The 40,379-nt window shown below is 69.6% G+C and carries 41 protein-coding genes (1 of these 41 running past the window's edge); 16 read left to right on the top strand and 25 right to left on the bottom strand.

The window, feature by feature from the left end; all coding sequences use genetic code 11:
* A partial coding sequence (locus JIG36_RS47585) for an SDR family NAD(P)-dependent oxidoreductase (protein WP_203383537.1) occupies positions 1–161 on the bottom strand: 161 nt, incomplete at its 3' end.
* Positions 162–257: 96 nt separating this feature from the next.
* Between JIG36_RS47585 and JIG36_RS47580 the strand changes: the two genes are divergently transcribed.
* Positions 258–866 (top strand): TetR/AcrR family transcriptional regulator, encoded by a 609-nt coding sequence (locus JIG36_RS47580; RefSeq protein WP_307873204.1) that lies wholly within the window; start codon positions 258–260, stop codon positions 864–866.
* Positions 867–967: 101 nt separating this feature from the next.
* Here JIG36_RS47580 and JIG36_RS47575 read toward each other — a convergent pair whose 3' ends face one another.
* The 6 genes from JIG36_RS47575 to JIG36_RS47545 form a co-directional block, all read right to left on the bottom strand.
* Positions 968–1,234, bottom strand: a complete 267-nt coding sequence (locus JIG36_RS47575; RefSeq protein ID WP_203383536.1) for a hypothetical protein — start codon at positions 1,232–1,234, stop codon at positions 968–970.
* A gap of 32 nt (positions 1,235–1,266) precedes the next feature.
* Positions 1,267–1,638, bottom strand: coding sequence for a hypothetical protein (locus tag JIG36_RS47570; protein WP_203383535.1), 372 nt, complete (start codon positions 1,636–1,638; stop codon positions 1,267–1,269).
* A gap of 158 nt (positions 1,639–1,796) precedes the next feature.
* On the bottom strand, positions 1,797–4,070 hold the full coding sequence (locus tag JIG36_RS47565) for a helix-turn-helix domain-containing protein (protein WP_203383534.1): 2,274 nt from the start codon (positions 4,068–4,070) through the stop codon (positions 1,797–1,799).
* A gap of 131 nt (positions 4,071–4,201) precedes the next feature.
* On the bottom strand, positions 4,202–5,329 hold the full coding sequence (locus tag JIG36_RS47560) for an isochorismatase family protein (RefSeq protein WP_307873203.1): 1,128 nt from the start codon (positions 5,327–5,329) through the stop codon (positions 4,202–4,204).
* A 74-nt stretch (positions 5,330–5,403) separates the two neighbouring features.
* The gene (locus JIG36_RS47550) at positions 5,404–6,759 is read right to left on the bottom strand and encodes an MFS transporter (RefSeq protein ID WP_203383532.1); all 1,356 of its coding nucleotides are present in this window, start codon (positions 6,757–6,759) and stop codon (positions 5,404–5,406) included.
* Positions 6,756–7,193 carry a MarR family winged helix-turn-helix transcriptional regulator gene (locus JIG36_RS47545; RefSeq protein ID WP_203383531.1) on the bottom strand — a complete coding sequence of 146 codons (438 nt, stop codon included), beginning with the start codon at positions 7,191–7,193 and terminating at the stop codon, positions 6,756–6,758. Before JIG36_RS47545 ends, JIG36_RS47550 begins: the two co-directional genes overlap by 4 nt.
* A gap of 94 nt (positions 7,194–7,287) precedes the next feature.
* Here JIG36_RS47545 and JIG36_RS47540 point away from each other — a divergent pair, with 94 nt between their 5' ends.
* Positions 7,288–7,902, top strand: coding sequence for a VOC family protein (locus tag JIG36_RS47540; RefSeq protein ID WP_203383530.1), 615 nt, complete (start codon positions 7,288–7,290; stop codon positions 7,900–7,902).
* On the opposite strand, the gene JIG36_RS47535 is transcribed toward JIG36_RS47540, so the two are convergent.
* Entirely contained in the window at positions 7,896–9,284 is a 1,389-nt protein-coding gene (locus JIG36_RS47535) for a glucose-6-phosphate dehydrogenase (RefSeq protein ID WP_203383529.1), read from the bottom strand. The genes JIG36_RS47540 and JIG36_RS47535 overlap by 7 nt on opposite strands.
* Before the next feature lie 30 nt (positions 9,285–9,314).
* Positions 9,315–10,274, bottom strand: coding sequence for a GlxA family transcriptional regulator (locus JIG36_RS47530; protein WP_203383528.1), 960 nt, complete (start codon positions 10,272–10,274; stop codon positions 9,315–9,317).
* Positions 10,275–10,367: 93 nt separating this feature from the next.
* Between JIG36_RS47530 and JIG36_RS53740 the strand changes: the two genes are divergently transcribed.
* The gene (locus tag JIG36_RS53740) at positions 10,368–10,490 is read left to right on the top strand and encodes a hypothetical protein (protein WP_268919949.1); all 123 of its coding nucleotides are present in this window, start codon (positions 10,368–10,370) and stop codon (positions 10,488–10,490) included.
* A 28-nt stretch (positions 10,491–10,518) separates the two neighbouring features.
* On the opposite strand, the gene JIG36_RS47525 is transcribed toward JIG36_RS53740, so the two are convergent.
* Positions 10,519–12,207 carry an alpha/beta fold hydrolase gene (locus tag JIG36_RS47525; protein WP_203383527.1) on the bottom strand — a complete coding sequence of 563 codons (1,689 nt, stop codon included), beginning with the start codon at positions 12,205–12,207 and terminating at the stop codon, positions 10,519–10,521.
* A 298-nt stretch (positions 12,208–12,505) separates the two neighbouring features.
* Between JIG36_RS47525 and JIG36_RS47520 the strand changes: the two genes are divergently transcribed.
* On the top strand, positions 12,506–13,723 hold the full coding sequence (locus JIG36_RS47520; RefSeq protein ID WP_203383526.1) for a hypothetical protein: 1,218 nt from the start codon (positions 12,506–12,508) through the stop codon (positions 13,721–13,723).
* A 60-nt stretch (positions 13,724–13,783) separates the two neighbouring features.
* On the opposite strand, the gene JIG36_RS47515 is transcribed toward JIG36_RS47520, so the two are convergent.
* Positions 13,784–14,233, bottom strand: a complete 450-nt coding sequence (locus JIG36_RS47515; RefSeq protein ID WP_203383525.1) for a YdeI/OmpD-associated family protein — start codon at positions 14,231–14,233, stop codon at positions 13,784–13,786.
* Positions 14,234–14,238: 5 nt separating this feature from the next.
* The gene (locus JIG36_RS47510) at positions 14,239–16,047 is read right to left on the bottom strand and encodes a penicillin acylase family protein (RefSeq protein WP_203383524.1); all 1,809 of its coding nucleotides are present in this window, start codon (positions 16,045–16,047) and stop codon (positions 14,239–14,241) included.
* 160 nt (positions 16,048–16,207) lie between these two features.
* Between JIG36_RS47510 and JIG36_RS47505 the strand changes: the two genes are divergently transcribed.
* Positions 16,208–17,314, top strand: a complete 1,107-nt coding sequence (locus tag JIG36_RS47505) for a phosphotransferase family protein (RefSeq protein WP_203383523.1) — start codon at positions 16,208–16,210, stop codon at positions 17,312–17,314.
* A gap of 124 nt (positions 17,315–17,438) precedes the next feature.
* Positions 17,439–17,738, top strand: coding sequence for a hypothetical protein (locus JIG36_RS47500; protein ID WP_203383522.1), 300 nt, complete (start codon positions 17,439–17,441; stop codon positions 17,736–17,738).
* 458 nt (positions 17,739–18,196) lie between these two features.
* Here JIG36_RS47500 and JIG36_RS47495 read toward each other — a convergent pair whose 3' ends face one another.
* Entirely contained in the window at positions 18,197–18,817 is a 621-nt protein-coding gene (locus JIG36_RS47495) for a hypothetical protein (RefSeq protein ID WP_236049822.1), read from the bottom strand.
* A gap of 364 nt (positions 18,818–19,181) precedes the next feature.
* On the bottom strand, positions 19,182–19,886 hold the full coding sequence (locus JIG36_RS47490) for a hypothetical protein (RefSeq protein WP_203383520.1): 705 nt from the start codon (positions 19,884–19,886) through the stop codon (positions 19,182–19,184).
* Between the two features lie 353 nt (positions 19,887–20,239).
* On the opposite strand from JIG36_RS47490, the gene JIG36_RS47485 reads away from it, so the two are divergent.
* Together JIG36_RS47485 and JIG36_RS47480 are read left to right on the top strand one after the other, a co-directional pair.
* A complete protein-coding gene (locus JIG36_RS47485) occupies positions 20,240–20,620 on the top strand; it encodes an OsmC family protein (protein ID WP_203383519.1) in 381 nt (126 codons plus the stop codon).
* Entirely contained in the window at positions 20,617–20,940 is a 324-nt protein-coding gene (locus JIG36_RS47480; RefSeq protein WP_203383518.1) for a hypothetical protein, read from the top strand. The genes JIG36_RS47485 and JIG36_RS47480 overlap by 4 nt, the downstream gene beginning before the upstream one ends.
* Here the strand turns inward: JIG36_RS47480 and JIG36_RS47475 are convergent.
* Entirely contained in the window at positions 20,937–21,974 is a 1,038-nt protein-coding gene (locus tag JIG36_RS47475; protein WP_203383517.1) for a beta propeller repeat protein, read from the bottom strand. The two genes, JIG36_RS47480 and JIG36_RS47475, sit on opposite strands and share 4 nt — an antisense overlap.
* Before the next feature lie 74 nt (positions 21,975–22,048).
* On the opposite strand from JIG36_RS47475, the gene JIG36_RS47470 reads away from it, so the two are divergent.
* Both JIG36_RS47470 and JIG36_RS47465 read left to right on the top strand, forming a co-directional pair.
* Positions 22,049–22,603, top strand: coding sequence for an antibiotic biosynthesis monooxygenase (locus JIG36_RS47470; RefSeq protein ID WP_438870811.1), 555 nt, complete (start codon positions 22,049–22,051; stop codon positions 22,601–22,603).
* A 20-nt stretch (positions 22,604–22,623) separates the two neighbouring features.
* On the top strand, positions 22,624–23,421 hold the full coding sequence (locus JIG36_RS47465; protein WP_203383515.1) for an endonuclease/exonuclease/phosphatase family protein: 798 nt from the start codon (positions 22,624–22,626) through the stop codon (positions 23,419–23,421).
* Here JIG36_RS47465 and JIG36_RS47460 read toward each other — a convergent pair.
* The 4 genes from JIG36_RS47460 to JIG36_RS47445 all read right to left on the bottom strand — a co-directional run bounded on the left by JIG36_RS47460 (position 23,418) and on the right by JIG36_RS47445 (position 27,212).
* The gene (locus tag JIG36_RS47460; protein WP_203383514.1) at positions 23,418–24,578 is read right to left on the bottom strand and encodes an MFS transporter; all 1,161 of its coding nucleotides are present in this window, start codon (positions 24,576–24,578) and stop codon (positions 23,418–23,420) included. The two genes, JIG36_RS47465 and JIG36_RS47460, sit on opposite strands and share 4 nt — an antisense overlap.
* Before the next feature lie 69 nt (positions 24,579–24,647).
* Positions 24,648–25,619, bottom strand: coding sequence for a non-homologous end-joining DNA ligase (gene ligD / locus JIG36_RS47455; RefSeq protein WP_203383513.1), 972 nt, complete (start codon positions 25,617–25,619; stop codon positions 24,648–24,650).
* Positions 25,620–25,665: 46 nt separating this feature from the next.
* Positions 25,666–26,655, bottom strand: coding sequence for a hypothetical protein (locus JIG36_RS47450; protein WP_203383512.1), 990 nt, complete (start codon positions 26,653–26,655; stop codon positions 25,666–25,668).
* A complete protein-coding gene (locus tag JIG36_RS47445; protein ID WP_203383511.1) occupies positions 26,652–27,212 on the bottom strand; it encodes an RNA polymerase sigma factor in 561 nt (186 codons plus the stop codon). Before JIG36_RS47445 ends, JIG36_RS47450 begins: the two co-directional genes overlap by 4 nt.
* A gap of 76 nt (positions 27,213–27,288) precedes the next feature.
* Here JIG36_RS47445 and JIG36_RS47440 point away from each other — a divergent pair, with 76 nt between their 5' ends.
* From JIG36_RS47440 to JIG36_RS47430, 3 genes are all read left to right on the top strand, one after another.
* On the top strand, positions 27,289–27,777 hold the full coding sequence (locus JIG36_RS47440) for an SRPBCC family protein (protein ID WP_203383510.1): 489 nt from the start codon (positions 27,289–27,291) through the stop codon (positions 27,775–27,777).
* Between the two features lie 85 nt (positions 27,778–27,862).
* The gene (locus tag JIG36_RS47435; protein WP_203383509.1) at positions 27,863–28,522 is read left to right on the top strand and encodes a hypothetical protein; all 660 of its coding nucleotides are present in this window, start codon (positions 27,863–27,865) and stop codon (positions 28,520–28,522) included.
* Positions 28,523–28,585: 63 nt separating this feature from the next.
* Positions 28,586–29,578, top strand: a complete 993-nt coding sequence (locus tag JIG36_RS47430; protein WP_203383508.1) for a hypothetical protein — start codon at positions 28,586–28,588, stop codon at positions 29,576–29,578.
* Between the two features lie 90 nt (positions 29,579–29,668).
* Here JIG36_RS47430 and JIG36_RS47425 read toward each other — a convergent pair whose 3' ends face one another.
* The gene (locus JIG36_RS47425) at positions 29,669–30,307 is read right to left on the bottom strand and encodes an SET domain-containing protein-lysine N-methyltransferase (RefSeq protein ID WP_203383507.1); all 639 of its coding nucleotides are present in this window, start codon (positions 30,305–30,307) and stop codon (positions 29,669–29,671) included.
* Positions 30,308–30,402: 95 nt separating this feature from the next.
* A complete protein-coding gene (locus JIG36_RS47420) occupies positions 30,403–32,097 on the bottom strand; it encodes an alpha/beta hydrolase (RefSeq protein WP_203383506.1) in 1,695 nt (564 codons plus the stop codon).
* Positions 32,098–32,168: 71 nt separating this feature from the next.
* Between JIG36_RS47420 and JIG36_RS47415 the strand changes: the two genes are divergently transcribed.
* From JIG36_RS47415 to JIG36_RS47405, 3 genes are all read left to right on the top strand, one after another.
* Positions 32,169–34,106: an alpha-amylase family glycosyl hydrolase gene (locus JIG36_RS47415; RefSeq protein ID WP_203383505.1), complete on the top strand. Its 1,938-nt coding sequence runs from the start codon at positions 32,169–32,171 to the stop codon at positions 34,104–34,106.
* A 58-nt stretch (positions 34,107–34,164) separates the two neighbouring features.
* On the top strand, positions 34,165–35,952 hold the full coding sequence (locus JIG36_RS47410) for a diguanylate cyclase domain-containing protein (RefSeq protein WP_203383504.1): 1,788 nt from the start codon (positions 34,165–34,167) through the stop codon (positions 35,950–35,952).
* A gap of 90 nt (positions 35,953–36,042) precedes the next feature.
* A complete protein-coding gene (locus JIG36_RS47405; RefSeq protein WP_236049842.1) occupies positions 36,043–37,731 on the top strand; it encodes an acyl-CoA dehydrogenase in 1,689 nt (562 codons plus the stop codon).
* On the opposite strand, the gene JIG36_RS47400 is transcribed toward JIG36_RS47405, so the two are convergent.
* The 4 genes from JIG36_RS47400 to JIG36_RS47385 all read right to left on the bottom strand — a co-directional run.
* Positions 37,728–38,591, bottom strand: coding sequence for a HEAT repeat domain-containing protein (locus tag JIG36_RS47400; protein WP_203383502.1), 864 nt, complete (start codon positions 38,589–38,591; stop codon positions 37,728–37,730). The two genes, JIG36_RS47405 and JIG36_RS47400, sit on opposite strands and share 4 nt — an antisense overlap.
* A gap of 54 nt (positions 38,592–38,645) precedes the next feature.
* Positions 38,646–38,918 carry a (2Fe-2S)-binding protein gene (locus tag JIG36_RS47395; RefSeq protein ID WP_203383501.1) on the bottom strand — a complete coding sequence of 91 codons (273 nt, stop codon included), beginning with the start codon at positions 38,916–38,918 and terminating at the stop codon, positions 38,646–38,648.
* Complete coding sequence (locus JIG36_RS47390) at positions 38,909–39,772, bottom strand: FAD binding domain-containing protein (RefSeq protein ID WP_203383500.1); 864 nt, start codon at positions 39,770–39,772, stop codon at positions 38,909–38,911. Before JIG36_RS47390 ends, JIG36_RS47395 begins: the two co-directional genes overlap by 10 nt.
* A gap of 159 nt (positions 39,773–39,931) precedes the next feature.
* Positions 39,932–40,379: the 3' portion of an ABC transporter permease gene (locus JIG36_RS47385; RefSeq protein ID WP_203383499.1), read on the bottom strand. It continues 380 nt past the right edge of the window; 448 of the gene's 828 nt are visible here — the last part of the coding sequence; its start codon lies beyond the right edge, outside the window; it ends in the stop codon at positions 39,932–39,934.

Genomic DNA, 40,379 nt, shown 5'->3' with positions numbered 1-40,379 from the left:
GTGACCGACGAGCCGATGGCCTCGACCGCCTCATCCAGCTCGGCCTTGCGGCGGCCGGTGATGAAGACGTACGCACCCTCGGCCACCAGTCGCGCGGCGGTGGCCCGGCCGATTCCCCGCGTGCCGCCACCGGTGACGACGGCTGTTTTCCCCTTGAGCATCTTTTTTCTCCAGTTCTATTTTTGTACCAACCGATCGGTACAGAAGTACGCTAGCACTTCCGGATCGATCGGTACACAACTGGTAAGCTCGATCACGTGGACAGACAACGCAGCTCGCCGGTCGGCCGGCCCCGCGGCTTCGACGCCGGCGCGGCCCTCGAAAAGGCGATGCGGGTGTTCTGGGAACACGGCTACGAGGGCGCCAGCCTCACCGACCTGACCCAGGCCATGGGCATCAACCGCACCAGCATGTACGCGGCCTTCGGCAACAAGGAGGAGCTGTTCCGCAAGGTCCTGAACCACTACACCGAGGGCCCCGCCTCCTACGGCGCCGAGGCGCTGGCCGAGCCGACCGCCCTCGGGGTGGCCACGGTCTATATCAACGGCACGCTGCGCAGCGCCACCATGCCCGACTACCCGGCGGGCTGCCTGGGCCTGCAGGCGTCCTTGGTGTCAGGCGAGGACGCCCGGGTGATCCGAGACTTGCTGGCCGCGTGGCGCGACGAGAACCGGACCTTGCTGATCGACCGTTTCCGCCAGGCGGCCGCCGCGGGCGACCTGCCCCCGGCAACGGACCCGGAGTTGCTGGCCCGCTACGTCATGACAGTCTCGAACGGCATCGCCGTACAGGCCGCCGGCGGCGCCACCCGAGCCGACCTCCAGCCCATCGTCGACGCCGCCTTGCGCAACTGGCCGCCGGTTTAGCCCGGGTCCGCCGTCAAAGCCCGACCATGGGGCGCCGAAACTTGAGTGGGCCACCACGGCTGCACCGCCCGCCTCAGCCCGCCGGCTTCCGCCATGCGGCGCTAACGGCCGTTGACGCGTCTGGCCCGAAAAAACACCCGGGCGAGAACCACCAGGATCACCGTCAGCCCCACGGACGACCACAAGAGGGAAATGGCATCGACCATCTCCGCTGCTCTTGCGGGTGCCACTTGAGGGAAGTTGCCGGATATGCGCCTGCCGAGCGGTTCGCTGACGAGGTTCCAGTAGAAGCCGCTGAGGGTCATCGAGCCGCCGACGACGATGGCTACCAGCTGCCGGCTGATACGGCGCTTGCGCCCGAGAAACATCCACCACTCCTTTCCTTCAGGCCATGACGGCGCTACTGAAACAGCTTCACGACAGCGACGATGAAGGACCCGACGGTGGCGACAGCCGCCGCCAGAGCGCATATCGCTCCCAATCCGGCAATAAAAGCGCTCGCCTCGCCCAGTTTGGTGAGAGCACCGAAGACGACGGTCAGCGCGAAGCGGACGAGGATGCCGAGGAAGGTCGCAACGAAGAGGAAGCCGCCCACGCCGACCAGGACGCCAGACATACAGCACCTCACTTTCGGGGTCACCATGCGGGACGGACGCGGTGCCGCATCTCTCGATCGGAAGCCGCCACACAGGCGGGTTGCCGCATCCGAATAATCAAATTTCTTGACTTCACAGAGGAACCGAAGGCTGACGCTCATCGGCGGGTAGCTCATGGAGGGTTCCTCCCCGGACGGCGGCCGGTACCGGTCCGGCGAGACCGCCGGACCCGTAACACGATCGTCGTCCGGTCGTCCGCTCCGCTCGAAGCACGAGCAACCGGCCGTTCACAACGGCCCTCAGCTGCAGATATGCGATGTCGTGGACACGAGTTTCAGCGAACGTCGCCCTCGTCGAGCAGACGACGGACGGACTCCAGTTCGACCACACGGTCCTGTTCGGCGTACATCTCGAGTGCGAGGCGCAGGCGCAATCGGCCCGCCTCCTCGTGGCCCGGCCGGCTCAGCAGGAGCCGGCCGAGCTGAGTCAGTGTGTTCGCCTCCGACGAGGCGTTCTTCAGGTCGTGGTACACGGCTGCGGCTTCGGCAAACCGCTGGACGGCCAGGTCGAGGTCACCGGCCCCCTCCGCGACGATGCCCAGGCTGTCCAGCGCCGCCGCCTCACCGGACCTGTTGGAGCGCTGCCGATGCAGTTCCAACGCCTGCTCGCAGCATGTTCGCGCCCGTTCGTACTGGCCCTGCTCGGCGTAGACCTCGCCGAGCGCGTTCAAGCCGATCGCCGTCCAGGCCTTGTCGTCGAGCCGCCGGAACAGCCGCAGTGCCTCTTTCGCGTGCTCGCGCTGCCGCACCGAGTCGACACCGGTCCAGGCGAACCCGAACGCGCGGTGCGCCTGCGCGAGGTTGGGCAGGTCGTCCGTGGTCGCGAAGTGCTCACGAGCCCGTTCGAGCAGCCTGATCGCCTCGCGGTGACGCCGGCGGCGCGCGCGAATGTTGCCGAGACAGAGCCGGGCGAGGGCGACCGCATCGGCGTCGCCGCTGAGATCGGCAGCGGCGAGTCCGCGCCGCCACGTCTCGTCGTGCCGGCCGACCAGCCCTCGGCGGTACTGATAGTTGTCCAGGCTCCACGCCAGCTGCCACACGATCTCATGCCAGCCACGGGCGGCCGCGAACCTTTGTACGGCCATCAGGTTGGCGTCGTTGGCCTCGAACCACTCCAGCGCGGCATCCGCCGAGGCATGTTGCCTGTGCACGACGCCGGGCGACGGCGAAGCGAGGGTGATGGGCGGACGTTCCGGGCTGAGTAGCCGCTCGCCGCGGTAGGCCATGGCCAGCACATACTCGACGAACCGTCGGCGGGCGATCTCCCGCTCGCCGGCCGGAAGCTCCACGGCGGCTCGCTCGGCCGCGAACGACCGCATCACCTCGTGCATCCGGAACCGGCCCCGCGACGGCTCCTCCAGGAAACTGTTGTCCCTCAAGACGTCGAGCAGCGGACGGGTCTCCCGCGGCGTGTATGCGAGGAGGCTCGCCACGGCGTCGAGCTCGACGTCGACGCCGATCGACAGTCCGAGCATGCGGAACGCGAACTGCGGTCCCGGCTCGAAACTTCGGTAGCCGGAGGCGAAGACCGTCACCTCGTTCACCGGCGACGAGCCGCTGAGGTAAAGCTCCACGATCTCGGCCAGCGACCAGCCGGCGTTCAGAGCGGCACGGGAACTGACCACGCTCAGCGCCAGCGGCAGGCCCGCACAGATGCGAACCAGGTCAGCGAGCCCACGCGGGTCGCGCGCCGCCCGCGCCGACCCTATCCGGCGGATCAGCAGGTCCCGCGACTCCTCGGCGGTCAGCACGTCGAGGTGCAGGACACCTGCGTTCTGCGCCGAGACCACGCCATACAGTCGTTTCCGGCTGGTCAGGACGATCGTGCTGGGGCCGTCGCCGGGCAGCAGCGGCTCGATGTCATCGGCCTCACCCACGTTGTCGAGCGCCACCAGTAGCCGTTTTCCCGCTGTCTTCTCCTGGTAGAGCGCCTCCTGCTCGACCGGATCGTCGGGAATGGAGCGGCTGGTGGCGCCGAGCGACAGCAAGAACCGGTGCAGCACCGCACCGACCGACCCCAGATCCTGCACGTCGGCGTAGAGCTGACCATCCGGCCACTTCGCGATCTTGTGTTGCGTCCAGTGGCGCAGAAGCCAGGTCTTCCCCACGCCCGGCTGGCCGACGATGAGGGTGACCGTCCGGCCGGGATGCTTGCGCCCCGAGATCTCGGTCAGTTCCGACAGCGCGGCCATGTCGTTCGTGCGGCCCACGAAGCCGTTCGGTGAAGGCTTCAGCATGTGAGGGCCGCGGATCCGTCGCGCGATCCGGGCGTTCGCGGTGGAGTCCTTGATGCCCTCAGCCAGTCGGAAGGCGCGGAGAGCCTCGGCCTCATCGGCGCCCATCGCCTCCGCGAGGCGGTGGGCAGTGTCCGGCCTCGGCTTCACCTTGCCACTGAGCAGGTCGCTGAGGTGGCCGGTGCTGATCTCGGCCCGCCGAGCGATGCCCCGTTGAGTCGCCGGAGTGCCGATCGGCGGATGCAGGGCACGATCGCGCAGGACGGCCAACAATGCCAGGAGATCAGCGTGGGGATCGACCGCTTCCATCGCCATGGGCTCGGCTCCGCGTGGCTCGGAGATGCTCTCTGCTTACTTCTACGCGATCCGCAGCGCCGAGGGCATCAGCCGCCGGTGCAGGTGCGGAAGAACGACGGGCCCGCGCTGCCGATGCTGGGCCGGGACTCTCAGCGCAGCGCGATCAGCTCGTCGAGGGCTCGATGGCCGTTCGAGACTGCCCCGGCCACGACCTCGGGGCGGCCCAGACGGATGGGCCACTCGAGCTGCAGCAGGATCTGTGTCGCTGCGAGCATCGCCGCGCCCTCCCAGCCGGCCACGACCAGGATTCTCGACCACAGGCGCTTTCGGACGCCGGTCGCGAAGGTGTGCCACAGGAGGGTGGTGAGGTCGGTCGCGCGCGTGCCGCTGCCCGCGTTCTCGATATCCACGACCGCCACCACCGCGCCGTTGCGCACCAGCACGTTGCTCGGGTTGAGGTCGGCATGGACCATGTCCGGCGCATCCTGCGGCGGTGGGAGGCCGGCACACACGAGCCGCACGCGTTCGACCAAGGCCGACACCGCGGAGGAATGACGCGAGAGCTTGGCGACCGACGATTCCTGACCGGTGGTGACCCGCCACGCGTACGACCAGTGGTCGTACGGCTCGGAGGCCTGGCCGGCCTGGAGTTCGACGATCCGCATCAGCTGCTCGACGATGGGCGGGGTCAGCTCGGCTACGGGAGCCGCGTCGACGAAGTCCATCAGATGCCACACGTGACTGGCGGTGGCCCCTACGCCGAGCCAGGCGGGAGTGGGATAGCCACACCCCCGCATGTGCTCGACCACCCTCTGAGCGCGCAGCGTCTCGTTCAGATGGCCGGGGTTGGCCCGGGGCACCACCTTGAGCACCGCGTTCGCCCCGCCGGCCAACCGGACGCGCGTGGCGCCTCCGTTGGCGCCTCCGGGCAGACTGCCGAGAACAGTGACCTGGGCCCCGACCACTCCGGCCACATTGTCCAAGACCTCGGCCTGGCTCATGCCTCTCAGCGTATGCGCGTGGCCAGCACCGCGAGGATGGCGTCGGTCGGGCCGGTCTCGGCCGGGCGCGGGAAGATCCGGGTGACGCTGTTGTGGTTCGCGGTCCGAGACGGCGTCCACGGCGACCGTCACGTGGTAACCGTGCGCGAACGCGGCCCGCGCCGTTGACCCGACGCCGATGCTGGTCAGGACGATCTGGGTGATGCCCCGGCGGCGCAGGTGCAGATCCAGGTCGGTGCCGTAGAAGGCGCCCCAGTTGCGCTTGGTGATCACCACGTCGTCGGGAGCCGACGATCTCAGGGACCACCTCGTCCCACCCGTCGGGGCGGACAAGCGGGCATGGCGAAACCCTACTTGGACTTGAGGCGGGAGAGGGAACGGTCGGCCGCGACCATGACGAGCAGCAGCGACGCGATGACGATCAGGAAGACGGCCAGGGAGTGCAGGCCCGCGGTGTCGGCGCCGTGGGCGAAGAAGACGCCGGTGGCGGCCGAGGAGACCATGGCGCCCAGGTACGAGAACGTGCGCAGCAGACCCGACGAGGCGCCGATGCGGGCGGGGTCGGCCTGGTAATAGACGGCGTTCTGGTTGGCCAGCGAGTTCAGGCCCTGGGGCAGGCTGCACAGCGCCGACAACGCGATCAGGATCCAGACGGGGCTGCCGGCGTCCAGGCGCAGCATGAGCACGCTCACCGCCAGCTGGCCGCCCGCACCGACCAGCAACTTGGCCCGGAAACCCTCGCGCCGGCCGGTGTAGGTGGAGACGCCGATCGCCAGCAGGGACATCGGCAGCAGGATCAGGCCGGCCTGGGTGGCGTTCAGACCACGGCCGGCCTCGAGCCACTGGGTGAAGCCGTAGAGGTACGCGTACGCCGCGGTCTGCGCGAGCAGGGCACGGCCATAAGTGGCGATCAAGGGCGCGTTGCCGCCGAAGACGCGCAGGTCGAGGAACGGTTCGGCGGCTCGCAGTTCGCGCCGGGCGAAGGCGGCCCCGCACCCGACGGTGATCGCCAGGAGCCAGAGCTCGCCGATCGCCGGGCTCATCAGGAACAGCATCAGGGTGGTCAGCATGCCGGCGAACAGGCCGATGCCGAGCACGTCTAGGGGCTCACGCGTCGCCGGCGGGGCCGGGCGGGGAAGCCGTACGAGCGCAAGCACCACGCACGCCACCGCGAGCGGGATGTTGACCGCGAAGATGGCCCGCCAACCGGCCACGCCGATGAGCAGTCCGCCCAGGCTGGGCCCGATGACGACGATGGTCTGGGCCGAGACCGACAGGGTGGTGAGCACGCCGCGGGGACTGTCGACGCCGGTGCGCTCGGACTCGCGCCGGATCAGGTACATAGCGGCCGGGAAGCCGGCGCACGTGCCCAGGCCGAGCAGCACGCGGGCCACCACCAGCACCCACAACGTGGGGGCGAGCAGGCCGATGATGCCGGCGACGCCGACCAGGGCGCTGCCGGCCAGATAGAGGTTGCGGGGGCCGTACCGGTCGACGAGTTTGCCCACGACGGGCTGGCCGGTGGCCGTGGCCAGGTAGAGGCCGGAGACGAGCCAGGCGGTGGCGGCGGGCTGCGCGTGCAGGGCGACGCCGATCGGCACCAGGGCGACCGCGATCATCGACGAGTTGACCGGGTTGAGGATCGAGCCCAGAACCATGGGCGCGATCAGCTTGCGGTCGAACGCGCCGGTGACCGCCGAGGTCATCGGCCGGCCAGGCGGTCGAGCAGCGCCATCGCCGAGATCAGGGTCTGGCGCTCGGCCTCGGTGAAGTCGTCGGTGAGCCGGCCGGCCAGCCACTCCTCACGGCTGCGGCGCGAGACGGCGATCTTCTCGCGGCCGGAGTCGGTGAGCGAGATCAGCTGGCGGCGGCCGTCGGACGGGTCGGGCTGCCGGGTGATCAGGCCGTGCTCGGAGATCGCGGCCAGGGTGGCGGCCATCGACTGCGGACGCACCTGTTCGGCCGCCGCGAGGTGGCTCATCGAGGACGGGCCGCCCTTCTCGAGGCGGCTCAGCACCGAGGTCTGCGACGGCGTGAGGTCGCCGAGGGCGGCCACTTCGCGCAGACGACGGCGCAGGCGGCTGAACACCACGCGGATCTCGGTGGCGGCGCGGGCCGCGCTCTCCGGAATCTCGTTCACCAGGCCGACGATAAAACCTTCAGTTCAGACTGACCAGTTTTGACTGAAGAAAAATTCGGATGCGTACCGGACGAGACCGCCGTAGAAAGCAGAAATGCCCACGATCTGGTACGCCGCCCAGGAGCCCCGAAGACTCGCACAGTTCTGGAGCGACCTGGTCGGCGACGACCTGGCGATCCCGCTCCGGTTCTTTCCGATCGATGAGCCCCGGCCCGGCCCCAACCTGGCCCATCTGCACCTCACCAGCGAGTCCCAGGAGCACCAGGACCGTACGGTGGCCCGCGCTCTGGAACTGGGCGCCCACCACCTCGATGTGGGCCAGAAGCCGGAGGAGGGCCACATCGTGCTGGCCGACCCCGAGGGCAACGAGTTCTGCGTGATCGAGCCCGGCAACAACTACCTGGCCGGCACCGGCTTCGTCGGCGAACTGTCCTGCGACGGCTCCCGGGCGACCGGCCTCTTCTACAGCGCCGCCCTCGGCTGGCCGCTGGTCTGGGACCAGAACGAGGAGACCGCGATCCAGTCACCCCAGGGCGGCATGAAGATCGCGTGGGGCGGCCCGCCGCAGGCCCCACGTCTTCGTCCCGACCGTGTGCTCCTCGAGATCGAAGCCGACCCCGACCGCCTGCTGACCCTCGGGGCGACCTACGAGAACGGCGAATGGTCCGACCCCGACGGCACCCGCTTCCGGCTCACCTCGCGCTACTGACCCAGCAGCCACCGGTGCGGCGCCGCCAGCTTGCGCGCGGCGGCCGGCCCCCACGACCCCGGAGCGTACGACGCGGGCTTGGGCGGCTTGGACAGCAGCGGCTCGACCGTCTTCCAGGTCGCGCTCAACCCGTCCGGCCGGGTGAACAGGGCCCGGTCGCCGAGCAGCACGTCATGGATCAGCCGCGCGTAAGGCGGCAGCGGCTCCCCGTCGGCCAGTCCGTCGAGCGGCAGCCGCACCGAGCCCGGCTCCAGGTCGAGCGCCACCCCCGGGCGTTTCACCAGCAGCGACAGGTCGATGTTGCCGTCGCCCGCGAGATCGAACGAGAGCACGTTGGCCTGCGGCGGCAGCGACGTCAGGGGGCGGGCCGGCGTCTTGAGCACCAGGCTCACCACCTGCCGGCTTTCGGCCAGGCGCTTTCCCGTACGCAGGAGGAACGGCACCCCTTTCCAGCGCGCGTTGTCGATCCAGAGCTTCGCCGCGACGTACGTGTCGGTCGCCGATCCCCGTTTGATCCCCTTGATCTGCTTGTAGCCGGTGTGCTGCCCGAGCACCGCCTCGGCCGGGTCGAGCGGCCGGAACGAGCGGATCACCCGTTCGCGCGCCGCCTGCAGGTCGGCCGAACCGAGGCTGGCCGGCGGTTCCATCGCGACCTCGGCCGCCACCTGGAACAGATGCGTGACGAGCATGTCGAGCACGGCGCCGGTCGCGTCGTAGAAGGCCGCCCGCTGCTCGACCCCGAGCGTCTCGGGCACGTCGATCTGCACGCTCTCGATGTGGTCGCGGCTCCACATGGCGGCGAAGGCCTCGTTGGCGAACCGTGCGGCGTGCAGGTTCTGGGTCGCCTCCTTGCCGAGGAAGTGGTCGATCCGATAGACCTGCTCCTCGTCGAGCACCCGGTGCACGAGCCGGTTGAGCGAGCGGAACGACGACGGCGACGTGCCGAACGGCTTCTCGAAGACGACCCGCGCCCCCTTGGCCAGCCCGTGCTCGCCCAGCGCCTTGGTCGTCTCCTCGAATGCCACGGGCGGAATCGCCAGGTAGTGCACCAGCTGGTGCGACTTGCGGTTCTCGGCGATGACGTCGAGCAGGCTGCCCGGGTCGTCGGAGTTGAACCCGCCGCCGGCGAACCGGAGCCGCGACGCGAACTCCTTCCACGGACCCTTCGACGGCTTGGGACCGAATTCCTCGAGAGCTTCCCGTACGTGGCCACGGAAGTTCTCGTGGGAGACGTCCCCGCGGCCGTTCCCGATCAGCACCCAGTCGTCGGGGAGCAGGCCCTCGGCCGCGAGCGTGTAGAAGGCCGGCAGCACCATCCGCCGGGCCAGGTCACCGGTCGCCCCGAAGAGCACGAACACCGTGGGACCAGGTTTCTTCGCCATGGCTCCCGGTGTGCCCGGGGAACGACCGGCTCACACCGGCTGTGACGATCGGAACGTCCCCCGGTACGCCTGCGGGGTCGTCGCCAGGCGGGTGGTGAAGTGATGCCGCAGGGTCGCCGCGCTGCCGAACCCGACCCGGGCCGCGATCGCGTCGACGCCCAGGCCGGTTTCCTCGAGCAGGTTCCGGGCGAGCAGCATGCGCTGACTGATGAGCCAGTCGTGCGGTGTGGCGCCCGTTTCGTCGCGGAACTTGCGGGCGAACGTCCGCGGCGCCATGTGGGCGAGTTCGGCCATCGTGTCGACCGTGTGCGGCTGGTCGAGCGAGGCCAGCACGGCGGTGAGCACCGGCTGCAGGGTGGCGCACTCGACCGCCTTGAGCGGGGTCTCGATGTATTGCGCCTGGCCGCCCTCGCGGTGCGGCGGCACGACCATCCGCCGGGCGATCATCGTGGCCACGGCGGTGCTGTGCACCTGGCGGATCAGGTGCAGCCCGGCGTCGATGCTGGCGGCGGTGCCGGCACTGGTGAGCACGCGGCCGTCCTGCACATAGAGCACGTCGGGGTCGACGATCGCGGCCGGATAGAGCCGGGCCAGGCGGGCCGTGTGCAGCCAGTGGGTGGTGCAGCGGCGGCCGTCGAGCAGGCCGGCCGCGCCGAGGGCGAACGCACCGGTGCACACGCTCATCACCCAGGCGCCCCGCTCGTGGGCGCGCCGCAGCGCGTCGAGCACGGGCGCGGGCGGTTCGAAGGCCGGGTTGTCGAACGGCGCCACCACGACCAGGTCGGCCTCGTCGGTGCGGGACAGGTCATGGCGTACGGAAATCTCGAAACCGGCCCGGCTGGCGACCGGACCGCCGTCGATCGAGCAGACGGCGAAGTCGTAACCGGGCAGACCGTCGGCCGTGCGGTCGTATCCGAAAAGCTCGCAGAGCACGCCGAGCTCGAAGACGGCCACCTCGGGCAGGACGATCACGGCGACGTTGCGCAGCATGTGACGGAGCATACGGCGGGTTGGCAGGATTTTGAAGGTGTATGGCATCTCTGCCACTGTCGACCATGAGCGAGCAGGACGAAGCTCTTGGTCATGGCTATCGCATTCGCACTCTTCTTCCTGCTGATCCTCATCGCCGCCGCCACCGGCCTGACCGCGGACACACGCGACAGTGCCGACTGGAAGCCTTCCGACGAGGGCTTCCGCCACACCTAGACCGGCATGACGGAAGCCCTCCCGTCCGTCAGTCGGCCAGAAGCACCGAGTCGGGCCGGATCGTCGCCACCGGCGGCCGCTGCTTGGCCGTGGCCGCCGCCTTGGTGGTGGTCGGAGCCGGCAGCGGCTCGGTGAACGGCTGAGCGGCGTCGGTGCAGGTCTTACCGTCCTGCGGCGCCACGCCGGTCAGCAGATAGTTGTCGATCGTCGTGGTCGCGCAGACCCCCGAGCCATAAGCGGTGTGCCCCCAGTTGTTGCTGGAGAGCAGGCTCGCGTTCGGCGCCAGGGCCCGCGAGGAGACAGCGCCCCGATAGTTGGTCGCCGGGTCCCAGAAGTTGCCGACGATCAGGAACTTGGCGCTGGTGCGGTTGGTGAACGGGCCGGTGTACGCGTTGCGGTCCTGGACGGTCCAGGTCCGGTTCGCGCACTGGCTGTCGATCCAGCCCCACGAACGGCCGAAGTACTTGGCCTCGCTCTCACGGCGGTCCACGGCGGCCGGCCACGACGACGCGTTCGCCGGGTGCTTGCCGTCGGTGCAGATCACCGTGCTGCTGGCCTCGAAGCCGTTCTCGTACGGGAAGTCGTACGCCCGCGCCGCCTTGGACGCGTTGACCCGCTTGAGCAGAGGCGCGGTCGAGCCACCCTCCTGCGCCGTCGCGACCTCGGCGGCCAGCTGGGTGACCCCGGCCCCCGCCTCGGTGCTGTAGAGCGTGCCCAGGACGGCGCTGATGAAGATCGCGTACGTCACCTGGATCGTGCCGCCGGCCCCGTCGGGGAACTCGACCGGGTCGGTCTTGAGCCGGTTCGCGATCTGGTCGAAGTGCTTGACCGGGTCACCTTCGGCGAACACGCATTTGGTTTCGCCCGCCTTGTCGCAGCGGACCAGGATCTCGTGCAACGCCTTGTACGCCCCGTCGCTGGAGCGCAGCCGCTGGTCGAGGATCTGCCGGGAGTTGCCGACCCAGGCCGTCGGGTCGAGCACGCCGTCGACGACCAGGGCCCGGAAGCGGTCGGGGAACATGTTGGCGTAGTACTGACCGAGCGCACTGCCGTAACTGAAGCCGAGGTAGTTCAGCTTCTTGTCACCGACGGCACGGCGTACGACGTCCATGTCGCGCGCCACCTCGGCCGTCGAGGACGCCGCGGTCAGCGGCCGGCCCGTGGTGGAGCAGGCCTGGCCGAGCTTCTTCGAGCCGGTGACGTAGTCACGTTCCTCGGTCGCCGTGACCGGGAACGGGACGTTCATGAGGTTGAGCACCTCGGTCTGCGCCCGGACCGTCGGGAAGCACTTGACCTGCTCGCTGGCGCCGATCCCCCGCGGGTCGACGCCCACGACGTCGAAGCGCGCGAGCAGGGCGTCGCTGAGGAAGTCGGGCGCGGCCAGGGCGAACGACGTCGCCGAGCCGCCCGGACCTCCGGGGTTGACGAACAGGCTGCCGATCTTCTGGGCCTGGTTCTTGGCCTTGACCCGCAGCACCGCGATCTCGGTGGTCCTGCCGTTGGGCTTGCGATAGTCGAGCGGCAGCTGGACGGTGGCGCACTCGGCGATCTCGTAACACTTGTACCAGTCGAGCTTCGGCGTAGGCACAGCGTCGACGAGCCGAGCTTCCGATTGAGCGCCGCCGGCCGCAGCGGGAGCGGCGCCGGTGAGGGCTGCGCCGATCACGAGGGTGCCGGCGAGGGCCGCGGTCAGTAGTCGGTGCGTCTTTCGTGGCATACGGACGACCCTTCTGACGATGGGGTCGCGGCGGCGGTGCCGCGACCCCAGGCATTGTAGAGAATCGATGCACCCACAGTGATCACGGTGAATGCCGACAAAAACGAAGATGCCCGGCCCATGGGCACCGGGCATCAACCGAGAAGTCCGTAAAGCGTCAAACGACAGCCATCGCAAGGTTACGGCTGGTGATCGAGTTCCGCCATGCGCCGTCCGGTCCGGGATTTTTCGCAGGAGGCCCGCGCACAGGACCGGAGGGGGGTGTAGTCGCCTCCGATGCATTTGGCACAGTGGACAGATGCTCACCGACGTGGATCTGCCCGCGCCCGGACTCCTCTGGACGCGCTGGGCGACGCTCTCCGCCACGCTGACCGGCATCGGATACGCCGATGTCTGGTTCGTCGACGACCGCGGGGCGCACCACGACGACCACGGCGGAAGCTGGGCCCGGCTCGCGCTGGTCGAGGGCGCCCGGGCGGTGCTGTTCGGATACGACCGCGACCACTCCGCGACGGCCGACGCCGACCCGCCGATCGACCTGCTCACCGGCGCCCCCGGGTGGCTGCCCTGGGACGACCTGACCACGCTGGCCGAGGCCGACCGGCTGGGCTTCGTGGTGTGGCACGCCGAGGGCCGCTGGTCCCGCGTGCGCTACCGCGACGGGCTGGGCGACGGCCTGGTGCAGACGGTCGCACCGGTGCTGAGTAACGAGAACACGCTGCAGGAGCTGTCCGAGGTCATCACCGAGTGGGGCCGCCACGACCTGAGCACGCCGGCCGAGCGCGACGAGGTCCGCACCGCGAGCGAAGACCTGCTCACCGCGGCCATCCGCGGCGAGATCACCGGGGCCGGGTTCGAGCGGCTGCTCGGCCGGCTCACCGATCCCACCCTCGACCTGCGGGCGGCGCTGTTCGCCTCGGGCCGGGGCGGCATCACGGCCGGCACCCGGCCGCCGCGCATCCCGGTCGGTGAGCGCCCGCCGATGCGCCGGGTCCGCCGGCTGAGCCAGAGCGAACACGACCGCCTGGTGTGGGCGGCCATGCACGACGCGACCGAACTGAACCGGGCCGACCCGCCCGAGACGGCCGAGCTCGAGTCGCTGGCCGCCTGGATGCGCGACCGCGCGCCCAACGGGGACGGGCGCTGCACGGTGCTGGCCTACGCCGACGCGACCAGCCTGAGCGTGCAGGCGGGCAAGCACCCGCCGGCCGACCGCGCGGGCGAGGCCCGCTTCGGCGCCTTCCAGGAAGTGAGCGATCTGCTGCGCGGCCTGCGCCGGGCCGAGTCCGACCCCCGCTACGGGCGGTGGCTGTTTTTGCGCGTGCAGACCACCCCGACCGAGATCCTGGTCGAACGCCGCTACGACTCGTGGCCGAAGTGGTGGGCCGACGACGGCGTCTCCGGCCCGTGGCGCACAAATCTGCTGGAGGAGATGGACGGCCGCGCCCCGCAGTGGCGGCCGGGCTGGACCCGGCTGCTCGACCCCGAGGTCGCCTTCAAACCGGCCGAGATCTGAGCCGTGGCCGGCGTCTGTCCCGTGCCTCGCCGCACTCCCGCATGATCCACGGGCTGACTCCTAGCGGGCCTTGCCCGCGCTGAGCAGCGACATCGACTTGGCCAGCCGGCGGGCCCGGGTCTCCTCGGTCTTGGCGCCGGTCAACTGGTCGACGTGGTAGCGCTGGTTCGAGAACGACAGCGTCGCCCAGAAGTCCCGCGCGGCCGGTTCGGCGTCGAGTGCGGCCCGCAGGTCGTCGGGCACCTCGATCTCGCGCTTCTCGACGTCGAGCTCGACCTCGACGTCGTACGTCTCGCCGCCGCTGACATTGCCCGCCTCACGACGTTCGGCGCTGACCCCGAGCCAGTAACTGCCGCCCATCTTGGCGATCGTCGAGCGGAACGTGAACCCGTTCACCACGACGGTGACCTTGGGGCGGCCGCCCCCGCCGAGCCCGGTGACGATCTCGTCGGGCACCTGGAAACCGGTGGTGTTGCCCCCCGTACGCTGCAGCTCCGCGCGAAACCTCATGAGCGTCAGACTAGCGGCTCCTCGATCAGCTCGGACCAGTCCGTGACCAGCGGAATCAGCTCGCCCGAGGCCCACAACGGCAGCTGGTCGGCGAAGTGTGGCGAGGCCGGATCGCCGGACGCCCCGAACGGCACGATCCAGCGGCTGCGCTGCCGGTCGGCGATGTCCCAGACATAGCGGGCGACCGGTCCGCGCGAGCAGAGATCGGTCACGCCGGGGATGCTCGACAGGCAGAGCACCGAGTCCCGTTCACCCCCGAGCTCGGTGCGCGGGATCGCGGCGGTCAACCCCGGCAGCCGTACGGGCTCCAACCGGTGCCGCGAACCCCAGGTGCCCGACTCGACCGGGTCCGGGCCGGCGACACCCTCGGCCGTGAGCCCCAGCCCCGCCAGCACCCCGTCGAGGTAACCACCGATCTTGGCACGCGGTTCGGTCCAGCCGTCGAAGATCGGGTCGAACCCGTGCGGCTGCATCAGCGGCTTCAGCGTGGGGTGTTCGTGCAGCCGCCGGGCGATTTCGAACCGCCACGCCGCGCGCCGCCCGGCCTCGACGCTGTCGGCGGGCATGGGCGTGTCCATGTGGATGCGCGGCGACGGCACTCCCGCGGCGATCAGTTCCCGGATCCGGTCGGCGCGTGCTTTCGAGGCAAAAGCGTTCCCGTACGCCTCGGTGTCCGGCCGCCGGTCGTTCGCGTTCACGACGTTGCCGGTCACCTCCACGCGCGTCATCGGGAGGTAGTCGCGCTGCCACGCGTACGTCTGATCCCACGCCGGCACCGGGACTCGGCGGTTGCGCTCATCCCGTACGGGAACCCGGCCGACCGTCAGCTGCACAACACGACCCGTGGTGTCGGCGGTCAGAACGCTGTTGACCGGTTCGGCCCACCGCTCGAGCGCGGCCGCCACGTCGTCCACTGTGGACGCGTGCAGCAGCGGCAGCAGGGCGGAGAAGCCGAGGTCGGACTCGACCCGGGTGGGCGTGCGCAGGCTCAGCGTGTCGTCGATCATCGGCCCGCGTGCCGTCTCGATGACCTCGACCAGTTCGCTGCCTCCCCCGCGTACGGGAATGGTCTCGGTATGCACCCCGACCGGCTCCCACCCGTGCGGACCGCGGGCCTCGACACCGGTCGCCGTGCGGCGCAGCTCTTCGACGAAGAGGTCCTGATAGTCGGCCATCGCGTTGGTGACCGCCCAGGCGACACCGCCCGCGTGCCCGAAATGCTGCACGCCCGGCACACCCGCGAAGGTCAGCCCCGCCACGTCGAACTGCGGGCAGGCGAGCCGGACCTGCTGATAGACACCCGGCAGCTCGATCAGCCGGTGCGGGTCGCCAGCGATCTCCCCGGGGACCGTCCAGGCGTTGCTGCCCGAACTGGCCGCCGACTCGGCCGTGAACCAGCCCACGGCGTGCGGCCCGAGGGTGCGTTCGACGTGCGAGTTCCAGAGTTTGGCCGGAAAGCTGGCGAACATGATGTGCCGGGCCAGGAACACGCCGAGCGACGACCACGGATGCCACGCGACCCCACCGGCGCGGACACCTTCGGCATAGGCGCGCAACCATTCCCGCGTACGGGGTTCCAGGTTGGCAAAACACCGCCGCGCGGTGTCGTCGATCCGGGCCCGCCGCGCGAACCGGTCCCACCCGAGCCCCGCCGGCCCGATCATCTCGGAGAGCAGCCCCTCCGACCGGCGCCGCTCCACCGAGATCTGGTCCCCCCGGTCGGCCGCGGTCACACGCCCCTGCAGAAAGGCCAGCTCATCCACCGAGTCGGCCCGCAGATGCGGAACCCCGTACCCGTCCCGAAAAACCCGCATCCCCCATCCTTACCGTTCACCCCCACCCACGGCGACCCGGTTCCCTCCCGTTCGGCGACACCACGCGTTCCACCGCCGTCACGGTTCCGTCACCACCGCGGTCCACCACCGCCGCCACCACGCGATCTGCCGCCACCAAGTGTTCTGCGATCATCGCCGGATGGACGACCGGGGCGAGTTGGGCGAGCTGCGACAGTTGATCGGCGAGGACGTCGAGGTGCTCGGTGAACTCGGCGGCAGCAGCCGATCGAGCGTCCACCGGGTCCGGACCGCGGACACCACGGTGATCGTCAAGCGCTTCCTCGGCAACGGCGGCGGCTTCGCCCGAGAGGCGGCCGCGCTGAGCGTGTTGCCGCCCGACGCACCCGCCCCGCGGCTGCTGCTCGAAAGCACGCAACCGCCGACGGTAGTGCTCTCCGACGCCGGCACCGGCCCCAGCGTCGCCGACGACCTGCTCGACACCGACCCCACCGCCGCCCGAGCCGCCCTCCACCGCTGGGCGCAGGCCCTGGCCCGTCTGCACACCGTCACCGCCACCCGAGGCGACGCGTTCCGTACCGCCCTGGCCGCACGCACCGACCAGCCGACCACGGTCCTCGCCGACGAACTCGACGCCGCAACGACCGAACTCGATGCTCATTGCGAGCAACTAGGCGTCCCCGTACCGCCCGAGGCCTGGACCGAGCTGCGCACCCTGCACGCAAGCCTGGCCACCGGCCCCGCCATCCTCTCCCCCGGCGACACCTGCCCCGACAACAACATCGCCACCCCCCAGGGCCAGATCCTGATCGACTTCGAGGCCGCCCAGTGGCAGCACCCCGCCTGGGACGTCGCCTACTTGACCGTCCCGTGGCCGTCATGCTGGTGCTCGTGGCGCCTGCCGGTTCCGGTCAGCGAACAGACCCTGAGCCACTACCAGCAGGAGGCCACTATCCCGTGGGCGACGTCGCCCACCTTCCGCGCCGACATCGAGGCCGCCCACACGGTCTGGGCCGTCATGACAACCGCCTGGTTCCTCCCCCGCGCCCTGGCCGACGACCCACCACCGGCCGACCCCCGCAAACAGATGCCCACCCGCCGTTCCCAGATCCTCAACCGCCTGCAGACCCCCGCCTCCCGCTCCGATTCCCCCGCCCTGGCCGCAGTCGCCACCAGTTTGCGGGCCGTCTTGATCGAGCGTTGGGGCAACGAGCCGTTGCCGATGGCCCCGGCGTTCCGCTCCGAGGCAAGGAACCACCGGGACACTCCAGCCGGTCCGCGACCGTAGGAACCTCGACCGGCACACCATTTACATTCCGGCCGCTTTCGATCTTCTCCGCGGTCCCTGACTGCAGTCGCCACGACTATTACCAATCCGCGGCGCGACCATGTCGGCGGGCACGATAATCGGCTTGTTCAGCTTGGCGGCGACAATCTACTTCGGCATCCAGGCGCATGAGGACTCGAAAACAGCGCAATCGACTCCTACCGTGCGACCAGTCACCGAGCAGCCGGACCGCGTCCCGACCGCACAACCGGCAACGCCCGCCGTGCAAGAGACCACGCAGAGCGTCGCCGGGCAGATCAAGCGCCAAGGCGGCCCCGTCTTCGGCGACTACGTCGAGGGTGATCTCGATTCCGACCTTCCGGACTGGCGGGTCAGCGAGAAAGTCGACGGAAAGGATTTCGAATTTACGCCGGCCACATGCTGATGTATTCACCAGGCGGAATCGGGTACTTCGGCAATCACCCGCCGAGTTACGAGGACTGCCTCGCGTTCACCAATTACGGCCAGCCCGAAGACTCATACTGGAAGCCAGGAAAGTCTTTCTGCCTGAAGACAACTGAGGGCCGTTACTCCAGTCTCACGGTCCGCCCCGACTCCGACGCCGCACACTGAAGCCTCCCCGCCGACCTGGTCGTGTAAAAGTCCGACCAAGACAATCCCTAGCCGACCCCGACCAGGTCCAAGCTTCGCGTCCGACTCGCAGTTCCGCCGCGGTTGCAGACCGCGTGATCGGGGACCCACGCGTGCATGGTCGTCTCGACCGTCGCGCCTCGCGGCATCTTCGGGATCTCGCCGCCCATGGATTCGACCTACGGCGCGGTCAGGCTCGCACACTTGAGTTCGCGGCAGAGCCGTTCCCCGACCGGGGCGGTGTGACCTGGGTCAGTGGCATTGCCAGAGGAAGCGTCCCTCCGTGCCGTCCGGGGAGACGAAGACATACGCAATACCGCCATCTCCGAAGTTGTGCCCGAGCCGGTCGGTCAGCTGCCCGACCAGTCGCCATCCGGGGCCAGGCGAATCCGGGCCCTGAAGCCACACAGGTTCGCCGCCCAGGAACTCCCACGGTGAGTCATCCCCGGTTGGCTCGTCATCAACGGGCAGGTGGTCCTCGGTGAATGACGGTCCGGTTCGTTGGCCTTGCACCATCACGAAGGGCGGGACCAGACCACCGGGCTGGATGATGACGGCATTTTCCCCTCCATCGGGCGCGAACGTATCGTCGATGGCGTAGTCGATCTCGTCCTCGTCGTCATCCATGTCCTCACCGGCGGCTTCTTCGTCTTCCATGTCGAAGATGAAGAGATCGGACATGAAGACGTACGCCAAGCGAGGCTCGTCGGCCCCGTCATCCAGGCGAAACTGTCCGATGAACGGCATCGGCCGCTTCCGTGACCGAGACAGCGGCCACTGCGGTTCTTGGAGCCAGGTCGGCTCTCCGCCCAGCTTGGTCACCGGCGCGTCGATCGCCCGACCGGCCGGTTCGTATCGCACCACACGACGCATGTTTCCCCCGCCCTCCAGGCTGTTCGCCTATCGAGGCTAGGCCCGGAGGCGACTCGCGACGCTGGAATCGGCGATCAAGGGAGAGATCGACAATGCTTGTTGATCACCTTTGGTCGGCATCCGGACGTGCCGCCGACCGCGCGTGTCAGCTGTGTCAGCGTTCAATGGAAATGGGGCTGATCAACCCAGAACGGGCCATGAGCGATGCGGGCTGTCCTGGCGCGGGCCGGGCCGGTGGCACGATCGGTTGATGCGGGTTCTCTTCGACGGGCCGGTTCCGATCGCGTACGGCCAGGTCTACGTGACCAGCTTCGACGGCCCCTACGCGATGGAAGACCATTTGCGCGCGGGTCGGGTTCGTGCCTTAGCTGACTTGCCGTGAGAGGTGCACCGTTACGGCGGTGTCGCCGTGCAGGGACCCGTCAAGATTGATCCAGCCGCTGCGGACTGCGAGGTTGACGGCTGTCCGCATATCGGTCGGTGCGAGAGCGAGCCGATCGGCGAGTTCGGCGGTGGTACACGTGACCCGGCGTCGGGGTGACCAGGCAATGAGGGCGGCGACGTCTTCGGCGAGGGCTTTGGGTGTCGCGTATTGATCGGACCCGCGTCGTATCCAGCGCGGGGGTTCCTCTGGCGAGCAGGGCCACCAGCGCAATGACCACACTCCACTGTCACCGTCCCAGCGGCTGCACACCTGGAGCCGGTAAGCGCCTCGGCCTTGGAGGTCGACCGTTTCGCGCGCCGGACCGTCCGTCATGGTCGACAGGCCCACAGATCCTGTGACCGATCGATACGGAGTCTCCCAAACCTGCGGCCATTCGGCTCCCGGGATCCCCGGCGCCGCGTCGTGCACCTCCAGGGTCACGTGGTGCGGTCCGTCGCCGGCCGTGATCCAGAGCCATCCGGTGCCGGCCCGTCCAGCGGTGCCGAAGCCGACATCGAAGCCGAAGTCATCCGGCCCTTCGGGCCAGTCCAGAAGATCATCGTCCGAGCCGAAGCCCTCGGTCACCACGATCGTGCTGAAGTGCGGCCAATGTTCTTCATCCTGAAGAACTCGCACCAAAGACACGCCTCGAGCGTAGCCATGAAGCCCAGTCGAGAAGACCGAACGCGGGGTACCGCTGGACGCCACGTCGCGGCGGCGTTTGGCGTGGGTGTAGACGAACGGGCGGACGAGACCACCCATTCTGCCCCTCGTGGCGAGGGGGAGAACCGTTGTCCACAGTTCTAAGTTGTTGTCCACAGGGCCGCCCGCGAAGATCGGCCATACGCGAAACAATGCGGCTGTGGCGGAGGCCCCCTGGGAGGGCGGGTTATGGGGTTGGGGCGCTCCTAGGGCTTCAGCGACAGAGGCTCCAGCGGCTAGGGCCAACAACCAAGGCCTCAGCGACCAGGGCCCCGCGACAGAAGAGAGGGCGACCGGTGGACGGATTCGCAGTTGTGGTCGGGGCCGGCACATACCGGGGTGACGGCGTGCTGTTCGCGCACCGGTGGACCGACGAGGGCGTCACTGTCCAAGCCGACTTCACGGGCGCCCACCTTCTGCATCTGGCCACCGCCGGCTGTGTGCTCAACGATCTCTACCGTGAAGCCCACGCGCTCGGTCTGCGGCTCGACGGGGTCCGCGTGACGGCGTCGGGCGGGTTCGACAGCGGCAGCTGGGTCTCGACCGGAATCGCGTACGAGGTGGAGCTCGACACGACGGCCTCGGCGGAGGAGCAGCGTGCGCTTCTGGACCGGGTTGACGAGGTTGCCGAGATTCCGCGGGCGATCCGCGCGGGGGCCGCGGTGCGACGCGGTTGAACGGCACCTGGACGTTGCATCGGCAGGCCGACGGGGAGCTTCTGGCCGAGCTGGTGGTGACCGACGGCGACTTTCCGTGGCTTTACGCACGGGTCGAGGCACGGGCGGGGCTGGCCGAGTTGCGGCCGCTGTTCGCCGACGAGTTGCGGCTGCTCGACGATGACCCCGAGGCCTGGGAAAAAGCCTACGACGAGCTCCGGAGCGTCGTGACCCTGCGCTGTCCGGAGGGTCACGACGTCCCGGAGTTTCTGCTTCACCTCGATGGTGACGAGGCTTGGTGGCGTTGGAGCGACGAAACCGAAACGCCGGAAATGTCCTAACGCGCCAAACGGGCCACGCGACCCTTCTCGCCGGAAGCCCAGCAAGCCCCGGAAGCGGTGCACTCGACAGCGTCGAAACTGCCGGTGTCGAAACGCTTCCAGGTGCGGCCGCCGTCGGTCGACAGGTCGCTGCCGGTCGGGCCGACGGCCAGCGCCAGGTGACCCAGCCAGGCCGAGCCCGAGCGGTATTCGCCGGGAACGGTGCGGGCGACGGTCCACGTGCGGCCGCGCAGATAGGCGGCGCCGTCGGGGGCGGCGGTCGGAGTGGTGTAGTCGCCGCCCACGGCGATCGCGGCGCCGGACGGGCGTACGGCCAGGCTGTAGATGCCGGCGCTCGGGCCGCTCGGAACCGGAGTGCCGGTGACCGACCAGTGCAGGCCGCCGTCGCGGGAGGTGAAGACGCGGGCCGACGCGCCGCCGCCGGTGGCGAACATCGCCTTGCCGCCGGCCGAGACCAGGCAGGTGCCGCTGGCCGCGAACGCGAACTCGCCCTCCAGCGCCGCGGGCATGCCGGCGTTGGGCAGGACCTTCCAGCTGCGGCCGCCGTCGCGGGTGGCGAGGATGCGGAACTTGCCGTCCACCGGGTCGGACAGGGCCAGCCCATGGCGGCGGTCGAGGAACGTCATGCAGTCGTAGAAGGCGACCGGGTCCTCGTTGCGGAACGTCTCTTTCCACGTACGGCCACCGTCCGCCGTCGCGTACACGCGGGAGTCGGGGCCGTTGCCGATCGTCAGGGCGACGGCGTTGCTCGCGTCGAACGCCTGGATGTCACGGAACTCGAGCCCGGCCGCCTCGGCGGGACCGACCGAAGCCCAGCTGCGGCCGCCGTCGACGGTGCGCAGGACGGTGCCGGCCGAACCGGCGACCCAGGCGGTCTTCGCGCTGACCGGGGCGAGGCCGCGGAACCGGGCCTCGGTGCCGGTGGGGGTGAGCTGCCAACCAAGGTCACGGCCCCCGGCGTACGCGGGGGCCGGCATCAGGGAGATCAGGGCGACCGCGGCTACGGCCATCGACAACTTTCGCTGCAAGGTCATGCGGCGGAACTTACCGTGTGGGCCACGGCACGGAAACCGGAAGCGCGGCGCGCCGGAAACCCGGGGATACCACAATGTGGGACATGGAGTCTCCCGCCGTCACCGTCGCGATCACCCGCCGCGCCGACCCGTCCCGGAACGCCGAGATGATCGCCTGGGTGAACGCGGGCACCACGCTCGCCGAGGACTTCCCCGGGTTCCTGGGCACCGGCTGGGTCCGCCCCGACCAGCGCTCGCACGAGTGGCACATGCTCTACCGCTTCTCCGACGAGAAGTCGCTGCGCAACTGGGAGGAATCCCCGCAGCGGAGCTGGTGGCTGTCCTCGGCCGAGGGCTTCGTGGAGCACACGCGCACGGAACGCCGTACGGGAATCGAGGGTTGGTTCGACACCGAAGTCGTGGAGACCGCCGCCCCGAAGCCCCCACCCCGCTGGAAGCAGGCCGTAACCATCTGGCTGGGCTTCTTCCCGGTGAGCCTGCTGGCCGCGTTCACCCTGAACCACCTGCTGGTCGACCTCAACGTCGTGCTGCGCACGCTGATCAGCACCCTCTGCCTGACCCCGATCATGACCTACCTGGTGCTCCCCCAGATCACCCGTCTGCTGCAGCCCTGGCTGCGCCGGCAGTGAACCGACGGTAGGTTCCATCGATGGCAGACAGCACGGTCCGCGCACTGACCTGGAACCTGTGGTGGCGGTTCGGGCCGCACTGGGAGGAGAGGCAACCGGGCATCCGGGCGACCCTGGAGCGGTTCCGCCCCGACGTCGTCGCGCTGCAGGAGGTCTGGGGCGGCACGGACACGACCCAGGCCCACGAGCTGGCCGAGACGCTGGAGATGCACGCCGTCTTCGCGTCCCCGTCCTACCCGCCCTCCCCGCGGGACGACCTCGATCTGGGGATCGCCGTGCTGAGCCGGTGGCCGATCCTCGATCACGAGAGCCTGGTCATGCCGGCCCGTCACCGCGAGTGGGACCCGGTCGCCCTGACCGTCCGGGTCGATCACCCGGCCGGGCCGTTGCCGGTCGTGGCCGCGTGCCTCGACTACGGCGTTCCCTACACCGACGACCGCATCGCCCAGGGCACCTTCGTGGCCGACCTCGCCACCGACCCCCGCTTCGACGGCCCCTGCCCGGTGCTGCTGATGGGCGACCTCAACGCGGCCGTCGGCTCGCCCGTGCTGCGGCGCGCGACCGACGTGCTGGTCGACGCCTGGAGCGCCGGCAACGGGCCGGCCGACGCGGTCACCCTGCCCTCGACCCATCCGTCGGCGCCGCTCGAGGCCGGACCGCAGATGATCGACCAGCGCATCGACCATATCCTCTTCCGGCCCGGCCGCGAGGATCAGCACGTACGGGTGGAGGGCGTCCAGCTCGCCGGCGAGGCGGTCGGGGGCGTGTACCCCTCCGACCACCGGGCCGTCGTGGCCGACCTGCTCTGGCGCGGCTAGGACTTGTCCTGAAGCAAGCGGAGCGGGGAGAACGCCATCAGCAGCGGCGACAGCAGCATTCCGGCGGCGGTGACGAGCATTCCCGTACGGAGGTCCCACGCGCCCGCCAGATATCCGCCCAGCAGCGAGCCGAACGGCGTCATGCCCATGCCGGCGAACGTGATCGTGGCGGCCACCCGGCCCTGCATCGCGTCCGGGGTGGCGGACTGGCGGATCGCCATGACCAGCACGTTCACGAGCTGGCCGAACGCACCGAAGACCAGGTTGACCGCGACCAGGGCGGCGATCGTGAACGGCGATCCGGGTTGCAGGGCGGGCACGACCAGGAACGTGCCGTCGCCGAGCAGGGCCGCGACGATCAGCACCCGGCCGCCGTTCAGTCGGGCCGCCAGCAGGGAACCGATCAGGGCGCCGGGCCCGGTGGCGGCCAGGATCAGGCCGATCGTGGCACCCGACAGGTGCAGCTCGCGCGGCAGGAACAGCAGGTAGGCGGTCATCGTGGCGGCCAGGAAGAACTGGAACGCGGCCGAGGCCAGGCCGATCGTGCGCAGCAGCGGGTCGCGGGCCACGAAGCGGACACCCAGCCCGCTGCCGGGGCGGTGGGGCGGGACGGTTTCGCGGTGCCGGATGCGGGCCAGGAATCCGGACGAGACGGCGAAGAGCGCGGCCGCCACGGGAGCCGCGAACGGCAGGCCGCCCAGGGCCGGACCGGCCATCTGGGCCGCCGAGCGGGTGCCCTCGAGCGCGCTGTTGCCGCGGATCAGCTGGTCGCGTCGGACCAGGCGTACGAGGGAAGCCTGATAGGCCACGTCGAAGAGCACCGACAGCGCGCCGATCACGAACGCGACGGCCAGCAGCAGCGGCAGGGTGACCGCGGCGAACGCGACCACGACCAGGGCGGACGCGCGGCCGAGGTCGGCCAGGACCATCACCGTACGGGTCCGCAGGCGGTCCACCCACACGCCGGCGACCAGGGCGAGCAGCATCGGAGCCTGACCTGTGGCGCGCAGGACACCGAGTTCGCCGGCGCCGACGTCGAGGGTCAGGACGGCGAGCAGCGGCAGGACGACGAGACTGGCGTGTTCACCGAGTTGAGAAGCGGTCTGAGCGGCCCAGAGGCGGCGGAAGTCGGAGTTCTGCCAGAGGGAAGAGGGCACAGTGGTCCCTTGATCGCAGGAAGGCACACGAGGACGAAGGTCAGCGCGTGCCGATGCGACCGGGCATCCTCAGCTCCCTGTGGGGTCGGCGGGCCCTTCCAGGCCGGCCTTCTCGTCCCGCGAAGCCCACTCCAGCAGCTCCCCGAGCGAGTGGTGCTTGTCGTCGATGGTGGCGTGCAGGTCACCCAGCGTGGCGAAACGGCCGGGGACCGTACGGATCGTGAAGTCGCGCGGGTCGGCTTCGGGAATCTCTTCCCAGGTGACCGGGGTCGAGACCGTGGCCGTCGGCACTCCGCGCACAGAATAGGCGCTCGCGATCGTGTGGTCGCGCGCATTCTGGTTGTAGTCGACGAACAGCTTGGACGGGTCGCGGTCCTTGCGCCACCAGGTGGTGGTCACGTCGTCGGGCGCGCGGCGTTCCACCTCACGGGCGAAGGCCAGCGCGGCCCGGCGCACATCGGAAAAACCCCACTGCGGTTCCACCCGTACGTAGATATGGAGGCCCCGCCCCCCAGAGGTCTTCGGATAGCCGGTGATACCCAGCTCGTCCAGCACCTCGTGGGCCACCCCGGCCACCCGCCGTACGCGGTCGTAGTCGCAGTCGGGCATCGGATCGAGGTCGATGCGCCACTCGTCGGGCTTCTCGGTGTCGGCCCGGCGCGAGTTCCACGGGTGGAACTCGACCGTCGACATCTGCACCGCCCAGACGACGTCGGCCGGCTTGGTCACGCACAGCTCGTCGGCGTGCCGGTTGTAACGCGGGAACGTCACCCGGACCGTCTCGAGCCACGGCGGCGCCCCGTGCGGCACGCGCTTCTGGTGCACCTTCTCGCCGGCCAGCCCGTCGGGAAACCGGTGCAGCATGCACGGCCGCTCCCGCAGTGCCCGCACGATGCCGTCGCCCACCGACAGGTAGTAGTTGACCAGGTCGAGCTTGGTCAGACCGAGCTCGGGAAAATAGACCCGGTCGGGGTTCGACACCCGCACGGCAAGGTCACCGACCTGCACCTCGGTGGCCGGGCTCTTGCTCGAAGAGGCCATGGGCCCACCATAGCGATCAGTCGCCGGACGCGCGGGTCAGCTCCGCTCAGGGCCGGTCGCCAACTCCTTCCACCACATCGATGCTGCGCAGCACCCGCCCGGATTCGGTGGGGGCGGGCTGGTCGTCGCCGCTGACCACGTACGGCTCGTGGGAGGCCTCGGCCTCGGGTTCGATCGAGGCCTGGGCCGACCCGGACCTCGTCGTCTCCCAGCCCACGGGCAGCCCTGTTCCGGGATCGAACAGCAGGTCGCTCGTGACGCCGGCCTCGGCGAAGCGCACCACCACCAGCCGGTTCCCGTCCTGCTCGGTCTCGCCGACGCTGAGCGGCAGACGAGCCATCACCTGGTGCAGCGCGACCCGGCGGTCGACCGGCAGGAACCGGCCCGGCCAGACCACGCTCTGCAGGCCGGTCCAGATCCGCAGGTTGTCGCTCGCGTCGCGCAGATCGTTGCGCAGGAGGATGAACTGGGCCCGGATCGCCGCCGGATCGATGTACTCGCCGGCGCTGACGTCCCAGCCGCCCGGACGGGCGGGGTCGTACTCGTCCCAGCCCGACATGTTGGCGTCCGCCCCGGCCCGTGTCTCCGCGGGCACGTCGGACTCGCCGCACTGCCGATAGAGGGAGCCCAGGTCGGCCGGACGCAGCCAGCTCTCGCACGCGCGGGCGCCGGAAACGGGCCGCGTACGCATGTAGAACAGCTGCCCGTCCGCGACCGGTTGCTGAGGGACGGCTCGGGTCGCATCGCTCAGCTCGCCGATCACCCGCGTCACCGTGGCCGGGTCAGACGTGAGCCGGGTGACCGACGGCAGCGACTGCTGGCGGGGCCGCAGCATCAGAACGCCCACCCCGACCAGCACCAGCACCGCCGCGGCGGCGGTGATCGGCACCCACAACCGGCGGGCCGTGGAGCGGGGGCGCGGCGCGGGCCGGGCGGCGATCCGCGCCCACACCCGGGCCAGGGACTCGTCGGACGGCTCGGTGACACCCGGCGGCAGGTCACGCACGGCGACCAGGTCTGCATCCGTACGGCTCATCGGGTCTCCTCCTCGCTCATCGCCGCCCGCACCTTGGCCCGCGCGCGGTGCAGTGACGACTGCACCGAGCCGAGCGGGATGTCGAGGGCCGCGGCGATCTCCGCGTACTCCTGTTCGGCCACGGCGAAGAGCATCAGCACGTCCCGCTGGCGGCGGGGCAGCTTGGCCAGGACGGCCGACAGGCGCATCACCGACCGTTGCGCGTCCACCCGCCCGGCGGCCGCCTCGTCGTGCGCCTCGGCCTCGACCAGCGGCAGGCGGGTCGGCTCGCGCAGCGCCCGCACCTCGGCGCGGACGTGTCGGCGCAGAAGCCGGGTCGCGATGCCGTACAGCCAGGGCAGCAGCTCACCGCGCTGCGGGTCGAACCTGTCCCGCCGCTCGTGCGCCACCAGAAACGTCTCGGCGACCACGTCTTCCGCGAGCTGCGCGCCCACCCGACGTGTGCAGTAGCGCAGCAGCTCCCGGCCGTACCGGGAGAACATGCCGGCCAGATCGTCCGCCTCCACGACCGTCCCCGCGCCGGTCGTGGAGTCGCCGGGTCTTATCCACGCAGTCATACCTCTACTTGCTCCAGCCCGGCGTTCATGTTCCCCGCGGAGATAATCAGTGTCCGCTCACACGAGGAGATCCGGCATGCGGTACACCGTCTCGATCGAGATCGCCCGGCCGCGGGAGGAGGTGGCCCAGCTGCTCGCCGACCCGGAACACATGCCGAAATGGCTGCGGGGCCTGGTGGTGCACGAGCTACTGAGCGGCGTGCACGGGCAGCTCGGCACCAAGTCGCGGGTGGTGATGGAAATGGGGTCGCAGCAGATGGAGTGCACCGAGACCATCACCCGCCGGGAGCCCGCCGACCTGCACGAGATCCCGCCGGAAGACGTCGTTCACTTCGAACGCGAGATCGTCACCAAGGGCATGTGGAACGCCGCACGCGAGCGCCTGACCGAAGCCGGCCCGCAGGCGACGCTCTGGACCAGCGAGAACGAGTTCCGCTTCAGCAGCCTGCCGATGCGGCTGGTCGGGCTGCTGATGCCCGGCGCCTTCCGCAAGCAGTCGCTGCAGCACATGCGGGACTTCAAGGCGTTCGCCGAACACGGCCAGGACGTCCGCGAAGCAGGCTGACCTTCAAGGCTGGATGATCGAACACGCACCGTTGGCGATGTCCCGTCTGTCCTCGCGCGGGCCGGGCCGGTGGCACGATCGATTGATGCGGGTTCTCTTCGACGGGCCGGTTCCGATCGCGTACGGGCAGGTTTACGTGACCAGCTTCGACGGCTCGTACGCCATGGAAGGCCATTTCGCCGGCCAGCGGAACGGATTATGCGGCGCTGTAATACCGGGCGACTTGTTCCTGACGGTAGGCACGCGCGACGGAGACGTCCGTTTCACCGTCGAACTGCACGAGACCGAGCCGCCCGCCCCGGCCGAGGAGTGGCAGGACGTCGTCGAGGCGCCGTTCATCCTGAGGTCCGCGAGCGTCGCCCTGGTGCCGTGGGGTACGGGTGTCCTGGCCGAACTGCCACTCACCTCCGATACACCGTCATTGCCGCGTTTCCGCGTCCGCTACTGCGCGCAGAACATGGACGAGGGCAACAAGCCGTACGGCGCGTTCGACCCGGACGAGATCGCCGACGACGACTACACCTGGATGGACCAGCGCCCCGACCGCTACCTGCTGAGCTTCTGGCCGGAAAACAACGGCGACAACCCGGCAGCAGAAGCCCAGCCCGCAGGCAGTCCGCGTCCCGTCGATGCCCCGCCGGCCACAAGCTCGCCGTCACCGGACGCGATCGTGCGGCAAAGCAGCGAAACTGCCGCATACTGGCACAGCTGGGCGGCAACGCTGCCGGCCCCGCCGAGCTCGTAGGACCAAGTTAAATGATGCGGATGGGCTGCCCGGTATCGTGTCGCTGTCGACGGGAGATTGGCGATGCGATTCACGATCGACGGCGAGCCTTTCGAAATCGACCGGCATGCCGCGGCTGCCCGAATCCGCGAGATCGTTCCCGAGCCGGTTCAGACGCATTGGGTCGACGTGGACGGCGTCCGCTTCCCCATCAAGCAGGCGCTCGAGGCCGCTTTTGGCTTGCGCCGCAGCCGCTTCACCTCCCACACCGCCCGATCCGCGCTGGGTCGCCTCGGCTTCACCACCGGCACATCGGCCGGGGTTTCCAGCACCCGGACTATTCCGGGCGGCGCGCCGACAAAGGTTCCCCTTCGTTCAACAAGGGGTCAGCCGACCGCCCCGGTCAGCGCCGAGCAGGCCGGAGTTGCCTTCAGCGCGCTGGTCACGTTTCTACGTAGCGGTCCCCTCACGACCGGGGTAAGCACGTTGGAGTACCGGCTGCTGGGCGCCGGTCGTGACAGTGCAGCCGCGGTAACCGCCACCGCCGGACTGACTGAGGACCTGCTGCAGGCCGCCCTGATCGTGCGTCGCGACGTCGGCCGGGTCAGCGACGTCATCCACGCCGCCGTCATCTCGCTGGCCTTGCCGGTGATTCTCGAAGAGGGCGAGACGGTGGTCAACCGGCCGTCACTCGGCCCAGGCAACGACCCCTCCCGGCCTTACGACTTGGAGACCGATCGGCGCATCGCCGAGTTCAAGGTCGCCCTCTGGTCCGGTGGGGACATGATGCGTCGCAGAACCCTGACGGCTGATCTGGTCCATCTCGCCCTCGACGAATCGGGGCGCCGCCCCGAACTATGGGTAGCCGGCGACGAGCCGATCCGGTTCCTGCGCACCAGCGCCATGACTGTGGACAAACTGCTGTCCCGATCCTCCCAGCGCCTGCGCGACCGCTATCACGAGCGCTATGGCTCGGGTGCCATCCCGATGCGCAGCTTCACCACTGACCAAGCCGGCCACGTCTGCCTGCGGAACCTCGCCGACGTGCTACCGGTCGTCGCATCTGCGCTCCTGTAGGAGCAGGATCAAGCATTCCGTCGGCAGCCGCCACAGGCGCTGGACGGACAGTCACGCCGAGAACAGTGCACTCGGCAATCGACGATGTACTTATCCCGCGTGCTGATAGATGATCTGCCAGTTTCCGGCAAGAACCTTGAGCAGGACGGTCAGGTGCCGAGGGCCTGGATTCGTGCCGGCTCTCATGGAGGAGACAGCCTCCCACCGGCCTGTGCCGATGATCCACTCGACTTGTGACAACGAATTCAGTCCGGCACGGAGCAGCGCGGCGACGACAGCATCGCCGCCGCGTGTGACCTCGTTGTCGAGCCACAGGGCGGCCTCTTCACTGATCAAGGCAGTCAGATCACGCACCGATCGTTGCTTCAGTGCGTAGTCGTAGGCCCCGAGGAACGTACTCAACTCGTGAGCGGTTTCCGCGTTGGCGTCGATCGTCACCGGTTCGCCTCGGGCGATGGGTCGCAAAGCGATGTCACAGGATCGGTCGAAATCCTGATAGCAGGACGGGTCGTCGGAGTGGTTCACGAAGCGGGCCGGCGCCGGATAGAGGTAGCGCTGTCCGCCGAAGCTGTGAACGAAGAGGTCGTCACCGGCGGGGAGAGCATAGTAGTCGGCTGCGCCGAGCCGCCGGAGTTCGTACGCCACGACCACCTCGCCGGCGGCGAAGTCGCGCGCGGCATAGACGCCTTTTCCGGCAAGACTTCCAGGCCCCAGGGTCACGTCATTCATCCAGGGCAACCCTGACGCCTCATCGGAACGCCTTCGAGGTCGACAGGAAGCGGCTGGCCAGACCGGCTGCCGGTCGCACTCTCATGCCGCCGAGCTCAACCGTCGAGCAGGGTTCGTAAGCGCAAGGTGTCGTCGACTGTCCAGCCTGGGGGCGGGGCCAGCGCAGCCCAGCCGTCGACGGCCCCGCTCTTGTAGACGTGTCCATGACCGATCGGGGCCTTGTTGGCGAAGAGCAGATCGACCGTTGTCTGCCAGAACGTGATCACCGGGTACCAGTGCATGTCGGGGGTCACGTCGGGGCCTCGGGTGCCCTTCAGCCACTCCGGCTTGTGCCACAGCAGGCTCGGGCTCCACCACACCACCGGGTCGGAGGAGTTCTGCATGTAGACGACCTTGCGCGGCGGGCCGGGCAGGTCGCGTAGCTCGTGGGACTCCGAGGAGAACTCGACCGGCAGCCCGGGGTACGACGGGTCCCAGACCGGCGAACCCGGCTCCCGGCCGGCGGTCAGCTCCCGGTGTACGGGGTTGGCGAACGTCGGGCCCTCGAGCAGGATGCCGTCGGCGCCCTCGACCATGGCCGCCGCGGTGCCGAAGGTCTTCTCGGTTCCGTACGTGCCCAGGCTCTCCCCGAAGATCAGCAGCTTGGGACGGTCCGTGGCCGGCATCGCGGCCCACCGGGAACGGACGGCGGTGATCAGGGCCGCGGCGGCGTCGACCACCTTGGAGCGGTCGACCGCGAACGAGATCCAGCTGGGCAGGTAGCTGTACTGCATCGAGACGAGCGCGGTGTCTCCGCCGTACATGTACTCCAGCGAACTCGGCACGTCGTTGTCGACCCAGCCGGTGCCGGTGGGGGTGAACACCGCGATCACCGAGCGGTCCCAGGCGTGCGTACGGTCCATCTCGCGCACCACCAGCGCGGCGCGTTCCTCGGGCGAGCCCGCCGACGAGAGGCCGGCATAGATGCGGATCGGGTCCACCGCCGTGCGGCCCGCGAACGCGCTCAGGTCGTTCACGGCCGGGGCCTTGGTCACGAAGTTGCGGCCCTGGCGGCCCAGCGAGTCCCACGTGACGAGCGAGCTGCCGCTGCCGCTGCGCAGGGCGGACGCGGGTGGCACGACGCCGCTGCCGGTGCCGCTGTCGGTGATCGCGGCCGAGCGGTCGGCGCTGGTGTAGAGGTTGCCGACCAGCAGGCCGTCGAAGGCGGTGTAGCTGAGGACCGTGACCACGACGAAGCCGGCGCAGTAGGCGGCCGACTCGGGCACCAGGCGGCCGAAGAGGCGGGCGAACCCGTGCGCGGCCAGGCGCAGGCAACGGGCCAGCAGCAGCAGGACGCCGAAGGTCAGCAGGCTGATGCCGACCGTACGCATCAGGTCGTACTCCTGCTGCGGCGGCATCCCCAGGCGCAGGCGCAGTTCGCGCTGCCAGCGGGTGCCCAGCCAGAGGAACAGCAGGATCAGCGGGGGGACCAGAACGAAGAGCACGCGCCAGGCGATCCGTTCGGCCCGGCGCGGCGGCCACCACCGCAGCCGCACCATCGCCCCGATGGCTGTGCCTCCGGCGTACCCGAAAGAGGCGGTCAGCCCGGCCACCACACCTTGGAGAAACCAGGGCCTCGGCAGCAGGGACGGCGTGTAGGTGAGGCAGTAGAAGACGGCGCACAGGCCGAACCCGGTCACGCTGAGACCGCAGCGCACGACCTTGCGCCGGGGCACGACGGTCGGGGCGCTGACCACCTCGGCCACGCGCCGCTGGGCGGGTATCAGGGGAGCCGCGATCAGTTTGCGCATCGGCTCCCCCTGCTCTCGTCACGGCCGTCGATATGCGTGACCCCAGCGCCACCGGCGGTTACGTTGACCCGATGGCAGGATCTTCCGTTCGCTCCCGGGCCGCAAGCGCGTTCGAGGCCCTGCTTCCATCTTTGACCGCCGACGCCACCGATCGACTGGGCCGTTCGGAGGCACTTGCCTTCCTTGCCCGATTCGAGACGTCGTTACTCGACATCTACGAACCGCTGGAGGTCGTCTATGGCCCGGTGCCGCTGAACGACCTGGTGAGAAGCGCTCTGGACGCGGCCGTGGAACGCCCGGACGACCTGCGCGAGCTCGACCGCCGGCGGGAGATCGATCCGCGCTGGTATCAGCGGGCGCGACAGGTCGGCTACGTCTGCTACGCCGACCGGTTTGCCGGGTCCCTTCACGCGGTAGCCGACAACTTGGACTATCTGGACGAGTTGGGCGTCACCTATCTCCACCTGATGCCGCTGCTCGAACCGCGGCCCGGCGAGAACGACGGCGGGTACGCGGTGATGAACTACCGCGCGGTCGACCCCCGGCTGGGCACGATGGACGACCTGAGCACGCTGGCCGGCCGGCTGCACGAGCGGAACATGAGCCTCTGCGTCGACCTGGTGCTGAACCACACCGCCCAGGAACACCCGTGGGCCGAGGCGTGGTGGGCCGGTGATCCGGCGTACGCGGACTTCTACATGTCCTTCCCCGACCGGGAGATGCCCGACGCGTACGAGCGGACGATCGTGCCGGTCTTCCCCGACCGCGCACCCGGCTCGTTCACGCGGTTCGACGACGCCGACGGCGAGCGGTGGGTCTGGACCACGTTCTGGAGCTATCAGTGGGACCTCAACTGGGCCAGCCCGAACGTCTTCCGGGCCATGCTCGAGACGATCCTGTGGCTGGCCAACCGGGGTGTCGACGTGTTCCGGCTGGACGCCGTGCCGTTCCTGTGGAAGCGGCTCGGCACGACCTGCCTCAACGAGCCCGAGGTGCACCGGATCGTGCAGGCACTCAAGGCGCTGACCCGGGTCGCCGCGCCCGGCGTGATCTTCAAGGCCGAGGCGATCGTGGCCCCGGACGACCTCGTGCCCTATCTCGGCGGCCACGACCGCTACCGGCCCGAGTGCGAGCTGGCCTATCACAACCAGCTCATGGTGATGCTGTGGAGCAGCCTCGCGACCAAGGACGCCCGGCTGATGACCCAGTCGCTGGCGCGGATGAAGCCGATCCCGGCCGAGGCGACGTGGGTGAGCTACGTACGCGGGCACGACGACATCGGCTGGGCGATCAGTGCCGAGGACGCGGCCGCGGTCGGCTGGGACTGGTGGAACCACCGCAACTTTCTCAACGCGTTCTTCTCGGGGCGATTCACCGGCTCGTACGCGCAAGGGGCTCTTTTCCAGGAGAATCCGGACACCGGTGATGCCCGCATCTCGGGATCGGCCGCCTCGCTCTGTGGGATCACGGACGACCCGGCGAGCTGGCCCACCGGCGTACGGCGTCTGCTCCTGCTGCATTCCGTGGCTTTCGCGTACGGGGGCATCCCGCTGATCTACATGGGCGACGAGCTCGGGATGCGCAACGACCTCTCGTACCTCGACGACGAGGCCCGGCGCGACGACAACCGGTGGATGCACCGGCCGCGCATGGACTGGGACGCCGCGGCCCGCCGGCACGACCCGGCGACGCTGGAGGGACGGGTCTACGCCGGGCTGCGCGAACTGATCGCCGCCCGCAAGGACCTGCTGGCCCTGCGCGGTGGCGGCGAGACCGCGACCGTCGGCGTCGACAACGGGCACGTGTTCGCGTGGCGCCGTCGTCACCCGCGCAGCGGCACGTTCGTCGGGCTGGCCAACTTCAGCGAGCAGCCGCAGACGGTGGAGGCGGCCGCGATCGGGCACTACGGCTGGCTGGAGACCGCACTCAGCAGCGACGGCCCTCTCGTCGTACGGGAAGGTCGTGCCCATCTGCCCGGTTTGGGGTTCGTCTGGCTGATCGAGCGCTGAGTTTCGTTACAGTCCGGCCCCGCCCTGCCGATCTCAACCGGCGAGGAGGGGCGAATTCATGCGGCTGCGCAACTGGATCGCTGTGGTGGTCGGCGTCGTGTTGCTGGCGGCCGCGGGTGGGATCGGTTTCTGGGTCAACCGTTCGGGGCTCAAGGCCGCCGACGATGTGCACAAGGCCGACTCCCGGGCGCTGGCGGTGAACAACGGCACCCTGGTCGGGCAGCTCCAGATGCTCTCCGCGGCCGAGCTGGGCGAGTTCCTCAACGAGAACCCCCTGCACCTGGGCCGCGGCAACGCCTCCGACCGGGCCCTGCTGACCGCGTTCGCCGCCAAGAGCAGCACTTTCGCGTACGGGGCGATGCTCGTCGGACTGGACGGCAAGGTGATCAACAGCTCTCGTACGACCGGACTGCCCGCCGCCGGCAACACCGGTTGGAAGCCCCTGTTCGCCTCGTTCCAGTCCGGTCAGAAGGCCGGCTTCTCCTCGATCATGGCCGTCGACGGCACCTACCTCGAGGCCGTCGGCGTGCCGGTGATGGTCGGCGGCAGCCCGGCCGCGATCCTGGTCGGCCTCAACAACGTGGCCACCACCGCGCTGCAGCAGTACACCGTGACGCTCAGCTCCGCCGTGCACCTGACCGCGGTCGCGGACAGCACCGGCACGATCGCCGCCACCAACCAGGAGAAGCTGCTCGGCACCCAGCTCGACCCGGCCGTGCGGCGGGCCATCGCCGAGACCGACGAGGAGTTCGTCGAGTACACCACCGTGGCCGGCACCGACATGATCGCGATCGTGGTCCGCGGCCTGCCCGGCGGCTGGTCCTACGCCCGGATCCAGACGAAGAAGTCGTTCGACGGCGCCGTGCACACCAAGAGCCAGACGCTGAACATGACGCTCGGCGCGATGCTGCTCATCGGCGTCCTCGCCATGGGTGTGCTCGGCTACCGCACCCAGATCCAGCGCCGCCGGGCCGACGAGCGTTTCCAGGCCCTGTTCCAGCACGCGCCCGACCTGGTGTCGGTGCTCAACGCCGACGGCCGGATCGAATACTCCAGCCCCAGCGCGTCCGCGGTGCTCGGCTTCGAGGAGGGCCGGTTGGTCGGCAGCAGCGTCTTCGACATCGTGCACCCCGACCACCGCGACTACATGCGCGAACAGTTCACGCTGCTGGTCTCGCGGCGCGACGCCGTGCTGCGCCTGCAGTGCCAGGTGCGCAGCGGCACCGGCGACTACCGGTGGTTCGAGTTCACCGCCTCCAACCAGATGCACAACCCGTCGCTGCACGGCGTGGTCATCAACGCCCGCGACATCAGTGAGAACCGGGCCTTCCAGGAGCGGCTGGCCCACGAGGCCCAGCACGACGCGCTCACCGGCCTGCCCAACCGCCGCCGCATGCAGGACGCGCTGGGCTCGTCGCTGCGGGCCGAGCCGGTCGCCGTGCTCTTCGTCGACCTCGACGGGTTCAAGCCGGTCAACGACGTGCACGGCCACGAGGCCGGCGACGAACTGCTGCGCCAGGTGGCCGAGCGGCTGTCGGCCTGCGTCCGCGAGCGCGACGTGCTGGCCCGGGTCGGCGGCGACGAGTTCGTGGTGCTCATGCCGGGTGTCATGTCGCCCGCCGACACCGAGGCGATGACCGGGCGCATCCGGCACGCCCTGTCCCTGCCGTTCCTCATCGGCGGCCACCAGGTGCAGATCGGCGCCAGCGTCGGCGTGCACCACGCGCCCGGCGCCACCGACCCGGACGAGGCGCTGCGAGCAGCCGATCACGCGATGTACGCCGTCAAGAAGTCCCGCCAGGGTCAGCCGCAGCCGAGGGCGGGGAGACACCGCGCGGCCGAGTGAGAGGGCACACTAGGGGCCTGACCCCACCTTCGACAGGAACGGGCGGTGCCGGCGGTGTCCAAGATTCTCTCGCGTCGTGATCTCGACTTCATGCTCTACGAGTGGCTCGACGTCGAGGCGCTGACCAGCCGTGAGAGGTTCGCTGAGCACTCCCGCGACACGTTCGACGCGTTCCTCGACGTGTCGGCCCAGATCGCCGAGCGTGACTTCGCACCGCACAACCGGCGCTCCGACCTCGAGGAGCCCACCTTCGACGGCTCCCGGGTGTCGGTGATCCCCGAGGTCGCCGCGGCGCTCAAGGTCTTCAACGAGACCGGGCTGCTCAGCGCCACCATGGACGACGCGGTCGGCGGCCTCCAGCTGCCCCACGTCGTGGCCCGGGCCTGCTTCGTCTGGTTCCAGGCGGCCAACCTCGCCACCTCGTCATACTCGCTGCTCACGGCGGGCAACGCGAGCCTGCTCCTGACGTACGGGTCCTCCTCGCAGATCGAGCGTTTTGTCCGGCCGATGCTGGAGGGCCGCTTCACCGGCACGATGTGCCTGTCCGAGCCGCAGGCGGGATCGTCGCTGGCCGACGTGCTGACTCGCGCGGTGCCGGCCGGGGACGGGACATACCGGGTCACCGGCTCCAAGATGTGGATCTCGGGCGGCGACCACGAGCTCACCGAGTCGATCGTGCACCTGGTGCTGGCCCGGGCCGCCGGCGCGCCGGCCGGGGTCAAGGGGCTGTCGCTGTTCATCGTGCCCAAGCACCACATCGAGGCCGACGGCACGGTCGGCGACCGCAACGGGGTGAGCCTGGCTGGGCTCAACCACAAGATGGGCTACCGCGGCACGACCAACGCCGTGCTCTCCTTCGACGACGCCACCGGCTATCTGGTGGGCGAGGAGGGCAAGGGCCTGGCCTACATGTTCCACATGATGAACGAGGCCCGGATCGGGGTCGGCTCGGGCGCGGTGGCGCTGGGTTACACGGGTTATCTGCACGCGCTCGACTACGCCCGCGAGCGCGCCCAGGGGCGACCGGTGGCCGACAAGGATCCGGCGGCGCCGGCCGTGCCCATCGTGCGCCACCCCGACGTACGCCGCATGCTGCTCGCCTCGAAGGCGTACGTGGAAGGGGGTCTGGCCCTGGTCCTCTATGCGTCGAAGCTGCTGGACGAGCCCTCCGAGGACAACGACCTGCTGCTCGACGTGCTGACGCCGATCGTGAAGGCGTGGCCGTCGCAGTGGTGCCGGCTGGCCAACGACCACGCGATCCAGGTGCACGGCGGTTACGGCTACACCCGCGAATACCCGGTCGAGCAGTTCTACCGCGACAACCGGCTCAACTCGATCCACGAGGGCACCGACGGCATCCAGGGCCTCGACCTGCTCGGCCGCAAGGTCGTCATGCGCGGCGGCGCCGGTCTGCAGCTGCTGATCGGCCGCATCGTGACGACCGCGCTGGCCGCCCCGGCCGAGCTGGGCCAGCCGGTGATCGCCCTGAGCGACCGCCTGGCCACGACGACCCGCAAGCTGTGGGCGGCCGGCGACCCGACGACGGCCCTGGCCAACTCCACGGCCTACCTGGAGGCCACCGGCCACCTCGTGATCGCTTGGTTGTGGCTGTCCCAGCTAAACGCCGCGGGCGACAAGGAGGGCGCCTTCTACGACGGCAAACGGCTGGCGGCGCGCTATTTCATCACCCACGAGCTGCCCCGGATCGGGCCGCTGCTCGACCTGCTCGACTCCGGAGACACGCTGCTGGCCGACATGGACGACGCGGTCCTCGGCTAGGTCAGTCCGGCAGCGGCTCGCCGTATTTCGTCAGCGCGGTCCGGAGCTCTTCGGGCCATTCGTCGATCGGGTCGTCCAGGTATCGGTCTCGCTCCGCCAGCAGGTGGGAGCGCAGGCGGGGGATCCAGGCTGGTGGCGGCGAGAGCCCACCGCGCCTCGCTGACCAGGCCCGGGTCGGACGGGTCGGACGGCGTCTCCAGGATGTCGAGCAGCGGCTGCATCGCCCGGGGGTCACCTCGGGTGGCCAGGCCGTGCACGGCCTCGATGCGGGTGTCGGGGTCGTCGTCGTCGAGGCGGTCGGCGAGCGCGCGGCGTAGCCGGGGGACGTCTTCGTCGGTGTGGCGCGCGAGGCCGAACGTGGCCCAGTCGCGGACCTGGGCATCGTCGTCGGCGGAGAGCTTGATGAGGACGTCGAGGGCGACGGTTATGGGACATCGGAGCAGGCCGAAGACGATGCCGAAGCGGACCTGGGCGTCCGGGTGGGCGCGCAGGTTGACCAGGGACGCCAGGCTGCGCTCATCGCCGATGTGCCCGAACCCGGTGGTGAGCGACGAGAGCACGCCCGGATCGCGTTCGTTCTGCACCATCGTGAGGAGAAGGGCCAGCGACTCCTCGCGGAACGGGCCGTCGATCGCGGACCGGCCCGGCGCCGAGCCGAGCTGGCTGAGCACGTCAGCGGCCAGCATGCGGTGCGTGGGCTCGGGGTGGCCGGACCAGCGGGTGGCCTGCTCGAGGGCCTCGATCCCGCCGTGGACGTGCAGATGCGAGATCAGCTCCCAACGGCGGTTGTCGTCGCCCATGGAGCCGGCCCGAAGCGCCTCGTCGAAGGCTTCGATCACGCTGATCTCCGACGCCGGCACAGCAACAATCGTGTCCGGCCCGTCTCGCGCCGGCAACCGATTTCGTGACCGCCGCTACGGGGTCTGTTGTGGGGCTGATCGCTGCTTCGGCGAACGATGGTGGCCGAGCGTGCTGACCTCGGAGCCTCGGGCCTGCACGGCCAGCATCAGACAGGAACGGATGGTGTCGCCGTCCACCGCCACGGCGCAGAGGCCGCAGGTGCCGTCCGGGCACGCGACCCGGCAGTGGGAAGCGCCGCACTCCCTTCCCAGCACGTCGGCGAGGACGCGGTTGGTTTCGACATCGAGATCGTGACGCGTTCCGTCCACGGTCAGCGTCACTCGCATCGGCCGGCTCTTTCCCGGGCGTGACGGAGCGCGCGGCCGGCCAGGACCTGGAAGGCGCGCCGCTGTTTCGGCTGGTTGGCGTCGTCATCGAGCAGACGGACGTCCTGCTGAGCCGCGGTCTCCGCGGTCACGGCGATGGCGGTGTCGGAAAATGTGGTCCCCAGCAGCGCGCTTTCGGCGGCACCGGCCCGCACCGGGTACGGCCCCGAGTTCACCAGGCAGATCGCCGCCGAGCTGACCACGCCGTCGGTCACCGTGACCGCCGCCATCGCCGCCGCGTGCGGGAAGATCGACGTACGCCGGTCCTCCGCATAGCCGATGCCGGTCCCGGCGGGCAACACGGGTAGTTGCGCCTCGACCAGCAGTTCTTCGGGCCGGCGGGCGGTGGTGAACGGGGCGGTGAAAAAGTCTTCCGCCGGAACAGTCCGACGCCCGTCCGGGCCGTGCAGCACCAGACGTGCCCCGAGGGTCACCGCTACCGCCGGCCACTCGGCCGCCGGGTGCGCATACGCGAGACTGCCGAGCATCGTCCCTCGGGCCCGGATGGGTGGATGCCCGATGTGGCGCACCACGACCCGCAGCAACTCACCGAGCGGTCCGCCGATCGTGTCGGACTCGAACGTGCGGTGCCGGATCAACGCTCCGACGTGCAGGTATCCGTCCGTCTCGGTCAGAGTGCCGAGTCCGTCAACCCGGTTGATGTCCACCAGCCGGCACGGCGGCGCGCCGGGGCGCGTCACCGCCGGGATCAGGCTCTGGCCGCCGGCCAGCACAGACGTCCGGCCATCGGCCAGCACGGCGATGACCTCGCCGATGCTTCTCGCATCAATGTATTCAACGGTTGCCGTCTTCATCGCATCGCTCCTCCCGAACGCGGGGGTGCATCGACCAAAACCACCGGTTGAAACCTGAGAACTCTATCGAGGACAGGGTTTCACCGGAACGGTGATTCATCGACGGAAGGATGTGGATCTGGGCGGGGCGCCGCAGAAGCGGACCGCCGTAACCGGACGCTAGGCAGTGGTGCCGCGGACCCACGGGAGGGCCAGGCGCTCGATCCAGACGATCGCGTAGTACAGGATGATGCTGACGATCGCCATCAAGGTCAGGGCCGCGAACGCGGTGGCGGTGTCGCCCTGGCCTGCGGTCTGGACGATGATCGTGCCCAGGCCCTCGTCGACGCTGCCGGACTGCATCTCGCCCACCGCTACGCCGATGACGGCCAACGGCATCGCCAGCTTCAGGCCGACGAAGATCTGGGGCAGGGCGGCCGGGACCCGTACGCGCAGGAAGGTCTGGACCCGGGTGGCGTCGAGCGAGCGCGCCAGCTCCGCCAGGTCGGCCGGTGTGCTGGTCAGGCCGGTCGCGGTGGAGAGCACGATCGGGAAGAAGCACAGCAGAAAGGCCATGGCCAGGACGGGCTTGGTGCCGAAACCGAACCAGGCGATCATCAGCGGGGCG

It is taken from the genome of Paractinoplanes ovalisporus (genome assembly GCF_016834655.1).
In the GTDB taxonomy this organism is placed as follows: Bacteria; Actinomycetota; Actinomycetes; order Mycobacteriales; family Micromonosporaceae; genus Actinoplanes; species Actinoplanes ovalisporus.
This window is presented reverse-complemented; position numbering and strand designations above follow the sequence as displayed.

Bases quoted from the DNA above. Each gene is read 5' to 3' on its own strand.
- ligD (WP_203383513.1), bottom strand. From the start codon at position 25,619: ATGGCCTCTTCGAGCAAGAGCCCGGCCACCGAGGTGCAGGTCGGTGAC.
- JIG36_RS47415 (WP_203383505.1), top strand. From the start codon at position 32,169: ATGGCAGGATCTTCCGTTCGCTCCCGGGCCGCAAGCGCGTTCGAGGCC.
- JIG36_RS47505 (WP_203383523.1), top strand. From the start codon at position 16,208: ATGGACGACCGGGGCGAGTTGGGCGAGCTGCGACAGTTGATCGGCGAG.
- JIG36_RS47550 (WP_203383532.1), bottom strand. From the start codon at position 6,759: ATGACCTCGGCGGTCACCGGCGCGTTCGACCGCAAGCTGATCGCGCCC.
- JIG36_RS47410 (WP_203383504.1), top strand. From the start codon at position 34,165: ATGCGGCTGCGCAACTGGATCGCTGTGGTGGTCGGCGTCGTGTTGCTG.
- JIG36_RS53740 (WP_268919949.1), top strand. From the start codon at position 10,368: ATGGCTATCGCATTCGCACTCTTCTTCCTGCTGATCCTCATCGCCGCC.
- JIG36_RS47470 (WP_438870811.1), top strand. From the start codon at position 22,049: ATGTGGGACATGGAGTCTCCCGCCGTCACCGTCGCGATCACCCGCCGC.
- JIG36_RS47395 (WP_203383501.1), bottom strand. From the start codon at position 38,918: ATGCGAGTGACGCTGACCGTGGACGGAACGCGTCACGATCTCGATGTC.
- JIG36_RS47570 (WP_203383535.1), bottom strand. From the start codon at position 1,638: ATGAGCTACCCGCCGATGAGCGTCAGCCTTCGGTTCCTCTGTGAAGTC.
- JIG36_RS47565 (WP_203383534.1), bottom strand. From the start codon at position 4,070: ATGGCGATGGAAGCGGTCGATCCCCACGCTGATCTCCTGGCATTGTTG.
- JIG36_RS47475 (WP_203383517.1), bottom strand. From the start codon at position 21,974: ATGACCTTGCAGCGAAAGTTGTCGATGGCCGTAGCCGCGGTCGCCCTG.
- JIG36_RS47530 (WP_203383528.1), bottom strand. From the start codon at position 10,274: ATGCTGCGCAACGTCGCCGTGATCGTCCTGCCCGAGGTGGCCGTCTTC.
- JIG36_RS47520 (WP_203383526.1), top strand. From the start codon at position 12,506: ATGCTCACCGACGTGGATCTGCCCGCGCCCGGACTCCTCTGGACGCGC.
- JIG36_RS47465 (WP_203383515.1), top strand. From the start codon at position 22,624: ATGGCAGACAGCACGGTCCGCGCACTGACCTGGAACCTGTGGTGGCGG.
- JIG36_RS47575 (WP_203383536.1), bottom strand. From the start codon at position 1,234: ATGTTTCTCGGGCGCAAGCGCCGTATCAGCCGGCAGCTGGTAGCCATC.
- JIG36_RS47515 (WP_203383525.1), bottom strand. From the start codon at position 14,233: ATGAGGTTTCGCGCGGAGCTGCAGCGTACGGGGGGCAACACCACCGGT.
- JIG36_RS47435 (WP_203383509.1), top strand. From the start codon at position 27,863: ATGCGGGTTCTCTTCGACGGGCCGGTTCCGATCGCGTACGGGCAGGTT.
- JIG36_RS47440 (WP_203383510.1), top strand. From the start codon at position 27,289: ATGCGGTACACCGTCTCGATCGAGATCGCCCGGCCGCGGGAGGAGGTG.
- JIG36_RS47450 (WP_203383512.1), bottom strand. From the start codon at position 26,655: ATGAGCCGTACGGATGCAGACCTGGTCGCCGTGCGTGACCTGCCGCCG.
- JIG36_RS47420 (WP_203383506.1), bottom strand. From the start codon at position 32,097: ATGCGCAAACTGATCGCGGCTCCCCTGATACCCGCCCAGCGGCGCGTG.
- JIG36_RS47425 (WP_203383507.1), bottom strand. From the start codon at position 30,307: ATGAATGACGTGACCCTGGGGCCTGGAAGTCTTGCCGGAAAAGGCGTC.
- JIG36_RS47510 (WP_203383524.1), bottom strand. From the start codon at position 16,047: ATGCGGGTTTTTCGGGACGGGTACGGGGTTCCGCATCTGCGGGCCGAC.
- JIG36_RS47525 (WP_203383527.1), bottom strand. From the start codon at position 12,207: ATGCCACGAAAGACGCACCGACTACTGACCGCGGCCCTCGCCGGCACC.
- JIG36_RS47540 (WP_203383530.1), top strand. From the start codon at position 7,288: ATGCCCACGATCTGGTACGCCGCCCAGGAGCCCCGAAGACTCGCACAG.
- JIG36_RS47430 (WP_203383508.1), top strand. From the start codon at position 28,586: ATGCGATTCACGATCGACGGCGAGCCTTTCGAAATCGACCGGCATGCC.
- JIG36_RS47390 (WP_203383500.1), bottom strand. From the start codon at position 39,772: ATGAAGACGGCAACCGTTGAATACATTGATGCGAGAAGCATCGGCGAG.
- JIG36_RS47495 (WP_236049822.1), bottom strand. From the start codon at position 18,817: ATGCGTCGTGTGGTGCGATACGAACCGGCCGGTCGGGCGATCGACGCG.
- JIG36_RS47405 (WP_236049842.1), top strand. From the start codon at position 36,043: ATGCTCTACGAGTGGCTCGACGTCGAGGCGCTGACCAGCCGTGAGAGG.
- JIG36_RS47445 (WP_203383511.1), bottom strand. From the start codon at position 27,212: ATGACTGCGTGGATAAGACCCGGCGACTCCACGACCGGCGCGGGGACG.
- JIG36_RS47535 (WP_203383529.1), bottom strand. From the start codon at position 9,284: ATGGCGAAGAAACCTGGTCCCACGGTGTTCGTGCTCTTCGGGGCGACC.